The sequence below is a fragment of the Nocardia sp. NPDC019323 genome, assembly GCF_044389845.1.
Taxonomy (GTDB): domain Bacteria; phylum Actinomycetota; class Actinomycetes; order Mycobacteriales; family Mycobacteriaceae; genus Nocardia; species Nocardia implantans.
Map to the genome: position 1 here is coordinate 170317 of NZ_JBIRYN010000002.1, position 57671 is coordinate 227987.

General features: G+C 68.1%; 46 protein-coding genes (1 of these 46 running past the window's edge). 20 read left to right on the top strand and 26 right to left on the bottom strand.

Annotated elements, in window-relative coordinates; translation table 11 throughout:
• Positions 1 to 1223 carry the 5' portion of a glycosyltransferase gene (locus tag ACH49X_RS08315; RefSeq protein ID WP_195079727.1) on the bottom strand. Its footprint begins 694 nt before the window's first position, so 1223 of the gene's 1917 nt are visible here — the first part of the coding sequence; its start codon is at positions 1221 to 1223; its stop codon lies beyond the left edge, outside the window.
• A 134-nt stretch (positions 1224 to 1357) separates the two neighbouring features.
• The gene (locus ACH49X_RS08320; RefSeq protein ID WP_195079726.1) at positions 1358 to 1894 is read right to left on the bottom strand and encodes a GtrA family protein; all 537 of its coding nucleotides are present in this window, start codon (positions 1892 to 1894) and stop codon (positions 1358 to 1360) included.
• Positions 1895 to 2038: 144 nt separating this feature from the next.
• Between ACH49X_RS08320 and ACH49X_RS08325 the strand changes: the two genes are divergently transcribed.
• Complete coding sequence (locus tag ACH49X_RS08325; RefSeq protein WP_195079725.1) at positions 2039 to 3007, top strand: glycosyltransferase; 969 nt, start codon at positions 2039 to 2041, stop codon at positions 3005 to 3007.
• Positions 3004 to 4596, top strand: coding sequence for a DUF2142 domain-containing protein (locus ACH49X_RS08330; RefSeq protein WP_195079724.1), 1593 nt, complete (start codon positions 3004 to 3006; stop codon positions 4594 to 4596). Before ACH49X_RS08325 ends, ACH49X_RS08330 begins: the two co-directional genes overlap by 4 nt.
• An 18-nt stretch (positions 4597 to 4614) precedes the next feature.
• Here the strand turns inward: ACH49X_RS08330 and rfbB are convergent, their stop codons facing one another.
• Positions 4615 to 5631 (bottom strand): dTDP-glucose 4,6-dehydratase, encoded by a 1017-nt coding sequence (rfbB, locus tag ACH49X_RS08335; protein WP_195079723.1) that lies wholly within the window; start codon positions 5629 to 5631, stop codon positions 4615 to 4617.
• Positions 5632 to 5937: 306 nt separating this feature from the next.
• Here rfbB and ACH49X_RS08340 point away from each other — a divergent pair, with 306 nt between their 5' ends.
• On the top strand, positions 5938 to 6645 hold the full coding sequence (locus ACH49X_RS08340; protein ID WP_195079722.1) for a hypothetical protein: 708 nt from the start codon (positions 5938 to 5940) through the stop codon (positions 6643 to 6645).
• Positions 6646 to 6933: 288 nt separating this feature from the next.
• Here the strand turns inward: ACH49X_RS08340 and ACH49X_RS08345 are convergent, their stop codons facing one another.
• Positions 6934 to 7923, bottom strand: a complete 990-nt coding sequence (locus tag ACH49X_RS08345) for an alpha/beta hydrolase (RefSeq protein WP_195079721.1) — start codon at positions 7921 to 7923, stop codon at positions 6934 to 6936.
• A 225-nt stretch (positions 7924 to 8148) separates the two neighbouring features.
• Here ACH49X_RS08345 and rfbA point away from each other — a divergent pair, with 225 nt between their 5' ends.
• Both rfbA and ACH49X_RS08355 read left to right on the top strand, forming a co-directional pair.
• The gene (rfbA, locus tag ACH49X_RS08350) at positions 8149 to 9021 is read left to right on the top strand and encodes a glucose-1-phosphate thymidylyltransferase RfbA (RefSeq protein WP_195079720.1); all 873 of its coding nucleotides are present in this window, start codon (positions 8149 to 8151) and stop codon (positions 9019 to 9021) included.
• Between the two features lie 2 nt (positions 9022 to 9023).
• Positions 9024 to 9572, top strand: a complete 549-nt coding sequence (locus ACH49X_RS08355) for a dTDP-4-dehydrorhamnose 3,5-epimerase family protein (RefSeq protein ID WP_195079895.1) — start codon at positions 9024 to 9026, stop codon at positions 9570 to 9572.
• A gap of 146 nt (positions 9573 to 9718) precedes the next feature.
• Here ACH49X_RS08355 and ACH49X_RS08360 read toward each other — a convergent pair whose 3' ends face one another.
• Positions 9719 to 11185, bottom strand: a complete 1467-nt coding sequence (locus tag ACH49X_RS08360) for an MFS transporter (protein WP_195079719.1) — start codon at positions 11183 to 11185, stop codon at positions 9719 to 9721.
• Positions 11186 to 11270: 85 nt separating this feature from the next.
• On the opposite strand from ACH49X_RS08360, the gene ACH49X_RS08365 reads away from it, so the two are divergent.
• Positions 11271 to 11699, top strand: coding sequence for a MarR family transcriptional regulator (locus tag ACH49X_RS08365; protein ID WP_357207065.1), 429 nt, complete (start codon positions 11271 to 11273; stop codon positions 11697 to 11699).
• Positions 11700 to 11721: 22 nt separating this feature from the next.
• Here the strand turns inward: ACH49X_RS08365 and ACH49X_RS08370 are convergent, their stop codons facing one another.
• Together ACH49X_RS08370 and ACH49X_RS08375 are read right to left on the bottom strand one after the other, a co-directional pair.
• Positions 11722 to 12597 (bottom strand): helix-turn-helix transcriptional regulator, encoded by an 876-nt coding sequence (locus ACH49X_RS08370; RefSeq protein WP_357207067.1) that lies wholly within the window; start codon positions 12595 to 12597, stop codon positions 11722 to 11724.
• Positions 12598 to 12799: 202 nt separating this feature from the next.
• Positions 12800 to 13363: a DUF4282 domain-containing protein gene (locus ACH49X_RS08375; RefSeq protein ID WP_195079716.1), complete on the bottom strand. Its 564-nt coding sequence runs from the start codon at positions 13361 to 13363 to the stop codon at positions 12800 to 12802.
• A 418-nt stretch (positions 13364 to 13781) separates the two neighbouring features.
• Between ACH49X_RS08375 and ACH49X_RS08380 the strand changes: the two genes are divergently transcribed.
• The 3 genes from ACH49X_RS08380 to ACH49X_RS08390 all read left to right on the top strand — a co-directional run bounded on the left by ACH49X_RS08380 (position 13782) and on the right by ACH49X_RS08390 (position 17541).
• On the top strand, positions 13782 to 14300 hold the full coding sequence (locus ACH49X_RS08380; protein ID WP_323124457.1) for a hypothetical protein: 519 nt from the start codon (positions 13782 to 13784) through the stop codon (positions 14298 to 14300).
• 189 nt (positions 14301 to 14489) lie between these two features.
• Positions 14490 to 16676 (top strand): molybdopterin-dependent oxidoreductase, encoded by a 2187-nt coding sequence (locus tag ACH49X_RS08385; RefSeq protein WP_357207069.1) that lies wholly within the window; start codon positions 14490 to 14492, stop codon positions 16674 to 16676.
• A gap of 232 nt (positions 16677 to 16908) precedes the next feature.
• Positions 16909 to 17541 (top strand): pyridoxamine 5'-phosphate oxidase family protein, encoded by a 633-nt coding sequence (locus ACH49X_RS08390; protein ID WP_195079714.1) that lies wholly within the window; start codon positions 16909 to 16911, stop codon positions 17539 to 17541.
• A 21-nt stretch (positions 17542 to 17562) separates the two neighbouring features.
• On the opposite strand, the gene ACH49X_RS08395 is transcribed toward ACH49X_RS08390, so the two are convergent.
• A complete protein-coding gene (locus ACH49X_RS08395; RefSeq protein WP_357207071.1) occupies positions 17563 to 18003 on the bottom strand; it encodes a MarR family transcriptional regulator in 441 nt (146 codons plus the stop codon).
• Between the two features lie 87 nt (positions 18004 to 18090).
• Between ACH49X_RS08395 and ACH49X_RS08400 the strand changes: the two genes are divergently transcribed.
• Positions 18091 to 18501: a nuclear transport factor 2 family protein gene (locus tag ACH49X_RS08400; RefSeq protein ID WP_195079712.1), complete on the top strand. Its 411-nt coding sequence runs from the start codon at positions 18091 to 18093 to the stop codon at positions 18499 to 18501.
• Between the two features lie 248 nt (positions 18502 to 18749).
• Positions 18750 to 18953 (top strand): hypothetical protein, encoded by a 204-nt coding sequence (locus tag ACH49X_RS08405; RefSeq protein ID WP_357207072.1) that lies wholly within the window; start codon positions 18750 to 18752, stop codon positions 18951 to 18953.
• Positions 18954 to 19133: 180 nt separating this feature from the next.
• Here the strand turns inward: ACH49X_RS08405 and ACH49X_RS08410 are convergent, their stop codons facing one another.
• The 5 genes from ACH49X_RS08410 to ACH49X_RS08430 all read right to left on the bottom strand — a co-directional run bounded on the left by ACH49X_RS08410 (position 19134) and on the right by ACH49X_RS08430 (position 23629).
• Positions 19134 to 19760 carry a DUF3558 domain-containing protein gene (locus ACH49X_RS08410; RefSeq protein WP_195079710.1) on the bottom strand — a complete coding sequence of 209 codons (627 nt, stop codon included), beginning with the start codon at positions 19758 to 19760 and terminating at the stop codon, positions 19134 to 19136.
• 21 nt (positions 19761 to 19781) lie between these two features.
• Positions 19782 to 20231 carry a hypothetical protein gene (locus tag ACH49X_RS08415; protein ID WP_323124456.1) on the bottom strand — a complete coding sequence of 150 codons (450 nt, stop codon included), beginning with the start codon at positions 20229 to 20231 and terminating at the stop codon, positions 19782 to 19784.
• Positions 20232 to 20248: 17 nt separating this feature from the next.
• Positions 20249 to 21496, bottom strand: coding sequence for a type VII secretion target (locus ACH49X_RS08420; RefSeq protein WP_195079708.1), 1248 nt, complete (start codon positions 21494 to 21496; stop codon positions 20249 to 20251).
• A gap of 12 nt (positions 21497 to 21508) precedes the next feature.
• Entirely contained in the window at positions 21509 to 22336 is an 828-nt protein-coding gene (locus ACH49X_RS08425) for a hypothetical protein (protein ID WP_357207074.1), read from the bottom strand.
• 255 nt (positions 22337 to 22591) lie between these two features.
• On the bottom strand, positions 22592 to 23629 hold the full coding sequence (locus ACH49X_RS08430) for an AraC family transcriptional regulator (protein WP_357207076.1): 1038 nt from the start codon (positions 23627 to 23629) through the stop codon (positions 22592 to 22594).
• 74 nt (positions 23630 to 23703) lie between these two features.
• Between ACH49X_RS08430 and ACH49X_RS08435 the strand changes: the two genes are divergently transcribed.
• On the top strand, positions 23704 to 24534 hold the full coding sequence (locus ACH49X_RS08435; RefSeq protein ID WP_357207078.1) for an alpha/beta fold hydrolase: 831 nt from the start codon (positions 23704 to 23706) through the stop codon (positions 24532 to 24534).
• Positions 24535 to 24545: 11 nt separating this feature from the next.
• On the opposite strand, the gene ACH49X_RS08440 is transcribed toward ACH49X_RS08435, so the two are convergent.
• Positions 24546 to 25001 (bottom strand): GtrA family protein, encoded by a 456-nt coding sequence (locus ACH49X_RS08440; RefSeq protein WP_244891846.1) that lies wholly within the window; start codon positions 24999 to 25001, stop codon positions 24546 to 24548.
• Between the two features lie 118 nt (positions 25002 to 25119).
• Here ACH49X_RS08440 and ACH49X_RS08445 point away from each other — a divergent pair, with 118 nt between their 5' ends.
• The 5 genes from ACH49X_RS08445 (at position 25120) to ACH49X_RS08465 (ending at position 34884) form a co-directional block, all read left to right on the top strand.
• On the top strand, positions 25120 to 26607 hold the full coding sequence (locus tag ACH49X_RS08445; RefSeq protein ID WP_323124455.1) for an FAD-binding oxidoreductase: 1488 nt from the start codon (positions 25120 to 25122) through the stop codon (positions 26605 to 26607).
• Positions 26604 to 27365: a decaprenylphospho-beta-D-erythro-pentofuranosid-2-ulose 2-reductase gene (locus tag ACH49X_RS08450; RefSeq protein WP_357207080.1), complete on the top strand. Its 762-nt coding sequence runs from the start codon at positions 26604 to 26606 to the stop codon at positions 27363 to 27365. The genes ACH49X_RS08445 and ACH49X_RS08450 overlap by 4 nt, the downstream gene beginning before the upstream one ends.
• 206 nt (positions 27366 to 27571) lie before the next feature.
• Positions 27572 to 29524, top strand: coding sequence for a galactan 5-O-arabinofuranosyltransferase (locus ACH49X_RS08455; protein ID WP_357207142.1), 1953 nt, complete (start codon positions 27572 to 27574; stop codon positions 29522 to 29524).
• Between the two features lie 102 nt (positions 29525 to 29626).
• Positions 29627 to 31525: a glycosyl transferase gene (locus ACH49X_RS08460; RefSeq protein WP_357207082.1), complete on the top strand. Its 1899-nt coding sequence runs from the start codon at positions 29627 to 29629 to the stop codon at positions 31523 to 31525.
• 11 nt (positions 31526 to 31536) lie between these two features.
• Positions 31537 to 34884, top strand: a complete 3348-nt coding sequence (locus ACH49X_RS08465) for an arabinosyltransferase domain-containing protein (protein ID WP_195079703.1) — start codon at positions 31537 to 31539, stop codon at positions 34882 to 34884.
• 73 nt (positions 34885 to 34957) lie between these two features.
• Here ACH49X_RS08465 and ACH49X_RS08470 read toward each other — a convergent pair whose 3' ends face one another.
• Positions 34958 to 35890 carry an NADP-dependent oxidoreductase gene (locus tag ACH49X_RS08470; protein WP_195079702.1) on the bottom strand — a complete coding sequence of 311 codons (933 nt, stop codon included), beginning with the start codon at positions 35888 to 35890 and terminating at the stop codon, positions 34958 to 34960.
• 99 nt (positions 35891 to 35989) lie between these two features.
• Here ACH49X_RS08470 and ACH49X_RS08475 point away from each other — a divergent pair, with 99 nt between their 5' ends.
• Together ACH49X_RS08475 and ACH49X_RS08480 are read left to right on the top strand one after the other, a co-directional pair.
• Entirely contained in the window at positions 35990 to 36391 is a 402-nt protein-coding gene (locus ACH49X_RS08475; RefSeq protein WP_195079701.1) for a helix-turn-helix domain-containing protein, read from the top strand.
• An 85-nt stretch (positions 36392 to 36476) separates the two neighbouring features.
• On the top strand, positions 36477 to 36635 hold the full coding sequence (locus ACH49X_RS08480; RefSeq protein WP_168434190.1) for a hypothetical protein: 159 nt from the start codon (positions 36477 to 36479) through the stop codon (positions 36633 to 36635).
• Between the two features lie 136 nt (positions 36636 to 36771).
• On the opposite strand, the gene ACH49X_RS08485 is transcribed toward ACH49X_RS08480, so the two are convergent.
• The 3 genes from ACH49X_RS08485 to ACH49X_RS08495 form a co-directional block, all read right to left on the bottom strand.
• Positions 36772 to 37188, bottom strand: a complete 417-nt coding sequence (locus ACH49X_RS08485) for a type II toxin-antitoxin system VapC family toxin (RefSeq protein ID WP_357112933.1) — start codon at positions 37186 to 37188, stop codon at positions 36772 to 36774.
• Complete coding sequence (locus ACH49X_RS08490; protein ID WP_195079700.1) at positions 37185 to 37400, bottom strand: type II toxin-antitoxin system CcdA family antitoxin; 216 nt, start codon at positions 37398 to 37400, stop codon at positions 37185 to 37187. The genes ACH49X_RS08485 and ACH49X_RS08490 overlap by 4 nt, the downstream gene beginning before the upstream one ends.
• A gap of 133 nt (positions 37401 to 37533) precedes the next feature.
• The gene (locus ACH49X_RS08495) at positions 37534 to 40899 is read right to left on the bottom strand and encodes an arabinosyltransferase domain-containing protein (protein WP_195079699.1); all 3366 of its coding nucleotides are present in this window, start codon (positions 40897 to 40899) and stop codon (positions 37534 to 37536) included.
• Positions 40900 to 41085: 186 nt separating this feature from the next.
• Between ACH49X_RS08495 and ACH49X_RS08500 the strand changes: the two genes are divergently transcribed.
• Entirely contained in the window at positions 41086 to 41583 is a 498-nt protein-coding gene (locus ACH49X_RS08500) for a peptidylprolyl isomerase (protein WP_195079698.1), read from the top strand.
• Between the two features lie 67 nt (positions 41584 to 41650).
• Here ACH49X_RS08500 and ACH49X_RS08505 read toward each other — a convergent pair whose 3' ends face one another.
• The 8 genes from ACH49X_RS08505 to ACH49X_RS08540 all read right to left on the bottom strand — a co-directional run bounded on the left by ACH49X_RS08505 (position 41651) and on the right by ACH49X_RS08540 (position 57241).
• The gene (locus tag ACH49X_RS08505) at positions 41651 to 43195 is read right to left on the bottom strand and encodes an acyl-CoA carboxylase subunit beta (RefSeq protein ID WP_195079697.1); all 1545 of its coding nucleotides are present in this window, start codon (positions 43193 to 43195) and stop codon (positions 41651 to 41653) included.
• Entirely contained in the window at positions 43192 to 48441 is a 5250-nt protein-coding gene (gene pks13, locus ACH49X_RS08510) for a polyketide synthase Pks13 (protein ID WP_357207085.1), read from the bottom strand. The genes ACH49X_RS08505 and pks13 overlap by 4 nt, the downstream gene beginning before the upstream one ends.
• 110 nt (positions 48442 to 48551) lie before the next feature.
• Positions 48552 to 50465, bottom strand: coding sequence for a long-chain-fatty-acid--AMP ligase FadD32 (fadD32, locus tag ACH49X_RS08515; protein WP_195079695.1), 1914 nt, complete (start codon positions 50463 to 50465; stop codon positions 48552 to 48554).
• Between the two features lie 190 nt (positions 50466 to 50655).
• The gene (locus tag ACH49X_RS08520; RefSeq protein ID WP_084486091.1) at positions 50656 to 51699 is read right to left on the bottom strand and encodes an LLM class F420-dependent oxidoreductase; all 1044 of its coding nucleotides are present in this window, start codon (positions 51697 to 51699) and stop codon (positions 50656 to 50658) included.
• A 170-nt stretch (positions 51700 to 51869) separates the two neighbouring features.
• Complete coding sequence (locus ACH49X_RS08525) at positions 51870 to 52862, bottom strand: cutinase family protein (RefSeq protein WP_397069718.1); 993 nt, start codon at positions 52860 to 52862, stop codon at positions 51870 to 51872.
• A complete protein-coding gene (locus tag ACH49X_RS08530) occupies positions 52853 to 53347 on the bottom strand; it encodes a DUF732 domain-containing protein (protein WP_323124451.1) in 495 nt (164 codons plus the stop codon). Before ACH49X_RS08530 ends, ACH49X_RS08525 begins: the two co-directional genes overlap by 10 nt.
• 832 nt (positions 53348 to 54179) lie before the next feature.
• Entirely contained in the window at positions 54180 to 55979 is a 1800-nt protein-coding gene (locus ACH49X_RS08535) for an alpha/beta hydrolase-fold protein (protein WP_195079693.1), read from the bottom strand.
• 221 nt (positions 55980 to 56200) lie between these two features.
• A complete protein-coding gene (locus tag ACH49X_RS08540) occupies positions 56201 to 57241 on the bottom strand; it encodes an alpha/beta hydrolase family protein (RefSeq protein WP_357107086.1) in 1041 nt (346 codons plus the stop codon).
• Positions 57242 to 57671: the final 430 nt, after the last annotated feature.

Here is a 57671-nt window from a genome sequence, read left to right on the forward strand (position 1 = left end):
GCGTGCCAGACCGCGGCGTTGGGCAGCGTGACGGTGACGAAACCGTGCTCGCGCGCCCGGATGCCGTATTCCACGTCGTCCCACTGGAAGAAGATCGGGATCGGCAGGCCGATCTTCGCGACCACCTCGGCCGGGATGAGGCAGGTCCACCAGGCGTTGTAGCCGGCGTCGACGCGGCGCTCCTGGTTCTTCTTCAGCATGCTGGTGTTGCGCAGCGCCTTGGGCACCTTCTGGCCGTGCCGCAGCCGGTTCAGGTGCACCTCCTCGGCGCCGACGTTGAGGTAATCGGGGTTGAGCAGGAACAACATCTGCGCGCCGACCAGAGTTGGCTCGACCGTCAGGTTGGCGAACGCGTTCAGGCGCAGCACCGTCTCCGGTTCGCACAGGATGTCGTCGTCCATCAGGATGACGTCGGCGTGCTCGTTGACCGCCGACACCTCGTATAGCCCACGGGTGAAGCCGCCCGCGCCGCCGAGGTTCGGCTGACGCAGGTAGCGCAGCTTCTCGCCGAAGACCGGCGCGACCTCCTGGTAGCGCGGCCGGTTCTCCACCAGATCGGTGCCCTGATCGACGACGTACACCGCGTCGATGGCGGCCAGCACGGTCGGATCGGAGGACAGCGCCGCGACCGTCTCGGCGCAGTCGGCGGCCCGGTTGAAGGTGCAGATCGCGATGGCGACCGGGCGGACGCGTTCCGGCGCGACGGCGCTCCAGGCCAGCTCCGCGATGCCGAGCGCGCCGCCGACGGCGTCGAACTCCAGCCACAGGGCGCCGCCGTCGACGTATTGGTCGAGCGGGGCGGTCAGGGTGACCGAACCGCTCGCGGCGACCCGCTGGGTGTCGATGATCCTGCGGTGACCCGCGATGTCGGAGGCCACCAGGCGGATGTTCGCCTTGGCGGCGACGTCGAGCACCATGGTGACCCGCACCTCGGTGACCGTGGTCCAACGCTGCCAGTAGCTGGCGGCGAACCGGCCGAAGTAGGTGTTTGTGTGCGCGCTCGCGCCCTTGTCCAAGCGCAGGGTCTGGCGGTCGCGGTGCGCGCCACCCTTCACGACGGCGTACAACTCGTCGCTCACCTTCGCCGAAGGACCGGTGAAGATACCGCGCTGGAGCACGAGCCGGTCCGGCGCCCGATGGTCGGCGCGCAGCGCGGCAGGCGCCTCAGCGGCCGTCGAGCGATCGTTTGTTTCGGTAACGGCCTCGATAGCCGACTGATCCATGAAATCCTCGAAATTCTCATTGTGCCGGACGGGACAGACACGCCCCTCGATGCCTTCACGGCGGGGGTGAGGATATCAACCGCCCTGTGCGGTTGCCCGCCGTACAGCCACGCCGACGTGTGCACGAAGCATTGCTAAACGTTCGCCGATTCGTTGTCGGTGGCACCGCCATCGCCCGCGCGCGCTCCGGTGAAGACGAACTTGTCGTAGGCCCAGTACCGGAAAATCACGGCCACGATCTGCCCGATCAACGTACCGGAGATGTTGTCCGACAGCGGGCTCGACAGGTCGAGCACGTAGCGGGAGAAGCCGAGACAACCGAGTTGCAGGCCGATCGCGATCACGTTGAACACGGCGTACAACAGGTACTCGCGCCCGGGGTTGTCGGTCTGTTTGTGCGCGAAGGTCCACCATTTGTTGCCGAAATAGGTCACCACCGTCGCCACCGCGATCGCGATGATCTTGGCAGGCAGTGGGTAGTGATAGAGCACGCCCTCGCCACCCCAGAAGACCAGGAGGTTGTACGTGCCCGCGTCGACCAGGAAGCCGACGGCGCCGACCACCAGGAAGGCCCCGCCTCGGCGCAGCGCGCTCAGCACCTTGCCGACGACCGCTCCGGTCTCCTGCGTCACTGGCTCGCCCGCTGGCGCGGTGGACTCACTGGATGGCACGGCCCGACGGTACCGCAGGAACACCCGAGCCCCCGCGCGGGGAAATTCCGCTCCCGCGGACGGTGAGGTCGGCCACGCGCAAGCTGTGAGTTCCCTGTACCCTCCCCGTGTTCCCACATTCACCGATCGCGAGGATTGACCCGGGTGGACTCCACCGAGCTCCGTATTGCCGCCGTGGTTCCGTGTCACAACGAAGAGGCCTCGGTCGCCAAGGTCGTGGCCGATCTGCAGGCCGCCGTGCCGGGAATCGTCGTCTACGTCTACGACAATCTGAGCACGGACAAGACCGCCGAGCGCGCCCGCGAGGCCGGAGCGATCGTGCGGTACGAGAACACCAAGGGCAAGGGCAATGTGGTGCGCCGCGCCTTCGCCGACATCGAGGCCGACGTGTACTTGATGATCGACGGCGACGACACCTACGAGGCGTCCGCCGCGCCGATGATGATCAAGACGCTGCTCGACGGCCCCTACGACCATGTGCTCGGCGTGCGCAAGCAGGACGAGGGCGCCTCGGCCTACCGCGCTGGGCACGAGACCGGCAACAAGGTGCTCAACGGCGTGGTCGGGAAGGTGTTCGGCGAGAACGTCGAGGACATGCTCTCCGGCTTCCGGGTGTTCTCCCGCCGCTTCGTGAAGAGCTTCCCCGCGGTGTCCCGCGAATTCGAGATCGAGACCGAGCTCACGGTGCATTCCCTGCACCTACGGGTGCCGCAGACCGCGGTGCCGGTCGGCTTCCGCGACCGTCCCGCTGGCAGCGAGAGCAAGCTGCGCACCTATCACGACGGCTTCAAGATCCTCGCCTTGATCATCGGACTGGCCCGCCACGAGCGGCCGGTCGCGTTCTACGGCCTGTTCGGCACGCTGAGCTGGCTGGTCTCGATCATCCTGACCATCCCGATCATCGTGGAGTTCTACAACAGCCACACGGTGCCGCGGTTCCCGACGCTGTTCCTCGGCTTCACCTTGCTGCTGCTGGGCAGCCTCGCGTGGACCGCGGGCCTGATCCTCGACGGCATCCGGCGCTCCAGGCACGAGGCCGCGCGCCTGGTCTACCTGCGCTACCACGCGGTGGGTGCGGAGGACCCGCACGGCAACGGCGGAGCCGAACGGTGACGACCTCGGCGGATCGAACCGCCACGCCGGAAGAGAATCCGGTCGAGCCATCGGACACCGCACCGCTACCCGCGACCGACACCGCACCGCTTCCCGCGTTGGACGCCGAAGAGGCGGCCAACGGCTCGGACCGGTCCGCGAAAGGCCGGGCGGCGCGCGTGGTGACGCGCTTGGGCGCGGCGACGATCGCCTTCACGCTGCTCGCGACCATCTTCGGCGCGCTGTTCACCGTTCTGGCCCCGCCGTTCTGGGGACATGACGAGATCACCCAGTTCGGTCGCGCCTACCAGGTCGCCCACGGCGGATTCCTGCCGCAGCGGATCCACGACGATCGCGGCATCGCCTACGGCGGAGACGTCCCGGCCAGCATCACCGAGCTGATGGGCTACGCCCTGCGGGACTACACCACCAACCCCGAAGAGCCGGACCCCATGGTGGCCGACCCGGCGCGCTACGACCAATTGACCGGCGCCGCGGTCTCGGACGCCACCGAACCGGTGTGGTTCACCAACACCGCGGCGTACTCGCCGGTGCCCTACATCCCGGCCGCCATCGGCATCCGCCTCGGCGAGCTCTTCGGACTGAACGTGGGCGGCCTGCTGCTGCTCACCCGGTTCGCCGGGCTGGCGGCCTACCTCGCCGTGGTCGGATTCGGCCTGTACGCCTTGCGCGCGCACCGGGTGCAGTGGCTGGCGTTCACCGTCGCCGTGCTGCCGATCGCGGTGTTCCAGGCGGGGACGGTCACCGCGGACACCATGACCAACGCACTGGCCATCCTGGTCTCGGCGCTGCTGGTGAAGGCCGTGTTCCTCGGCGAGCGCCTGAACCGGGCCGAGATCGGCGCGCTGCTGGGCGCGACGATCCTGCTGCCGGTGAGCAAGCCCACCTACGTGCTGCTCGCGCTGCTGGTCGCCCTGGTGCCCGCCGATCGGTTCGGGTTCAGCGGATGGCGGCGCTGGATTCCGTGGGTCTTCGCGGCGGCCGGAGCGCTGGCGTTCGCGGTGTGGATGAAGATCGCCGCGCCGACCGGCGACGGCATGGGCCTGATGCGGCCCCCGCACCAGTGGCATTCGGTGCGGCCGGGCGACCAGCTCAGCGGCATCCTGCGGGATCCGCCGGAGTTCGCGCACGTGTTCGGCGAGAGCATCGCCCTGCGCGACCAGCGCTGGTTCAGCCAGTTCTTCGGCGAACTCGGCTTCGCCTACGTCGACGTGCCCGCCCTGTCCATGCTGGCCTGCCTGCTGGCGTTCGCGGTGAGCATCGGCGTCGCGGAGCGGATGACCGCACCGGCTTTCCGCCGCACCCTGATCGTCGCGCTCACCATGGCCGCGAGCGTCGCGATGATCTACGTGACGCTCTACATGTCCTTCACGCCGGTCGGCTACTACATCATCGACGGCGTCCAGGGCCGCTACTTCGTTCCGCTGGCGATCGTCACGCTGGCGGTGCTGCTGCGCTGGCTGCCGTTGCGGCTGACCGACGCCACCGGAAAGACACCGTCGGTGGGCCCGGCCGTCACGGTGCTGGTGGCGACGACCGTGGCGCTGGTCGCGGCGGCGGCGAAGTACTACACCATCGTCTGGGGCTGAGCGGCGCGTCGCGCGGCTTCAGTCTCCCGTCGCGCTCAGCGTCCGCTCGCCCGCGTCGGCGTAGGCCCGCTCGGTAGCGGCTTTGTGCGGACGCCACCAGGATTCGTTGTCCCGGTACCACTGGATCGTCGCCGCGAGTCCGGCGCGGAAGTCCGCGTAACGGGGGCGCCAATCGAGTTCGGAACGCAGCAGCGTCGCGTCGATCGCGTAGCGCTGGTCGTGGCCGGGCCGGTCGGTCACGTGGTCGAAGTCCTCGGGGTCGCGGCCGAACTCCGCGAGGATCATCCGCACCACCGACTTGTTGTCGAGTTGACCGTCGGCGCCGATCAGGTAGGTCTGCCCGATCCGGCCCCGGTGCAGGATCTCCCATACGGCGCGATTGTGGTCGTGGACGTGGATCCAGTCGCGCACCTGATGTCCGGCCCCGTAGAGCCGGGGGCGCACCCCATCGATCAGATTGGTGATCTGGCGCGGGATGAATTTCTCCACGTGCTGGTAGGGGCCGTAATTGTTACTGCAGTTGGAGATGGTGGCGCGCACGCCGAACGAGCGGGTCCACGCGCGCACCAGCAGATCGCTCGATGCCTTGGTGGCCGAGTACGGGCTGGACGGGTTGTACGGGGTGGTCTCGGTGAAGGCCGGGTCGTCCGGGGCGAGGTCGCCGTACACCTCGTCGGTGGAGACATGGTGGTAGCGCACGTCGTGCCTGCGCACGGCCTGGAGCAGGGAGTAGGTGCCGACGATATTGGTCTGCACGAACGGCCACGGCTCGGCGAGGGAGTTGTCGTTGTGCGACTCCGCGGCGAAGTGCACCACCGCGTCGGCGCGGCCGACCAGGTCGTCCACCAGGCCGAGGTCGGCGATGTCGCCGTGCACGAACTCGATGCGGTCGGCCACCGGGTCGAGGGAGGCCCGGTTCCCGGCATAGGTCAGGGCGTCGAGGACGGTGACGGACGTATCCGGGTGGTCGGACACGGTCTGCTGGACGAAGTTCGCGCCGATGAAACCGGCGCCACCGGTGACGAGCAATCGCACCCCATGACTGTACGTGGGGCCACGCCGCCCGGGCGACGGACTCGAAACGCGGTGTCGTCTAACCGATCTCCATGGTTCCGATCTGTGACGTTCGTCTCATTGACTTCCCAGCGTTTGGAACTCCCGGATTTGTTCGCTATCGAAAAGGCCGGTCAGCACCCCTATTTCCGCGACCCCACCACGCCGTGGGTCACGACGGTGAACAAAATTTGAATAAACAGTCACAAAGGGTTCACCACGCGTTAGCTGCTCTAGATTTTGCTCGTCTAGTCCCCTCCGAACGCTTCAATAGAGGTTCCAAACAAAATGCTGATGAGGAAATTCGCCGCGACGTCGGCGCTGCTGATCGCCGCTCTCGGCGTCACCGCCGGCACCGTCAACGCGGCTCCGGCCTCCGAGGCCGACGGCGCGGTGAACTTCACCGCGCACGCGACCGACACCCAGTCCATCATCACGACCGATGCCGGTTCCATGGTCGTCGAGGACGGCACGTTCAAGGTCAAGGCCGCCAACGGTGACGTGCTCACCGGCATGCCGCTGACCTTCCGGGTGGACGACTTCGAGTTCCCGATCGCTGCCGAGATCGCGGACCGCACCGCCACCCTGACCCCGCAGTTCGACATGGCGCACGCGACCTACAAGCCGGTCGCCCTGCCTTTCGAGGACAAGGCGCCCTGGAAGAGCGAGTACGACCGTGAGCAGGCCGCCTTCAACCGCATGAAGGACACCATCTCCACCGGCGCCACCATCGGCACCCTGGTCGGCGGCATCGGCGGCGGCGCCGTCGGTTGCGTGCTCGGCGGCATCGCGGGCGCGACCGTCGCCTCCGCGGCCATCGTCGGCCTGTTCGGCGCGTTCATCCCGGCCGCGGCCATCGGCTGCCTCGGCGGCATCATCGCCGTCGGCGCCCTGGGCACCCTGGCGGGCCAGCTGCTGATCACCGCCCCGGTCGCCATCGGCGCCGCGATCCAGTACTTCACCACCATCAACCAGCCGTTCAACGCCCCGAAGTAATCCGCGGCCGAACGCACACAACTGAATCCATCGGAGGCCCCGCTCGCGCGTTCGCGCCGAGCGGGGCCTCCATTATTCCGTCGACGGCCGCGAAGTGAACAAATACTGAACAATATGGAACTTAGAAACTTCGCCGGGTGCTGACCTGCACTATCAAGAGCGAATAACTCTCAGGTGGAATCAATTGCGTCCAGCGCGGGCCGGCGCGGAATAGCTGAAAACCCGCACAGGACGCGAGCCCCGTCCCGGCCGAGTGCGGGGCGAGGCTCGCCTGGAAAGGCCGGACGGTCAAGCCGTCCGCGCCTGCTGGTCGTCCGCGATGCGGGCCCGCACGAACCGGGCGACCCGCGCCAGCGCCGCCCTGCTCTCCGGCAGATTCGGCGCGATGCTCATGAAGGCGTGTACCTGGCCGCGCCACAGTTCCAGCGCGTTCGGCACGCCCGCCGCGGTGAGCCGCTGCGCCATCAATTCCGAGTCGAAGCGCAGCACCTCGTCCTCCGCGGCGATCAGCAGCACCGGAGGAAGCGCGGACAGCACCGCGTTGACCGGCGACAGAATCGGATCGAGCGCCCCGTCGACCTCCGCGCCGATGCGCACCACGGCTTCCAGCGCCGACAGCGGGATGTAGGGATCCCGCGCGACGTTGACGTAATCGCGCTTCGCCCCGTAGTCCAGGTCCAGCAACGGGCTCAAGCCCACCAGCCCGGCCGGCGCGGGCAGCCCCGACTCCAGGGCCAGCAGCGCGGTCGCGAAGGTGAGGTACCCGCCCGCCGAATCACCCGCGAAGACGATGCGCGCCGGGTCCGCGCCATGGCGCAGCAGCCAGCGGTAGGCCGCCAGGCAGTCTCCCACCGAGTCGCTGATCCGCGTGCGGGGCAACTGGCGGTACTCGACGTTGATCACGGGCAAGCCGGTGCGGCGGGCCAGGCTCGCCGCGACCGGGCGGTGGCTGCGGGTGTTGCAGATCGCGAAGCCGCCGCCGTGCATGTAGAGCACCGCACCGTGGCGCAGCGCGCGCGACGCCCCCGCCGGACGGATGATCTCCAAGCGCATGCGGTGCAGCGTGACCTGCTCCCGGTCGATGCCGTGCGGCCGGGGACGCAACCTCGCCAGCCCGTCGACGGTGGCCGCGCCGAGGGGAATGGTCGCCTTGGTGACCGGGAGGGTGCGCAGCACCGGCCGGACCACGCCCATACAGGTGGCCAGCAGTAAGCGCGATTGCGCACTGGGTCCCCTGGGATTCATCACCACGCCGGGCTCGCCGTCTCTGGCCGTCATCGCGCACCTACCTCACAACTGGCGCGCCGAATCACGACCGGACCGAGCCCAGGCGAGCTGTCGGCGCTGACATCTCACACAGTGTTTTTTCAGAACACCATGCGCATCGTGACCTACGCAACAGAATCGCTCCAACCCGGCCGCGGCGAAACGCCCGTAACCGAATCGAGGACTACTCGGAACCTCACCGAATCCCGGAGCCGCGAAACTGGCAGACTCCATGGCATGCGCGGAATCATTCTGGCGGGCGGCACCGGCTCCCGGTTGCACCCGATCACGCGCGGGGTGAGCAAGCAGCTGGTCCCGGTCTACGACAAACCCATGGTCTACTACCCCCTTTCCACGCTGATGCTCGCGGGGATCAGGGACATCCTGGTGATCACCACGCCCGACGACGCGGCGGCGTTCCAGCGTCTGCTCGGCGACGGCACGCAGTTCGGGCTGTCGCTCAGCTACGTGGTCCAGCCCGAGCCGGACGGCCTGGCCAGGGCCTTCGTCCTCGGCGCCGATCACATCGGGGGCGATTGCGCGGCACTCGTACTCGGCGACAACATCTTTCACGGTCCCGGCCTCGGCACCAGCCTCAATCGCTTCCACGGCATCGACGGCGGCGCGGTGTTCGCCTACTGGGTGTCGGACCCGACCGCCTACGGCGTGGTCGAGTTCACCGAGGGGCGTGCGGTGTCCATCGAGGAGAAGCCCAAAACGCCGCGGTCGAACTACGCCATTCCCGGGTTGTACTTCTACGACAACGACGTGGTGGAGATCGCCAGGTCGCTGCGGCCGTCCGCGCGCGGCGAGTACGAGATCACCGATATCAATCGCGCCTACCTGGAACAGGATCGCCTGAGCGTGGACGTGCTCGCCCGGGGTACCGCCTGGCTGGACACCGGTACCTTCGATTCCCTGCTCGACGCCGCCAATTACGTGCGCACCATCGAGGAGCGGCAGGGCCTCAAGATCGGCGTACCCGAGGAGGTGGCCTGGCGGATGGGCTTCATCGACGACGAGCAGCTGTGCGCGCTGGCCGAACCGCTGGTCCGCTCCGGTTACGGACGCTATCTGCTCGACCTGCTCGAGCGCGGACGGGACTGGTGAGCATGGAGTTCCGGGAACTCGCGGTGCCGGGCGCGTGGGTGATCACGCCGCGCCAGCACGGTGACGATCGCGGCATGTTTCTCGAGGGATTCAAGGCCTCGGAGTTCGAGAAGGCGACCGGGCGGCCGTTCGATCTGCGGCAGGTCAACTGCTCGGTGTCGGCGGCGGGGGTGCTGCGCGGCATCCACTACACCGAGGACCCGCCCGGACAGGCGAAGTACGTGACGTGTGTGCGCGGCGCGTTCCTCGACGTGGTCGTCGACCTGCGTCCCGGCTCGCCGGCCTACGGCCGCTGGGACAGCGTGCTGCTCGACGACGTCGACCGGCGCTCGGTGTTCCTGTCCGAAGGGCTCGGCCACGCGATCCTCTCGCTGGAGGACGGCTCGACGGTCACCTACTTGTGCTCCCTGGAGTACCAGCCGGAGTTCGACCACGACATCGACGCGTTCGATCCCACGCTCGGCATCGAGTGGCCGAGGGTCGGTCGCGACGGCCGGGAGCTCACCTTCATCCGCTCCGCGAAAGATTCTGTGGCCCCGCCGTTTTCGTGAGCCGAACGAGCGAGCCGAACGTGATGCCGCTCTGAACAGAGCAGCCCGGCGCATCCGCCGGAATCCTCCGGTCCCACGGAATCAGCCGCATACGTCGAGCGCCGCCACCCGATGCTGGGTGACGGCGCTCGGTGTCGACCACTCGGTCAGCCGACGAGTTGCAGTTCCTTCTCCTCGTCCGCCGCCCGCTCCTGGCCGCGGAAGCGCGGTGCGAAGGCCAGCATGGCGACGAGCGCGCCGACGATGGACACGCCCGCGGCGAACTCCAGACCGGGACGGTAGGTGTCGAGCATCCCGGTGGCCGAGATGTCGGCATGCGCGCCGGAGGCGATGATCGCCGTGGTCACCGCGAGCACGATGGCCGCGCCGACCTGCATGGACGTTTGCAGCACTCCGGCGGCGAGACCCTGTTCCTCGTCATCGATGCCGTTGGTGGCCTGGATGTTGATGGCCGGGAAGCCGACCCATCCGATACCGATCAGCAGCACCGCGGGCAGCAGCATCGTCAGGTAGGAGGGCGCGGTGTCCAGCCGCAGGAAGAGCAGGTAACCGACGGCCATCACGGTCATGGTCACGCCGATCACCGGCCCCGTGCCGAAGCGATCGACGAGCTTGTCGGAGAAGAAGGCCGACAGCACGACCAGCAGTCCGACCGGCAGCAGCGCCATGGCCAGCTTCAGCGGCGACCAGCCGAGCGTGTCCTGCAGGTACAGCGTCACGATGAACTGCCAGCTGAAGTAGGAACCCGCCACCGCGACGATCGCGAGACTGGCCCGGACCAGCGAGGACTTGCGCAGGATCCCGAGGCGAACCAGCGGGTAGCGCACCCGCTTCTCCACCGCGACGAACCCGGCGAACAGCGCGGCGACCGCGACGAACGAACCGATGGTGCGCACCGACGCCCAGCCGGCTTCCGGCGCGGCGACCACGGTGTAGACCAGCAGCAACATGGCCGCGGTCGACAGCAGCGCGCCGAGCAGGTCGTGTCCGCCTTCCTCGGCGGGCTTGTCCTTCGGCACCAGCACGAAGGCCGCGGCCAGCGCGGCGAGTGCGATCGGCACCGGAAGCAAGAACGTCCAGCGCCAGCCCACACCGGTCATCAGGCCGCCGAACAGCAGGCCCATGGAGTAACCGCCCGCGCCGAACACCGTGTAGATGGACAGCGCCTTGTTGCGGGCGGGGCCCTCGGCGAAGTTCGTGGTGATGATGGACAGGCCGGTCGGCGCGGTGAACGCGGCGGCGAGGCCCTTGACGAAGCGGGTGAGGATCAGCAGCGGGCCGGAGCTGACCAGACCGCCGGCCAGCGAGGCGACCGCGAAGACCGCGAGCGCGATCAGGAAGACCTTGCGCCGCCCGAGCAGATCGGCGGTGCGACCGCCGAGCAGCAACAGACCGCCGTAGCCGAGGACGTACCCGCTGACCAGCCATTGCAGCGTCGAGGTTGACAGATCGAGTTCCGCGCCGATGGACGGCAGCGCGACACCGATCATCGAGACGTCGAGGCCGTCGAGGAACAACACGATGCACAGCGTGATCAGCATGCCCCAGAGCCGGGCTGACCATCTGGCCGGATCGCTCGCCTGAGCGGCCGTGAGCGTTGCTGGTGAAGTCATGCGGGGAACATTACATGCGCGTGCATTAAATGCCAACACATTTAATGCAGTTGCATGGACATGCTGGGCCCACTAAGATGGGGCCATGTCGAAGCCGACCACCGTGAGCACAGCCCAGCGCGCTCCCGCGCAGGCCGGGCTGGTTGGAGAGTGGCGCGAGCTGCTCGACCGGCACGCCGCGGTGAGTTGTGCGCTCGAGAAGGCGCTGCAGAACGGTCACCACATCGGGCTCAGCGAATTCGAGACGCTGGACCGGCTGGTCGACGCCAACTGCGGCGACTACCGGATGAGCGACCTCGCCAACGACATCTATCTCAGCCAGAGCGCGCTGTCGCGGGCCGTGGCGCGCCTGGAGCGCGACGGTCTGGTCCGGCGCACCATGTGCGAGCAAGACCGCCGCGCCGTGTTCGTCTGCCTCACCGAGAAGGGCCGCGAGGTCTACGAGCAGGCCCTGCCCACGCACCGTGCGGTCCTGAGCGACACCTGGGCTCTGCCGGGGCCGCCGAAGTGCTGACCAGCGTGGATGCGGTGGCCGGTCACAGCGCCTTCCGCGCGTCCTCGATGCGTTCGCGCGCGTCGACCGCCGCCGCCTCGACGCTCGCGAAAGCCGCTCGGAAACGGGCGATCTCCTGCCCTTTGTCCAGGTAGGCCGGCCCGGTGAACATCTCCAGGTAGACCACCGGCGGTTCCGGCCGCGCGTCGGAACCCGTCTCGGCGAACTCCAGCAGCACGAACCGGCCCGACGCCATGCCGTCGTGATAGCCGCAATCCGCGGGCACCACCCGGAGCCGAACGTTCGGCAACTGCGCCATGTGGAGCAGGTGGTCGAGTTGCCCGGCGGTCATCGCCGGGTCGCCGATGCGCCGCCGCAGCACCGCCTCGTCGATCAGCGCGTCCAGCCGCAGCGGAGCGTCGGCACGGGTGACCAGCGCCTGCCTGGCCTGACGTAAGCGCACCCTGCGATCGATCTCGTCGGCGGACAGCTCCGGATGCGCCGCCGCGCACACCGCGCGGGTGTAACCTTCGGTTTGCAGGAGGCCGGGGACGAGTTCGTTCTCATAGGTGGACACCCGGGTGGCCGCTTCTTCCAGCCCGATGTAGACGTCGAAGCCCTCGGGGATGACGTCGCCGTAGGCCGTCCACCAGCCCTTGGCCTTGGTGTCGCGTGCCAGCGCACGCAGCGGTTCGAGCAGGTCGGGCGGCGCGCCGTAGACCTTGCACATCGCCTCGACATCGAGACCGCGCAGCGAGGTCTGACCGGTCTCGATCCGCCAGATCTTCGCCTCCGACCACTCCAGCTGCTGCGCGGCCACCCGCGTGGTCATCCCGGCCCGGTTGCGCAGATCACGCAAGTGCCTGCCGAGTTGCCGTCGCGGCATGGTCGATCCGGTCGTTCCCTGCGGTAAAGCCATGCTTCCCCCCTGCTCGCCGTATACCGCCGCGCCGTGAACCCTGCTCGGTCGGCGGCGCGGCACGCCCTCGGACACCCGAGGTGGATGCCGGGTATCCGAACAGCATTGTTCACAGTGAAACTCGCAGCGGTCACGGCGCGTGTCTCAGCCAGGCCGATGACTCCTGCGAGTCAAACCACTTCCGCCCGCCGCGATTTTCGCTCTACCTGCGCTGGTTCCGCTTGCGGAAGCGCCAGAACTGCACGGCCCGTACGTCTTCGGACAGCTGGTTGACCGGCTCGGCGACGTCCGACAGCGCCTGGAACAAGTCGTCGGCCAGTTCGCTGATGTGCTCCACCCGCGTCGCCAGACGGGAGGCGTTCACCAGGAACTCGAGCATCAGGCGGACGGCGGCGGCGATGGTCAGGCCGAGCGGTACGCCCAGCACCGCGGCGAGCACGCCCAGCAGCGCCGACACCCGCCATGCCGAGACCGTCAGCGTGATGGGCACCGCGAAGGCGAACACCAGCCCCAGGATGTAGGCCAGCGGCAGGAGGGTGCGGGTGGCCGGGCGGTGGAACTGCACGTCGATCAGGGCGCGCGCGGCCGCGGCGCTCCACTGCGCGAACGCGCGCGGGCTGCCGAACGGCTCGGCGGGTTGCTCTTCCTCGGGAGCGGGGCCGGAGACGCGCGCGGCCATCGATTCTTTCCAGGTGAGCCAGCGCGACTCGGCCTGGTACTCGCCGACGTCCTCGGGGGCTTCGGTTTCGTTGGGTTCGTCACTCATGCCGGGCTCTCCTGCCTGCGTCACACGAGCCTGCACCAGGCCACATGCTCGTGCCGAATCCCGCTGCGGCGAGCATCCGTTCTCGGCGGATACGCCGGCTGCCCGCACCAGGTCCGATGTTCATGCCCAGAATCCTTCCTGCCCAGGGCGGGACGCATCCAGCCGGAAACGCACACCGCCGGTATGTTTTCGCACCCGCAACACCCAGCGCGCCCCGTCACAGCGACCTCACAGCTCCGGCGCAGCGAGCGGCCAGCTCAACGACCGAAAGTAGCTGCGTGGCAAGCCTGGCGAGCCACCTCGGGATGCCCGGAGGAACACGGACGAACCTCTCGGAAATGAGACGTAGGCGACACTCCGGAAATTCTTTCGGAGAACCCGTAACGCCGACGGCGTCCCCCGCCGATACGACCCATGAATGCAGGACCCAGAGATCTACCGGGGAATGGAGAAGACAGTGCGCACCACGTTTCCGACTTCCGTCACGGCGGCCGAGCTGACCGCCGCTGCGCAGGACTACAACCAGCGCGGGTGGACGGTCGCCGAAACGGCCAACGGTCTGAACCTGATCACCGACGACAACGTGTCCGGCATCGAGGTCACCGGCGAACTGGCCGGCGAGGTCCGCCGCTTCCTGCGGGCGAACAACCTGTCCGGCGCGGTGATCGAGTTCCCTGGCACGGAGCGGCGCGAGATCCACCTGGTCACCGGTGTACGCAAGGCCGCGATGGCGCTCGAGGCGCTGCGCGAGGCCGGCGCCACCGTGTACACCGACGGCGCGGGCATCCCGCTGCCGCCCACCCACCTGTCGGCCGGTTCGGCCTGCTGGGGCGTCGCTCCCGCCGAGGCCCGCTGGATGCCTCCGGTCGTCGCGATCGCCGCCGCCGTGCGCGCCGCCACCAGCTCGCGCCGCGCCAAGCTGACCATCGCCTGCTGAGCAACGCGCCCCTGATCGAGTTCACCTGCTGATCGCGGGCCGGGGCCGCGCTACCCGGCCTGTTTGCGACCGGTATCCGTCCCGGCGCTCCGGATCCCCACCCCGGAGCGCCGCCGGGTACCGGTCGTTCGGCGTTGCCGATATCAAGCGTTCTCTTTTCAGTTTCGCCGCCGGACGCCAAGATGGGGTATGGCCCCGATCACGCAATCGCGCAATCTGCTGCGGACCTGCCCGCTCTGTGAGGCGGTCTGCGGCCTGGAAATCACCCTCGACCCGGACGACCACGTGACCTCGGTGCGCGGCGACCGCAGCGATCCCTTCAGCAAGGGCTTCATCTGCCCCAAGGGAGCCAGCTTCGGCCATCTCGACGAGGACCAGGACCGGGTGACCGAGCCGCTGATCCGTGATCGCGCTACCGGCGCCTGGCGCGCCGCGACCTGGGACGAAGCCTTCGATTACATCGCCGAGCGTTTCCCCGCCGTCGTCGCCGAGCACGGCGCCCAGTCGGCCGCGGCCTACCTGGGCAACCCCAATGCGCACACCGTGGCCGGCACGCTGTACGTGCCCGCGCTGCTGCGCGCGCTGGGCACCAAGAACATCTACTCCGCGAGCACCGCCGACCAGATGCCCAAGCAGGTGGCCAGTGGGCTGATGTTCGGCGATCCGCTCACCGTGCCGGTGCCCGACCTCGACCGCACCGATTACCTGCTGATGCTGGGGGCCAATCCGCTGGAATCCAACGGCTCGCTGTGCACCGCACCGGATTTCCCTGGCAGGCTGAAGGCGCTGCGCGGCCGGGGCGGCCGCTTCGTCGTGGTGGATCCGCGAGTGACCCGCACGGCGAAACTCGCCGACGAGCACCTGTTCATCCGGCCGGGCAGCGATGCGTATCTGCTGTTCGGCATCGTGCACACGCTCTTCGCCGAGCAGTTGACCGATCTGCGCGTCGAGGTCACCGGCCTGGACGAATTGCGCACGGCCGCCGCCGCGTTCGATCCGGATACCGTTGCCACGCGCACCGGCGTACCCGCGTCGACGATCGTGCGGCTCGCCCGCGAACTCGCGGCGGCGCCGACCGCCGCGGTGTACGCCCGGATCGGCACCTGCACCGCCGAATTCGGCACGATCACGCAGTGGCTCGTCGACGCGATCAACGCGCTGACCGGCAACCTCGACTCCCCCGGCGGCGCGATGTTCGCCACCGCCGCGGCCGGCGGGATCTCCCGCACCAGGCCGTTCCGCCCCGGACGCTGGGCCAGCCGGGTGCGCGGGCTGCCCGAGGCGATGGGCGAGCTGCCCGTCGCGACGCTCGCCGACGAGATCACCACGCCGGGCGAAGGGCAGATCCGCGCCCTGGTGACGGTCGCGGGCAATCCGGTGCTGTCCGCGCCGAGCGGCGCACGGCTGGACGAAGCGTTCGCCCAGCTCGACTTCATGGTCAGCGTGGACAGGTACGTGAACGAGACCACCAAGCACGCCGACGTGATCCTGCCTCCGCCGCGTCCCACCCAGTCCCCGCACTACGATTTCGCGCTGCTGCAATTCGCCGTGCGCAACTACACGCGCTACTCGCGTCCACTGGTGCCGCTGGGTGACCGGCCCTCCGAGCCCGCCGTCCTCGCTCGTCTCGCCGCCGCGCTGACCGGCAGGCCGCACGACGGCTCCGACGGGATCGACCCGCTCACCGCCGTGGACGAGCTCGTCATCGCGGGCATGCTGCACAAGGCCGGGATCCCCGAGCGGCGCGGCGATCTGATCGGCGAGAACAGCACCGAGCAGCGGATCGATCTGATGCTGCGCCTCGGGCCGTACGGCGAATGGAACGGCGGCACGCTCAATTTGCAAGTGCTTCTGGACAACCCGCACGGCATAGATCTCGGCCCGTTGCAGCCGCGGCTGCCTGGCGTGCTGCGCACCGCGAGCGGACGGGTCGACCTCGCCCCGCAGCCGCTGCTGGACGACGTGGCGCGGATGCGAGCGCGGCTGTCCGACGCGGCGCCGGAGATCGTGCTGATCGGCCGGCGGCAGCTGCGCTCGAACAACAGCTGGATGCACAACATCGCGACGCTGGTGAGCGGGTCGAATCGGTGCACGCTGCACATCAATCCGGCCGATGTGGCGCGGCTCGGGCTCGGCGATCACGCGGTGGTGAAATCGGCCGCGGGAACGCTGACGGTTCCGCTGGAGCCGACCGAGGCCATCATGCCCGGCGTGGTGAGCCTGCCGCACGGGTGGGGTCACGGCGACAGCGCGCAGACCGTGGCGCGCACGCACGCGGGCGTCAATGCCAATGTGCTCACCGACGATTCGGTGGTCGATGTCCCCTCCGGCAACGCCGTGTTCAACGGTGTTCCGGTGACGCTGACTCCGGCCTGAGCCCGGACGAACAGATCCCGCAAATCCCGACCGGCCGGATATTATTCCGGCCGGTCGGCTTTTAGCTAACCGCGAGAAATACTTGCGCCACAGCCGAATCCGAGGCATCCTCGACGGGGATTTCGACGTTTTGCCGGGCGGTTCTCATCTAAACTGAACGCGATCTCGATACGACCGCGGTTCAACGTCGAGCCTGGTGGAATCCGCATTTCGGCGACCAGAGGGGGCGGCGATGCCCGGTGGACACAACGGCAGCGATGGCGAGCGTGAGCTGCAGGAACGGTACGGAACACAGGATCGAGCGGAGCGCTTCTACGACGACCAAGTGCTCGATCGACTCAATCCGGCGATGATCGACTTCCTCGGCCGGATGGATATGGCGTTCATCGCCACGGCGGACAAACGCGGCGAATGCGACGCCAGTTTCCGAGCCGGACCAGCCGGTTTTCTTCATGTGATAGACGACCGCACCATCGCCTATCCGGAATATCGTGGCAACGGCGTCATGGCCAGCCTCGGCAATATCCTGGAAAACCCGCACGTCGGGATCCTGCTCGTCGATTTCGTACGCGACCTCATCGGACTGCACATCAACGGCTCGGCCCGCATGGTGCCCGACCACGCGCTTCGCGCCACCGTGCCCGACCTGCCCGTCAATCACAAGGGCCGCGTCGCCGAACACTGGGTGGTGGTCGAGGTGGAAGAGGCGTACATCCACTGCCGCAAGCACATTCCACACCTGATCCCCGCCGCGCGCGAACAACGCGAATGGGGCACCGACAATGTCCGCGCCAAGGGCGGCGACTACTTCGGAGCCAAGGCGGAGAAGAGCGAGCTGGCCGACACGGCGATCAGCGGTTCCTGAAACCCTGCCGCGGACGGGCGCTCATCCCCGCTGATGGTGCGCGAGCAAGCGAGCGAGCAGCCGGGTCAGGTCTGCCCTGTCCTCGGCCGAGAGCGGTCCGAGTAGGTCGTCCTGCGCCTTGTCGAGCGCTCGGTCGATGCGCCGCAGTTGCCGCTCGCCCGCCTCGGTGAGGGTCACGATATTGCGCCTTCGGTCGTCCGGATCCGGCGTCCGCTCGACGAAACCCGGCCCGGCGAGTTCGTTGATCGCCGCCACCACATCGCTTCGGTCCATGTTGCACCGGCGACCGAGGTCGGCCTGGCTGGCCGCCCCGAACTCCTCCAGCGCGGCGAGGATGCGGAAGTGATACCCACGCGCGCCGGCCTCGGCGAAGCTGTCGGACGCCAACCGGTGGGCGTGTACGGCCAACTGGGTGAGCAGCCAACTCGGCTTCGCGGTCAGGCGTGCGGGTGTGTTCTCCACGACAGCAACCATACATCGTTGGCACAGCCAACCATTTGGCATATAGTTGGCCGGGCCAACATTGGCAGAGCCAACGAAAGGACCGTCATGTCCACGGATACCGCGATCGCCGACCGTATCGAGATCGCCGACCTGTTCACCCGCTTCGCACGCCTGCTCGACGAGGGACGCTATGCGGACGCCGCCGCCATCTACACCGACGATGTGGAGGTCGACTCGCCGCGTATCCGAGTCCGCGGCATCGACAAGGTCGTCGAGTACATGCGACAGGCCGAGGTCGAGGGCGAACACACCCAGCACACGACCACTGATCTCCTGGTGACGCTCGACGGCGACCGAGCCGCCTCCTCGGCGAACTCGCTGGTCTACTACTACCGCGACGGGCAACCACCGCACCTGACAAGCGGCCTGCGCCTGACCGCCACCACCGTCCGCACACCCGCGGGCTGGCGCCTGCGTAAAATTCGGATCACGCTCGCTTGGACGCGCAAGGAGTGATCCCCCTCCACGTGATCAGCGGTTGGGCGGCGGCCCAGGCTCGCGCCTGCCCACGAGTGGCACACCATGGAGACCTCTTCTCGAAAGACGCCGCAGCCGTGTGCCACTCGCATTGATTCGTCCGGCGATGCGGCAGGGTGGAAGGTGGTGGGGGGCAATGAGGTTCGTAACGGGGTGCGTGGTGCTACCGATCGGTCAGGTATGCGGCGATACGAGCCGCCATCCACAGCCACAGAAGAGGACACGTGATGAAGAAGCTCGTCGCCGTCACCGCCGTGATCGCGGGACTCGTCGCTCCGGTGGGTTCGGCCGCAGCGGAACCTGTCTCCACGCCCGCCGCCGCGACGTCGGCCGCGGCTTCCGTTGGTTCCTGGTCGGAGGACCTGTTCTGCGCCGTCATCGAATTCTTGAAGGGTGGCTGGGCGGGCCGTCCCACCGACTGCTCGTTCTGACGAGCCTGTCGAGATCACTGCCCTGACCCGAATCCCGCGGTGGAAGCCGGCGGCCGATCGAGTCGCCGTCCTCCTCTGCCACAAACGACGACGCGGCCAGTTCAGTCAGCCGCATGACGCCCACCCGCCGCCGGATCGCTCTGCCGTTCGTGAAAGCTGAGTTGCCCATCGGCGTACGTCCTACTTGCCGCCGAGCGCTGTTGCGAAAATTGTTGCTACTTCGCGAATTTGATCACACGCGGCCGGAACCGGAGCAGCGCCCGGGATCGCGGTCAGCGAGACTTCTAGAGTTCCGTCGGCGCTGCTGATTGCCGCATAGCAGCTACCGGGAAGCGCGGCCACTGTGTACAGAGCAGCCGCTCGTCCGTTGACAGCGTCGGTATTGAAAACGGCGTACTTGTCTGTGCTCTTGATCTGATCCAAGGGTGAGTTCGTGGAATGCACTGTGACATTTCCCGTGATGGTCTTCTGGCCGTCGATGACGGCGATGCGACGGAAGGAGCATCCAACAGCCGTCAGGAGATCGGTGACGATCTCTCCAGATGAACGCTGGCGCGTAGCCGGATCGAACCCGGCCTCGGCGACGAGATCGTCGCTCACTTCGAAACAAGGATCGAACCGCACCAGCTTCTTCGAGTCAGGTTGCGCTGGCGCCGGGGGTACAGAGGCGGCCATCGACGGGGTCGGGTGGACCGAAGTCGATGGCAGCCGGCTCGTCGTGGTGTCATCCGAATTGTCGGCGGAACAGGCGGCAAGCGATGTGACCATGGCAATGAGCGCGAAACCCGTGGTCAGAACTCGCTTCATTCGGCGCATCCCCTTTCGGTATCAAACCAACCATGACTTCCCGGAGGGGTAGTCGTCGAAGTCGTCGGGCCAGTCACTGGGGCCGACCACGTTGTCACGCGCAGAGGTGCGTCGCAGCGGCGGCGGGGTAGTCGGCGGCGGCGGTGGTTCAGGGTCCCACTTCCACTCGAACTGGGGAGAGTTCTTGAGCTCCGTGACCTCCGGCGGTACCGGCCTCGCGAGTTGTTCTATGTCAGACCATCGGCACTCGCCCGCACGGACGCGTTCGGCGTATGCCAGTAATGCGTCGGATGCCCCGGGAGCGGCCGCGAGGTTCGACATGAATTCCTCGGTCACCTCGGTGACTTCATGCAGCAGTGCCTGTACGTCGAGGTTTTCCAATTGGATACGCGCGGTCCGCAGTTCCTCCACTGCACCCATGACGCTGCGGACCAGAGCTTCGACAGCTGGGTCCAGGTTCGGCTCGCGCATGCTTCCCCACCGCGATGTCATGCGTCCTCCCAAGGCTGCCCGCCCGATCCGACCTCATAGGATTCCTTGGGGCGGTCCAAGGTGGAGTTGACCTGAGCTATCTTCGATATATCGGTGGCCACGGCGGTGGCCTTGGAGGCCTTCTCCAGCTTCTCGGTGAACGGCGCGATAGTCTCCTTCAATTTCTGTTCGGCGCCTTCCTTCAATTTACCGATCGGATCTTTTATGTACTCGAGTAGCTTCTTGACCTGATCGACCAGCTTCTGAATCTCGACTACCAGATCTATCGCTTTCTTCACGATATCGAATATCTTGATACCCAAATTAACGATCTCATAGACCTGCCCTACGACCGGTATTTTTCTGGCGATAGTCTTGAAGATTCCTTCGATACTTGTGAACTTGATCTGGTCGTTGAGGATGTCCCACAGCTTCGTCAGGATAGTTTTGACGGCTTGCCGGATCTCGTCGGCGACCACTCCGAGCACATCACTGATGATCCGGCCCACCGGGCCTTCCCATTTCATCGCGGAAATCTGCCGGTTCGCCCAATCATTGAAGGACAGCGCGGCCTTGCCATTCCAGTGCGGATCGACTTTCTTCAGGCCCGCTTCCAGATTATCTCCGCAGGCCTCCATTCCATTTCCGGCTGCCTTGTATGCCTCGCCGATCCGCCGAACCTCGCTCCAGTTACCGGGAATCGGCTCCAAGCACTTGCCGAGGGGGTCGATTTCATTTCCAGCCGTGCGGGTGATGCTTTTGATCGACTCGTTCACCTCACCGAGGATCGGAGCCACCTCGCCGATAAGGGCGACAGTATCTTCCTTGTTCGACTGCGGTTCCTGTAGCTCGAAGGATTTCGCCTTCGAATAGTCAGCCGAAGCAACGTATGCCGCCGTGGTTCCTTGAACCTCGATGTCGGCACCGACGGGGGCACCCGGCGCTACCGGACCGTTGAAGGTGTTCTGATTCAACGCCGTATAGTTCTTTTGGTCCCGGTCGTGATACATCCATGCCGCTTTGTTGAGCTCGGTACCGGTGGATGATGTAGTGGTAGCAATGGAGGCCATGCGCTGCTGCGTTGCCGCGGCCGCGTCCTTGACCGGCGCCACCAACTGATCGATGATCGGCCCTTGCAGCCAATCGGCGGGCATGCATTGCTTGCCGGCGAATTCAGCAGCCTTCGCAGCATCGGCGCCGATCTCGGAGACAAGTCTGCCGAAACCCGCGATCTCACCCGGTACCGCCAGCAAATTCTCACCCACAGCCCTACATCCTCACTTTGTATTTGTCTTGCCGATCGACTGTATTATCTTTTCGACCTCGTCGCGAGACAGCGACTCCGCCGAGTTCGTATAGTGCTGGATCATGAATATTGCCACTTCAGCCGAGGCATATGCCGCAGTCGCAACGATATCGAATTCCGCCGTTACCGGATCACACGAGGATTTTTTCGGAATATCGGTGACCACAGCGGTGTAGCGCGATGCAGGTCGGCCCGATATCTCGAAGGTGATCGGACCACGCAGCTGCACGGCAGGCATGTGATTCGTCTTCCTGTCCCCGAAGATTCGACTCGCCTTATCGACTTCATCGCGTGCCGCGGTGTCGATGTCGATTCCGTTGCGGCCGTCGACACCGACACTCGCCAGGACCGATCCCTCGGTCTGGCGGCAGTAGCCGATCCCATAGCGACTGACCGCTTCGTAGGAGGCGATAGTCGTGTGATCGACTTCGTCGTTCCACGCCATGATCGCATCGTTCGACGGAGACCAGCCGTCCGACGGAACGGTGTAAGTGAGACCGTATCGAGTGGGGACCGGCTGAAGCTGTCCATTGCCCACCTTCATCAACGGCGGCGGGAACTCCATCGACGGGAATCCTGAGGGAAGCGAAGGTTCCGGCGGTCCGGTAGGGCGCGGAGGCGGGTGCCACGACGAGGCCGCTGCCTCAGGCGGCTCAACCTCGTCCTGGTACGGATTACCGATCCACGTCGAGAGGGTGAGCACCGCGACCGCCGTGCAGAGCAGGAGTGCGATCTTGCCCAACTGGGTCAGGATGCCGTGTCGATAGAGCAGCCGGACAGCGCGATTCAGCCGGTCCACGAATGCGGACCCAGCCACGACCGGCGGTCGGAGAACGCCAGAGCTGTTGCCCTGCACAGTCTTGTAATAGACGAGCGTGTACTCATCGCGTGCGGCACAGTGATTACTCCCCTCCTGGTACTCCCGGGCTGGGATGCTAGGGCGGCTGAAAACGACTGTCAATCGAGGCGTCGCGCTCCACCTGCCTCGGCTGACGAGATCGTTGCGATGAACCAGTCGGTTGCCAGTTCGAAAAATCTCGATGTTCGGACGACGTCAGCGTGGTCGGACTTCTTGCGGGGTCACGCCGAATCGCGCTTTGAAGGCGGAGCCGAAGGTGCTGAGGGAGCGGAAGCCGCTGGCGTAGGCGATTTCGGCGATGGTTCGGGAGGGGGATTCGCGGAGGCGGCGGTGGGCGCGGTCGAGGCGGGCGCCGCGGATCAGTTCGCTTGGCGTGGTACCGGTGTGGTGCAAGGCCAACTGGACTTGGCGCAGGGACCAGCCGAGGGTGCGGGCGATCTCGGTGGGGGTCAGGTCGGGATCGTCGGCGTGCCGGAGGACGTGGGCGCGGACGGCGGCGTCCACCGTCGCCAGTACCGTCGGCGGCGCGGCGTGGCGGCGCATGCGGAGACGGAGCAGATCGACAATCGTGTCGCACGCGGAGGCGAATTCGGGTCCGTCGACGGCATCACGCTGCTTGCCGAGTTCGGTGATCATGCCGACGAGGACCGAGCCGAGTCCCTCCCGCAGGTCGATCAGCGCGGGTCCCTCGCCGAGTTGGAGCGGCAGGGCGCCCGCGGGGACGTTCATCACCCATCCGCGCGCAGCGGCGGGTTGGCCGAAATCCACGGGACGCGTCTTGGTGACCACCGCGCCGTGCCCCGGCAGCACTTCGGCGGTGGTGTCGTCCTGCCGGATGCGCAACGCGCCGGATACCGGGATCATCACCCGTAGGCTGTCGTCGCCGTCGTGCCGGATGTCGGCGCGCGTCCTGGCGTAGACGACGCGGTCCGACCAGAAGTCGATCAGCTGATAGCCCGCGTATCGCTGTACGGCCGTGGCTCCGGCGAACGGTGACCGGCTGTCGAAACGGCATTCCAACGTGCCCTGGTTACGACAAACATGCTCGGCCCAGAAGTCGGCCGATTCGCGGGCCGCGACCGCGGCGGTATCGACCCGTTCCACCAGGTACGGCTCGGCGATCGACACCGGCAACCTCCCGATCGGCGTGCGCGTTTCCGTCAGACCCGTGCGCGTATCAGGTCGAGCGCGCATCGGTCCGCGTCTTAACGTGATCCCGATCGTACCGATCACAGCCCGTCGCGCCGGTGTGTTGCTCAGCCATGGTCGAGGCTCGTGCGGCGCGGGCCCACTCGCGAGGAAGCACAGTGAAGAAGCGGACGCATACCCACGTACAGACCCGGCTCGGGCTGCTGCATGTCGTCACTGCCGGAAGCGGCGATCCGATCGTGATGTGGCCGAGCCTCCTGATGGACGCCGCGCTCTGGGACGCCCAGGTCGACCACTTCGCGGGGAACTACCTGACCATCGCGGTGGACCCGCCCGGTCACGGCAGGTCGAGCCGCCTCGAGCGGCGCTTCACTTTCCAGGAGTGCGCGGGCTGCGTGGTCGACATCCTCGATCACCTCGGGCTGCGGCGAACGCATTTCCTCGGGAACTCGTGGGGCGCCATGATCGGCGGCACCCTCGCGGCCGAATTCCCCGATCGCGTCGAATCCGCCGTGCTGATGAACGGCACGGCATCCTCGGCTCCGCTCGCCCAGCAATTGCAGTACCGGACGCTGCTGATGGTGATCCGGATGCTGGGCGGGATTCGCCCGCCACTCACCAAATCGGTGGTGCGGGCTTTTCTCGGACCGACCACCGAAAGCACCCGCCCGCAGGTCGTCCGGCAGGTCGTTGACATCGCCCGGGGCAATGATCCGGAGTCGATCGTGCACGCCGTGCGATCCGTGGTGATCGATCGGCCGGACCAACGAGACCTCTTCGCCTCGATCACCTGTCCCACGCTGATCGTCGGGGGTCGCGAGGACCGCACCTTCCCCGTGCCCGAGCTCCGGGCCATGGCGGAAGCCGTTCCGGGCTCTGAACTCGTGGTCATCGACGGGGCCGCACACCTCGCGGCCGCCGAGGTCCCCGACGAGGTCAATCGTCTGGTCGGGAACTTCCTGGCCGACCACGCCGCGACAAGTGATTAGCCCGGCAGCGCTCAGCGGAGCTTGAAGATCACCAAGCGCTGGACGATGAAGTTGATGACGGTCGCGGTGCCCTGGGCGACGATGAAGGCCAGCGGCTGACGCCACCACTCGTCGGCCAGGGCGAAGTACAGCAGGTTGTTGATGCCGACCTGCACCGCGAAGGTCACCGCGTACAGCGCCACCACCGCGAGGAAGCGGGCGCGGCTCGGCGGGGCCTGGAAGGTCCAGCGGCGATTGATCAGGTAGGCCGTTGTGGTGCCCGCCACGAAGCCGATCGACTTGGCGACCCCGACCGGCAGGCCGACCAGGTTGAGCAGCAGGCTGTAGAGCCCGTAGTCGACGACGGCCGAGAACCCGCCGGTGAGGGTGAACCGGATGATCTGCGTCTTGAGGTCGACCTCGGTGCCGCCCGGCTCGTCGACCAGGGGCAACTCGGCCGGAAGCGGCAGGTGTGGTTCGGCTTGCACGCCGACGAGCGTAGCGTCGAACGCGGCATCACCGGGATCCGGTGCTGAACCGACACGTACGTCACTACCCATGGGTAGAGCGACCCCGCTCCCATCTGGCGTCATACCTGTAGCCTCTATGCCGATGTCCACGAAAGCTCCGACCGCCACCAAGACAACCGGGAACGACGAAGGCGCCGGCGTCGCGAACGACGGCCCGGCCGCGGGCACCGCGTTCACGCTTCCGACGCGCACCCGTACGTTGACCGGGTGGGGTCGCACCGCACCCACCTCCTCCGAAGTGCTCTCGACCAGCGATCCCGAACTGATCGCCAAGGCAGTCGCCATGGTCGCCGAGGACAACGACAGCAAGCCCGCCCACCTGCGGCGCGGCGTGATCGCCCGCGGCCTCGGCCGCTCCTACGGCGATCACGCGCAGAACGCGGGCGGCTTGGTCGTCGACATGACCGCGCTGCACAACATCCACCGGATCGATCGCGACACCCGCATCGTGGACGTGGACGGCGGCGTCAGCCTGGATCAGCTCATGAAGGCCGCGCTGCCGTTCGGCCTCTGGGTCCCGGTGCTGCCCGGCACCCGCCAGGTCACCATCGGCGGCGCGATCGCCTCCGACATCCACGGCAAGAACCATCACAGCGAGGGCAGCTTCGGCAACCACGTGCGCTCGATCGATCTGCTCACCGCCGACGGGCAGGTGCAGCACATCACGCCGAAGCGCAACGCCAAGCTGTTCTGGGCGACCGTCGGCGGCAACGGGCTCACCGGCATCATTCTGCGCGCGACCATCGAGATGGTGCCGACGGAGACGGCCTACTTCCTCAACGACGGCGTGAAGACCACGACCCTCGACGAGACCATCGCCGCGCACAGCGACGGCAGCGAGGCGAACTACACCTACTCGAGCGCCTGGTTCGACGTGATCAGCCCGCTGCCCAAGCTGGGCAGGGCCACCATCACCCGGGGCAGGCTGGCGAAGGTCGACGAGCTGCCCAAGCGGCTGCGCAGCAAGCCGCTGAAGTTCGACGCGCCGCAGCTGATGACCGTCCCGGACATCTTCCCGAACTGGACGATGAACAAGCTGACGCTGATGTCCATCGGCGAGGCCTACTACCGGATGGGCGGCAACTACACCGGCAAGGTGCAGAACCTGACGCAGTTCTATCACCCGCTGGACATGATCGCGGAGTGGAACCGCGGCTACGGCTCCAACGGCTTCCTCCAGTACCAGTTCGTGGTGCCGACCGAGGCGGTCGAGGAGTTCAAGCGGATCATCATCGACATCCAGGCGTCCGGGCACTACTCGGCGCTGAACGTGTTCAAGCTGTTCGGCCCCGGCAACCAGGCGCCGCTGAGCTTCCCGATGCCGGGCTGGAACATCTGCGTCGACTTCCCGATCAAGCCCGGTCTCAACGAGCTGGTCGGCGAGCTGGACCGGCGGGTGCTGGAATTCGGCGGGCGGCTGTACACCGCGAAGGACTCGCGGACCACCGCCGAGACCTTCCACAAGATGTATCCCCGGATCGACGAGTGGATCAAGGTCCGCCGTAGCGTCGATCCCACAGGCGTTTTCATGTCCGATATGGCGAGAAGGCTGGAGCTGCAGTGATCAATGCCGTTGGCAACCCGCAGTCGATTCTGCTGCTGGGTGGCACCTCGGAGATCGGCTTGGCAATCTGCGCGGAGTACCTGAAGAAGGGGCCCGCGCGCATCACCCTCGCGGCGCTGCCCGGTGATCCGCTGCGGGAGGGCGCGGTCTCCCAGATGAAGGCCGCCGGCGCGAGCCAGGTCGACGTCATCGACTTCGACGCGCTCGACACCGAAAGCCACGCCAAGGTGATCGACGCGGCGTGGGACGCAGGCGATGTGGACGTCGCGATCGTCGCCTTCGCCCTCGACGGCGATCCCGAAGAGCTGTGGCAGAACCAGGCCAAGGCCGTGCGGGTCGCGCAGATCAACTACACCGCCGCGGTCTCCGTCGGCGTGCTGGTCGGCGAGAAGATGAAGGCGCAGGGCTTCGGGCGGATCATCGCCATGTCCTCCGTCGCCGGTGAGCGGGTGCGCCGCTCGAACTTCGTGTACGGATCGACCAAGGCCGGGCTGGACGGCTTCTACCTCGGCCTCGGCGAAGCGCTGCGGCCGTACGGCCCGCGCGTGCTGGTGATCCGGCCCGGCATGGTGCGCACCAAGTTCTCCGCGCACGTCAAGGAGGCTCCGCTCACCGTCGACAAGGAAGACGTGGCGGCGCTGGCGGTCGCGGCGTCGCAGCGGGGGAAGGAACTGGTCTGGGCGCCGGGAACCTTCCGCTACGTGATGATGGTGCTGCGGCACATCCCGCGCTCGATCTTCCGCAGACTGCCGATCTGATCGGCGACCTTCGGACGAAGTGCCCGCGTGATCGGTGATCGCGCGGGCACCTATCGTCTGACGGAGTGACCCTGTGAACCGGGAGGCGCCATGCGAGTAATCCAGTGCGACGAGCGCGGAGCGGTCCGTTGAGCACGGTGACCGCCGCGGACGAAACGCCGACGCGTCCGGTCGATCCGGCTCCGGCGCCGGGGCGCGGGTCGCTCGTGGCGCGGCAGATCGCCTCCGGCGTCGGCGAGGCCGCGCTCGCGGCGGTGGTCGCCGCCGTGGTGGCCGTCGTCGGGCTGGTCGCTTTCTCGCTGGTGCAGTGGCCCGCCTTCAACTCGTCGAACGTGACTCGGGCGCTGACCACGGTCGGACAGGTCGGCGCGGCGGTCGTGCTCGCGGTCGCGATCGCGCTGCTGCGGCTGCGCAAGTGGCCTTCGATCGCGAAACTGCTTTCCTGGGCCGGACTTTCGGCGTTCGTCACGTTCACGCTCGGCATGCCGCTTGCGGCGACGAAGCTGTATCTGTTCGGCGTCTCGGTGGATCAGGAGTTCCGCACCGAGTTCCTCACCCGGCTCACCGATTCCGCCGCGCTGCGCGACATGACGTACGCGGATCTGCCGTCGTTCTACCCCGCGGGCTGGTTCTGGATCGGCGGGCGGGTGGCGAATCTGCTCGGGATGGACGGCTGGGAAGTGTTCAAGCCGTACGCGATCACCTTCCTCGCCGTGGCCGCGGTGGTCGCGCTGGTGTTGTGGTCGAAGCTGATCCGCGCGGACTGGGCGGTGGGCGTCGCGGCGGCGAGTACCGCGGTCACCCTGGCTTACGCCGCGCCGGAGGCCTACAGCGCCGTCATCGTGCTGCTGCTGCCGCCCGCGCTGGTGCTCGCGTGGGGGGCGCTGCACCGGCCGGCGGTGCGCTCGTCGGAAGACGCCGAGCGCACGGCCGGCGGTTGGGGCGCGGTCGTCGGCACCGGGCTGTTCCTCGGCTGGGCGGCCACCTTCTACACCCTCTACTTCCTCGTGGCTGCCTTCGCGGTGGCGCTGATGGGGCTGGTGGCGGCCTTCCTCGCGGTGCGGGCACAGCGCGCCGCCGACCGTCCGCGCCGTGCCCGCCCCGCGACGGACTCGACCCTTCCCGTCTGGCGCGCGGCCCTGCCGCCGTTGGTGCGGCTCGTGGTGATCGCGGTGCTCGCGGGACTGGTCGCGCTGCTGGTGTGGGCGCCGTACCTGGCGAAGGCGCTGCGCGGCGCGACGGCGAGTTCCGGGACCGCCCAGCACTACCTGCCGGAAGCGGGCGCGGAACTGCCCCTGCCGATGTTCCATTTCTCCCTGCTCGGGGCGCTGTGCCTGCTCGGCACGATCTGGCTGGTGCTGCGCGGCGCGTCGTCGCGCAGGGCGCAGGCGCTCGGCATCGGGGTGGCGGCGATCTACCTGTGGACGCTGCTGTCGATGGCCGCGACCGCCGCGGGCACCACGTTGCTGTCGTTCCGCCTGGAGCCGGTGCTGCTGGTGCTGCTGTCGGTCGCGGGCGCGTTCGGGTTCGTGGAGGGCGCGCGGGCGATCTACCAGGCGTTGAACGAGCCCGCGCGGTTCCGGCTGGTGGCGATCGCGGTAGCGACGATCGGCGCGCTGGCCTTCGCGCAGGACATTCCGCACGTGCTGACGCCGGAGATCACCACCGCGTACACGGACACCGACGGCGACGGGAAGCGCGCCGACCAGCGCGACCCCTCGGCCGTGTCGCGGTATGCCGAGGTGGATCGGGCGCTCACCGCGCAGACCGGACGCCCGCGCGCGGACACCGTGGTACTCACCGCCGACACCAGCTTCCTTTCTTTCTATCCCTACTTGGGCTTCCAGGCGCTCACCTCGCATTACGCCAACCCGCTCGCGGAATTCGCGGGCCGGGCGGCGACCATCGAGCGCTGGAGCCAGCTGAAGACGCCGCAGGAATTGCTCGACGCGCTGGCCGCGAGCCCGTGGCGAGCGCCCGACGCGTTCCTGTTCCGGCGCAGCGGCGACTCCTACACGTTGCGGCTGGCCAAGGACGTCTACCCGAACGACCCGAACGTGGCGCGTTACTCGGTGAGCTTCCCCAAGGAGCTGTTCGCCGACCCGCGCTTCACCAGCACGGATATCGGACCGTTCACGCTGGTCACCGTCCACCGCTGAAATCGCCGCGGTTGAACTCGCGCGCAGTGGTTACCCCTTTCGTTTGTCGGTCCACGCACAGCGTGGTTGCTACGGAGGGCGCTGTCGAGGAGTGATGCCCGGGTGACACAGGCACAGGACGCCGAGACCGGCCTACCGGCGGAATCGGCGACGGTCGCGATCGCGGCGAAGCGGGCGACAGCGGCCGGAGTGCTCACCCGTCCGGCGCGTACCCGGCGGCCGACCGCGACGCGGGTCGCGGACTTCGCTGTCGGCGCCGGTTACCTGGCGCTGGCCGCGACCGTGCTCTCGGGCCAATGGCGTAATACCGCCAGCGGGTACCTGATCAAGAGCGGTCAGGACCAGACCATGTGGGAGTGGTTCTTCGCGGTCACGGCGCACTCGGTGGCCACTGCGCACAACCCGCTCGGCACCGATCTGCAGAATTTCCCGGCCGGTGTGAACATGATGGCCAACACGGCCATGTTCGGCGTCGGCGTGCCGCTGACGCCGGTCACCTTGCTCTTCGGGCCGACCGTCACGTTCGTGCTCGTGCTCACCCTCGGCCTGGCCGGGACGGCGTTCGCCTGGTATCGCTTGTTCGCCCGCGAACTGGTCCGGTCCAGGACCGCGGCGGTGATCGGCGGGCTGTTCTGCGGTTTCGCGCCCGCGATGATCTCGCACGCCAACGCGCATCCGAACTTCGTGGTGCTGTTGTTGCTTCCGATCATCGCGGGCAGGCTGATCCGGATGGCGCGGCGGGCGGCCACGGCGGAACCGGCACGGCCGCGCGGACGGGTTCGGGACGCCGTCGTGCTCGGTCTTCTGGTCGCGACGCAGATCGCTCTCGGCGAGGAACCGCTGTTGATCTTCGCCCTCGCGTTCGGCCTGTTCGCGATCGTCTACTACCTGCATACTCCGCGCACCGGGCTGCGCGTGACGCGCACGATCGCTCCCACCCTCGTGCTGGCCGCGGTGGTCACGCTGGCGCTGGCCGAGATTCCGCTGTGGTGGCAGTTCTTCGGCCCGCAGAGCTATCGCTCGATCGACCACGGCCCGATGGGCAACGATCTCGCGGCGCTGGTGCAGTTTCCGTCCGAATCGCTGGGCGGCGTGTTCGCTCCCGGCGCGAACGTGGCGATCAACCCGACCGAGCAGAACGCGTACTTCGGCTGGCCGCTGCTGCTTCTGGTCGTGTTCACGGTGGGACTGCTGTGGCGCGACCGCGTGGTGCGGGCCGCGGGCGTGGTGATCGCGGTGTTCGGTCTGCTCTCGCTGGGTGCCGTCGCGACCATCGGTAGACGGCCGACCGGCGTGCAGCTGCCGTGGCGCTGGGCCGAACATGTCCCGCTGTTGAACACGGTGCTGGAGAGCAGGCTGAGCATGGCCGCTGTCCCGGCCATCGCGGTGGTGCTCGCGCTGGGCACCGACCGCGCGGTGGGCACCTGGACGCGATCGGCGGCGGACTGGAAGCCGCTGGGCTGGTTCACCGCGGTGACCTGCGCGCTGCTGCCGCTGATTCCGACCATCCTGCCGGTGGTCGAGCGACCCCCCACACCGGATTTCTTCGCCGACGGCGCCGTCCGCCGCTACGTCGGCGACGGCTCGGTGGTCATGGTGCCCCCACCGCGTCCGCCCGACGCGCGAGCGCTGCGCTGGCAGGCCGACGCCGGTTTCACCTTCCCCTTGGCGGGTGGCTATTTCGTCGGCCCGACCGGCGCGACCAAGAAGGGGATCTACGGCCCGGAGGCCCGCCCGACCACCGCGCTGCTGGTCCAAGCCCAGGACACCGGGGTGGTACCGCCGATCGACGCGGGCGTGCGCGCCCGGGCGCTGGAGGATCTGCGGTTCTGGCAAGCCGACGCCCTGGTGCTGCCCGCGGCGAAGAACGGGGATGTTTTGCGGGAAACCGTGACCCAGCTGCTCGGATTCACGCCGACGCGGGTGGAGGACGTCTGGCTGTGGGACGTTCATACGCTGCGCTCGTCGGGGGCAGTCGGCGTCACACCGGGCGGTAGCTAGCATCAACCCCCGTGCGACCGGATCGATCTACTCGAGCGTTCACCCGTATCCGCTTGATCGCCCTGCTCTCCGGGCTTCTCGGATTCCTGCTGGCCTTGCTGACCCCGCTGCTGCCGGTGCGGCAGGACCGGGCGAGCCTGGACTGGCCCGAGTCCGGCGCCGCGAGCGTGGCGGCGCCGCTGGTGTCCTACGAGCCGCTGCGGCTGCACGCGACGCTGCCCTGCGCGCTGTCGGGAGAGCTGGGATCGGGCGGCACGCTGCTGTCCACCGTCCCGGTGGCCTCCGGCCAGGCGGCGAGCAAGGGCCTGGTGGTATCGGTCGCCGACGGCGTCCTCTCGGTGGTGCTGCGCGACATCCCGCTGCTGTCGGCCCCGCTGGCCGAGGTCGGTTCCTGCACCGCGATCGACATCGAATCGACCGCCGCCGCGACCACCGCCGAACTCACCGGCGTGACCCGGCAGGACGGCACACCGTTCCGGTCCACGGTCGGACGGGACATCCGGCCGCAGCTGGTTGGCGTGTTCACCGATCTGACGGCCGATCGGCTCGCCGGGGCGCAGGTGCACGCGGACATCGACTCGCGTTTCTCCTCCACGCCGACGCCGCTGAAGCTGGCCGCCATGATCGCCGCCGCCGTGTTCACGCTGATCGCACTCGTCGCACTGCATCTGCTGGACACCGCCGACGGACGCAAGCCGCGCCGTTTCCTGCCCGCGCACTGGTGGCGGGTCACCCCTGCGGACGGCGTCGTGCTCGGCACGCTCGCGCTGTGGCACGTCATCGGGGCGAACACCTCCGACGACGGCTACATCCTGAACATGGCGCGCGTCTCCGGGCACGCGGGCTACATGGCGAACTACTACCGCTGGTTCGCGGTGCCCGAGGCCCCCTTCGGCTGGTCCTACGAGGTGCTGGCCTGGATGTCGCGGATCTCCGACGCCAGCCTGTGGATGCGACTGCCCACGTTGCTGGCCGGCGTGGTCTGCTGGCTGGTGATCAGCCGGGAGGTGCTGCCGCGCCTCGGCGCGCGGGTGCGGCGCAACAAGGTGGCGCTGTGGACGGCGGGGCTGGTGTTCCTCGCGTTCTGGCTGCCCTACGACAACGGCCTGCGTCCGGAACCGCTGATCGCGGCGGGCGCGCTGCTCACCTGGTGCTCGATCGAACGCGCCATCGCGACCGGACGGCTGCTGCCCGCCGCGGCGGCCGTGCTGATCGCCGCGTTCTCACTGGCGGCCGGCCCCACCGGCCTGATCTGCATCGCGGCGTTGATCGCAGGCTCACGGCCGGTACTGCTGATCATCATCAAGCGGGCGCGCGGCGCCGTCCCGGTCCGCACCGGGCCCGACGCCGACGCGGCCGCCGCCGGTTCCGCCGCAGCCGCGGCCGCCGTGAACGCCCCCGCGCGGGCGCGGGAGTCGTCCCGGGCGGGCGCGGTGTTCCGGTTCGCCGCGCTGATCGCCCCCGGCCTCGCCGCGGGCACGCTGGTGCTGGTGGTGATCTTCGCCGACCAGACCTTGGCGACGGTGCTGGAAGCGACCCGGGTGCGCACGATCGTGGGGCCGAACGTCGCCTGGTTCGACGAGCGCACCCGCTGGGACTCGCTGCTCATGCTCTCGCCGGACGGTTCGCTGGCGCGGCGGTTCGGCGTGCTGGTGATGCTGTTGTGCCTGCTCGTGTGCGTGCTGCAAGTGCTGCGCAAGGGCCGGATACCCGGCACCTCGCGCGGCCCCTCGGTGCGCATCCTCGGCATCGTGTTCGCGTCGCTGTTCCTGATGATGTTCACCCCCACCAAGTGGACCCACCACTTCGGCGTCTACGCCGGACTGGCCGGATCGCTGGCCGCCCTCGCCGCGGTCGCGGTGGGCACCACAGGGATTCGCTCGCCGCGCAACCGCGCGCTGTTCGCCGCGGCCGTGCTGTTCCTGCTCGCCGTGACCTTCACCGGTCCGAACGGGTGGTGGTACGTGTCCAGCTACGGTGTCCCGTGGTGGGACAAGGCTCCGTTGATCGCGGGCAAGGGGCTGTCCACGTTGTTCCTCGGCCTCAGTGGCCTCGCGCTGCTGGTCGCCATCTGGCAGCACTACCGCGAGCCGTACCGGCGCGAGACCGGCGGCGGCCCACGGCGATTCGACCGATGGGCCTCGGCGCCGCTGACCGTGGCCGCCGCGCTGCTGGTCATCTTCGAGGTCGCCTCGCTCGCCAAGGCCGCGGCCACACAGTACCCGGCCTACTCGATCACCAAGTCGAACGTGGAATCGGTCGGCGGGGATTCGTGCGCACTGGCGAACGAGGTGCTCGTCGAGACCGACACCGCCGATTCGCTGCTGCGACCCTTCACCGGATCGCCCGCGGACGGATTGTCGGCGCAGAACAAGGGATTCACCCCGAACGGGGTGGCGCGCGACCTCACCGCCGACGCCGAGGAAACGGTCACCGGCGGCGCGAACTCGGTGGAGAAGGACTCGGAGAACAAGACCACCAACACCACCGGCGCGGGCACCGGAGGCGGCACCACCGAGCAGGCGGGCCTCAACGGCAGCACCGTCGCGCTGCCGTTCGGCCTCGACCCGGCGAAGACCCCGGTGCTCGGCAGCTACCAGGAGGGCGAGCAGCAGCAGGCGAAGCTGACCACCCAGTGGTATCGCCTCGACCTGACCGACAGCATGCGCGCCGACCCCGCCTACCAGGTGCTGGCGATCACCGCGGCGGGCCGCATCCGCTCGGTGGACGCCGACGGTGTGCTCACCTACGGGCAGGAACTGCACCTGGAGTACGGCGTCCGCGGCGCGGACGGCGAGGTGCGCACGCTCGGCTCGATCGATCCGCTCGACATCGGCCCCGCGCCGTCCTGGCGCAACCTGCGGGTGCCGTTGGACCGGCTGCCCGCCGAAGTGAACGCCGTGCGGCTGGTGGCGATCGACAACGACATCACCCCCAAGCAGTGGCTGGCCGTCACCCCGCCCCGGCTGCCCAAGCTGGCCACGCTGAACTCCGTGGTCGGATCGCAGGCTCCGGTACTGCTGGACTGGCATGTCGGTCTGGCCTTCCCGTGCCAGCGGCCGTTCGACCACAAGGACGGCGTCGGTGAGATCCCGCAGTGGCGCATCCTGCCCGACCGGGTCGGCTCCGACGCCTCCAACGCCTGGCAGGACGACATCGGCGGCGGCCCACTCGGCTGGACCGGCCTACTGCTGAAGTCCCAAACCGTCCCCACCTACCTCGACCGCGACTGGACCCGCGACTGGGGCTCCCTCGAACGCTTCACCCCCTACGCCCCCAACGCCGCCCCCGCCCCCATCCACGTCACAACCCAAACCCGCACCGGCCTCTCCACCGACGACCCCATCCGCATCCGCTGACCGCGAGTGGCACATGGTGGAGAGCGCTTCTCGGGTGGATTCGCCACAGCCATGTGCCACTCGCGGCGGGGTGTCAGGGGGTGAGGACGAGGCGGCCGCGGAGGCCGCCGAGGGCGAGGCGTTTCTGGGCTTCGGAGGCGGCGGTGAGGGGGTGGGTTTCCGCGACGCGGAGGGTTAGGTTGCCTGCGTCGACTTGGGATACGAGGTGGTCGAGTCGGGGGCGGTCGGCGCGGACCAGGACCGTGTGCACGGTGGTGCCGCGCAAGGGGATCGGGGTGTTGGGGACGCTGACGGATGCGAATCGTCCGCCGCCGCGTACCGCGGCGAGTGTCGCGGGGCCGAGGGCGGCCGCGTCCAGGGCGGCGTCGACGCCGCCGGGGACGATGGCGCGCACGGCATCCGGCAGGGACGCTTGGCGCGGAACGAAATCGGTGGCGCCCATGGCGCGCACCGCGTCCTCGTCGGCGGGTGACGCCGACGCGATCACCCGGACCCCGCGCGCCGCCGCGAGTTCGACGGCGAAGCCGCCGACCGCGCCCGCGGCGCCGGTCACCAGCAGTGTGTCGGTGGACGCGAGATCCAGCGCGTCGAGGGCTTGGAGCGCGGTGAGACCGTTGAGCGGGATGGTGGCCGCTTGCACCGGCGACACGGAAAGCGGGGCGGGCGCGACATTTCCGGCCTCCAGCACCACGTAGTCGGCCTGCGCGCCGAGGGAGACGTCGAGCCGGTCGCTGATACCGATCACCGCCTGCCCCACCGCGAACTCCGTCACTCCCTCGCCGATCGCGTCGACCGTGCCCGCGACGTCCCAGCCGACGCCCCATTGGTCGCGTGGCGCGGCGAAAGGCGTGCCGCCCACGCCCGCCCGCACCATCAGATCCACGGGGTTCACCGTCGCCGCCGCGACCGCGATGCGAACCGAGCCCGGACCCGGTTGCGGCGTCGGCACTTCCACGATCTCCACCACGGCTTCCGGTCCCGGCCGGCGGACCACCACTGCACGCATGACGTTCCTTCCTCTCTGCTGCCGACCAACCTAAAGCTGGTTACTATCTGATGGGTAGTAGTTACCTGAGAGTGCGTTAGAGGCAGCGAGGTGCTCCCGATGGCGACGAAGACCGCGACGCAACGCCGTGAACTGGCCAAACAGCGGTACGACGCGTATATCGCCGAGTGCCCCACCCGCCAACTGCTGGACCGGATCAGCGACAAATGGGTGAGCCTGGTCCTGGCCGCGCTCGCCGACGGGCCGTTACGCTACGGCGAACTGAACCGGATCATCGCGGGTGTGAGCCCCAAGATGCTCACCCAGACGCTGCGCGGACTGGAACGCGACGGGCTGGTGGAGCGACGGATCACCGCGGAAGTTCCGGTCCGCGTCGACTACGAGCTCACCCCGCTGGGGCACAGCCTCCAGCCGGTCATGAGCGCGGTGAAAGCCTGGGCCGAGACCCGCATGGACGACGTCATCGCCGCGCGGGCGCGCTATGACAGCAGCTCCCAGTAAACCGGTTGTCCGGTCTGAAAATGTGCTCCCACCTGTGGCTACGCATCGCAGGACGAATCGGGCCGGTGGCCTTAATCTGATTGCCATGACAACGGCATTCGATGAAATGGATCTGCGCGATCTTGTCGGACTGCTCAGCGAAGAGGAACAACGGGAGCTGCGACCAGCGGTGCTGCGCGTGCTCGGCCGCCTCCCTTCGCAAGAGGTGCTCCGGCGCGAGCTCGGTCTTCGGCTGAAGGTCTGAGCGCCCGGCATCGCACCGGCGAATACTCGGCAGGGCCGCCGCGCAGGATCAACCTGCGCGGCGGCCCTGCGTCTGGACACCTAGCCCGCCGCCGGCTCGCTGAACGCCACATCGGCGGGTATCGGCACGTCACCCGCTATTCGCGACGCTCAGCCATACCGCGGATGTCCTCAGCGCGTGAGGCTGCTCGAGCCAAACGCCCGTCCGTGGTGATCAGCGGCAAGTCCAGCTGTTCGGCGAGTTCGACATACAGGGCATCAGTCAGCCTGATGGCCGCGCGGCGAGCCCAAGCGCCTTTGGTCAGATTCATCAATGGATGGCGAGTCAATGGCGCGCCTGCGAGACGGCTCAGCGCAGTCTCGACGTCGGTGTCGGTCAAATCGCCGGCCCGGTTCAGCCGTCCCAGCGCGGACAGCACTTCAGCGTCGAAGTGCGCCGGGACGTGCATGACGGTTGGCGTGATTCGCTCGATCACGGCGGCCGTGCGATCGTTGCACACGAGAATGTCCACCATCGCGCTGGCATCCAGCACGATCTGTTCGGAAGAGGTCACCTGCCGAACTCGTCCCGAGACGAATCCAAAGCGGCGAGGGTGGCCTCGTGGGAGACCGCCGGTCGATCAGCGAACTCGGCCAGCCAAGCCGAGGTGGCAGTCTTCTCCAGTTCGGCGAGAATCGCGGCCTGAGTAAGTGCGGACACGTTCAGTCCACGTTCACGCGCGCGTTCAGCTAGTTCGTCGGGCACGTAGACATTGAGCCGAGCCATGCCTTAACTATACACACTTATGTGTGTATAGTTCTGCCGACAAACCTGACGGCTGGTGATCCGTGATGAAAAGGGCCGTCGCACAGCGTTCCTGCGCGACGGCCCGATAGCCGGACTGGTTCCGAACGAATGGTCAGAACACCCGCATGCTGCCCGGGGACCACAAGCCCGAGCGGGTGGCGGTGCCGGTGTCCAGCTTCGCCGGGACGGCGTTGCGGTCGTACTGGTCGTAGCGCTCCAGTGAGCCCCAGTCACGCGCCCAGTCGTTCTTCAGGTAGGTGGGCACGGTGGTGGACTTGGCCAGCATCTGCGTGAAGCCGAGGACGCCGCCGAACTCCTCTGCCTGCCAGGTGTTGGTCGAGCTGATGGCCAGCGGGCGGTCGGGCAGGATGCGGTAGCCGGGCACCTCGGCCACGCCGTTGCGGTGATCGAACGGACGCTGGCACGGGAATTGCAGGCCCACCGCCCAGTCCAGCAGGATCGGCTGCTGGGAGCCCAGCAGGCTGTTGAGCGTCTGCAGCTTCGGCATCCGCGGCGGCGTGAACGCCAGCCACTGGTCCCCGATGAGGATCGGGTCGTTGGCGACGATGCGCACCGCGTCGGCGTCGGGCGCGATCTCGTCCAGCGGCACCCGCAGGTTGCGCCAGGACGGGAACGGGCCGATATCGCGCGGCAGGTAGGTGCCGAGCTTCTGCACGCTACCGTCCGGCTGCCGCTTGCCGTAGTCGACAGTCAGCGACTGGCCGTACTTCATCGCACCGGTGTCGTCGAAGGACAGGATGCGGCCCGCGGCCGAGATCACGACCAGCGGCTTGTCCGCCGAACGCGCGGGCAGCTGGTACCAGCTCGACGTGACGTTCGCGGGCTGCTGCATGCCGTTCTGGTAGCTGCCGAGGATCGGCGTGGTCGCCGGGTCGAGACCGAACGGGAGGGCGACGGTGGAGCCGTTGACACCGCGCGCGCCCTGACCGCCGCCGGTGCCCGCGCTCTGCCCCTCGGCGAAGGCGGCGCCGACCGACTGGGTCGAGGTGTTACCGGTGCCCGGCTTCACCTCCACGCTGTCGGCGGACAGATCGTTCGGCACGCCGTTGGGGTCGAAGCCGACCGGATCGACGCCGGCGAGCGGGTCGGACGGATCGGTCGGCGGATGCGCCGGATCGATGATCGGCTCCAGCTTGCCCGCGTTCGGGTCCGGCTCCACCAGCACGTCGTTGGCCAGGCCGCAGGTGCTGCCGCCGAGCGCGTCGATGTTCGAGCGGGCCAGCGAGTACGCCGGGTACTGCGAGACCGCGCCCTTGACCAGCGAGAGCACCTCGAGCGCGACCATCAGCGCGGCGACCACAGTCAGCGGGATCGCGGCGAACCGGCGGATCCGCCTGCCGCGCGCCGTCTTGGCCGACGGCTGCGGCTTGGTGTAGTCCTCCCGCAGCGCGTACCACCCGACCAACGCCAGCGCCAAGCCGAACAGCACGAGCATCAGGGTGTTGGACTGGTAGCCGTGCAAAGAGACCCGCTTGTCGAACCACGGTACGCCGAAGCTGGACACATACCAGTAGCCGTTGATGCCGGAGAACGCGACCGCGAGCACGAACAGCAACCCGGCCAGGAAGATGGCCCGGTTCTTCCGCGCCCGCAACGCGCTCGCCGACACCGCGACCGCGGTGACCGCGGCCAGCGAACCCGCGATGCCCGCGTACGCGCCGAAGTGGTGGGTCCATTTGGTCGGGTTGAACATCATGAAGAAGATCGTCCCGAAGACCACGCCCATCAGCCGCCAGGTCGGCCCGCTCGCGATGCCCGGCACCTGCCTGCGCCGCAGCAGCACCAGCATGGTGGTGAACAAGCACAGCAGCATCACCAGGAAGGCGAAGCGGCGCGACAGCGACCCGTCGACGGTCTCCACGAACAGGTAGTAGTAGCGCAGGTAGTCCTCGTACCAGGCCAGGTTCGGCCCGGTCACCTGGCGCACCCGGTTGGCTTCCTGGATGCCGGCGAAGGTCTGGTCGGTGTAGACGGCCGTCAGCACGAGCACGCCCGCCGCGGCGATCGGCGCGAGCAGCGGCAGCGTCGAGCCCCACCGCCCGGCGCCGAGCGCGGCGAACTGCCGGTGCTTGCGCACCACGATGCGCACCATCGGACGGATACCGGCCAGCAGCGCGGCCACACACATCAGGCCGGTCGGCGCCGCCGCCAGCGTGAACGCCGCCACCAGCACGGACACCGCGGCGGGCAGCAGCCGTCCGGTCGCGATGGCCCGCTCGATCGACACCCAGGTCAGCAGCGCGCCGAGCGCGACGATCGGCTCGGAGCGCAGACCGTTGTCGAACGGCAGCCAGAACGCCAGGAACACCAGTCCGCCGGTCCACAGCGCCACCTTGCTGGTGCGCACCCCGCGGCCCAGCCGAGGCACCACCTCGCGGCTGATCACAAGCCAGCACAGGATCGCGCAGGCCAGCGCGGGCAACCGGACCCAGGGACTGGCGGTGGAGATCTCCGAGAAGATCTGGATCACGTAGTAGTACCAGCCGAACGGCGCCTCCGGCACGCCGTACCAGCGGAAGTAGTTGGCCATGTAGCCCGCGTGCGGCGCCACCCGCACCATGCTGAGGATGTAGCCGTCGTCGGAGGTGTTCGCGCCCGCGAAGTGCCACAGCAGCAGCGTGCCGACCACCGCGCCGTCCGCCCAGGTCGGCTTCAGCCAGTTCGCCGGCAGGAACCGGCGGTGCCCGCGCCCGTCACTGCTGTCGAGCCGGGCCAGCGCCGCCAGCGCGATCAGAGTGCACAGCACCGCCGCGATCATCGCGACCAGCTTGATCGCGGTCGGGCTGGAGGAGAAGCGGGTGTCCACCGTCATGGCGAACGACAACCCGTTGGGCGCCGCGCCCTTCAGGTCGGAGAACACGCCGACCACCTGGGGCCGCAGATCGCCGCTGAGCTGCCCCTCCACCGGCACGGTGACCAGCTCGGTCGCCCCGGGCGCCCCACCCTCGACCGGCCGCTCCACCTGCCTGGTGAGCCCGTTGAACCCGCTGTAGGTGCGTTCGCTGTCGGAGGTGATGCTCAGCGACGTGCACTCGCCCATACGGCTGCGGTCGGCCGACACCACCACCGCGTTGCGGTCGACCACGTCCACCGAGGTGTCCGAGACCCGCACGAACAGCGCTTCCAGCGCGGCCCGGTCACCCTGCGGCGGCGCGGTGGCCAGCAGCATGCCGCCGCGCTCGGGTAGCTGGGCGATCGTCTCGCACGGGATCGTCGCCTTCAGGTCGATCGGGACCTGCGACATCAGCGGCGCCTGCACGTTGCCGAGCGTCCCGCCCTGCGGCCAGTTCAGCACCGCGGTGGTCTGCGTGACCGGCAAGAACGGCGTCGCGAGCGCGAACAAGGCCCCGAGCACTCCGGCCACCAGCGCGATGAGCCGGGCGGTGCGGAAATCGTTCGGGGTCACCGCGGGGGCGGCGGGAGGTTTCGTCAGAACAGCGGTTGCGGCGTCGGGCACGATTGGCAATGCTAGCCGCCCGTCTGTCCGCACGGGCGTCGCGCCGCCGGGAGGAATGGCGCGTTCTCAGTATGTTCGGAGCCGACTGCCAGAATGTTGTGCCGACCAGCGAGAAAATTCACGCCGGAGGGCCGAATCGACCCCGTACCGCTGACCCGCGCCGACCACAATGGAAAGGTGGGGCGTATGACCAAGGTGAATCTCTCGACGAACTACGGATCGATCGTGCTCGAACTGGACGATCAGAAAGCGCCGAACACGGTGCGCAATTTCGTGGACTACGTGAACGCCGGCCACTACAACGGCACCATCTTCCACCGCGTCATCCCCGGCTTCATGATCCAGGGCGGCGGGTTCGAGCCCGGGCTGCGCCAGAAGGGCACCAACGCCCCGATCCAGAACGAAGCGAACAACGGCCTGAAGAACAACAAGTACACCGTCGCGATGGCGCGCACCAACGACCCGCACTCGGCCACCGCGCAGTTCTTCATCAACGTCTCCGACAACGATTTCCTCAACCACTCCGCTCCCACCCCGTCGGGCTGGGGCTACGCCGTCTTCGGCGAGGTGACCGAGGGCACCGACGTGGTCGACAAGATCGCGGGCGTCGCCACGTCATCGGCGGGCATGCATCAGGACGTGCCGGTCGACGATGTCGTCATCGAGTCCGCCACCGTCAGCTGATCATTCGAGAGGCGAGACCCGAATCGGGCCGCACCCCAAGGGATGCGGCCCGATCGTGTTCCGGTCGCTACAGCGGCAGCAAGTGATGCTTGCGCGGGTTGCGGGCAAGAGCTTTGTCCCGCAACAGGTGTAGCGCACGACGGATCTCCAGCCTGGTCGCCGCGGGCTCGATGACCGCGTCGATGTATCCGCGCTCGGCGGCCACCCACGGCGTCGCGACGGTGGCGTTGTAGAAGTCGATCATCTGCTGGCGAATCGCCGCGCGCTGGTCCTCGGGCGCGGCGTCGATCTGCTTGGCTCCGATCAGGCTGACCGCGCTCTCGGCGCCCATGACCGCGATCCGCGCCGTCGGCCAGGCCAGATTCACGTCGGCGCCCAGCTGCTTGGAACCCATCACGGCGTAACCGCCGCCGTAGGACTTGCGGATCACCACGGTGACCTTCGGCACCGACGCCTCCACGTAGGAGAACAGGAACCGTCCGCCGCGCTTGATGACGCCGATCTTCTCCTGTTCCACACCGGGCAGGAACCCCGGCGTGTCCACGACGAAGACCAGCGGGATCTCGAACGCGTCGCACAGGCGCACGAAATGCGCGGCCTTGTCCGAGGCGCGGGCGTCCAGCGCGCCCGCGTACACCATCGGCTGGTTGGCCACCACGCCGACGCTGCGGCCGTCGACGCGGGCGAAGCCGGTGATGACGTTGCGTCCCGCCGAAGCGCCGACCTCGTGGAAGGCGCCGTCGTCGAAGATGCGCAGCAGGATCTCGTGCATGTCGTACCCGGCGTTGTCGGAGTCCGGGACGATCGAGTTCAGTTCCAGGTCGGTGTCGGTGATCTCCGGCTCCAAGCCGGGATTCACGATCGGCGCCAGTTCCTGGCAGCTGGTCGGCAGGTAGCTCAGGTAGTCGCGCACCCACTCGAACGCGGCCGCCTCGTCCTTGGCCACGTGGTGGATGTTGCCGTATTCCGCCTGGCTGCGCGCGCCGCCGAGCTCTTCGAGGCTCACGTCCTCGCCGGTGACCTCCCGGATCACCTTCGGCCCTGTGACGAACATGTACGCCTCTTCGGTCGCCACCACCACGTCGGTGTTGATCGGGGCGTAGACGGCGCCACCGGCGCATTTGCCGAGGATCATCGAGATCTGCGGGACCAGGCCGGACAGCGGCTCCTGCCGCCGCCCCAGCTCGGCGTACCAGGCCAGCGAGGTCACCGCCTCCTGCACGCGCGCGCCGCCGGAGTCGTTGATGCCGACCACCGGGCAGCCCACCTTGGCGGCGTACTCCAGGATCCCGGCGACCTTGCGGCCGAACATCTCGCCGACCGAGCCGCCGTAGACGGTCTGGTCGTGCGAGAACACCGCCACGGGCCTGCCTTCGACCAGGCCGTGCCCGGTGACCACGCCGTCGCCGTAGAGCGCGGCGGAATCGCCCGGTTTGCGGACCAGCGCTCCGATTTCCACGAAGGTTCCCGGATCGAGCAGCATGTTGATCCGGTCGCGGGCGCTGGGGATGCCCTTCTTCGCCCGCTTGGCCACCCCCGCTTCACCCGCGGGCTCCTGCGCTAGTTCCAGGCGCTTGCGCAGGTCGGCGAGTTTTTCGGCAGTCGTGCTCACTTGGCCCCTTTCGCCTCGATCGCGGCGAGCTTCGCGGTCAGGTCGGCTCCGATCTTGCCGATCCGCGGTTCGTCGATGATCTGCAGGTGGTCGCCTGCGATGTGGACGACCTCCAGATTCGGGATGTATTCGTTCCAGCCGCCATTGGGCAGCCGGTCGGCGAAGCGCGGCTCCAGCTCGATCATCCCGTCGTGATAGCGATCGGCGAGGTACAGCACCACATTGCCGTCGTACTGGGACGGTTGGGTTTTGGCGAGCTCACGGCTCTCGATCCACGAGGTGCGCTGATGTTCGAGCACGCCCCCGGGGATCTTCGTGCCGCTGATCTTGATCAGGTCGCTGATCATCTTGAACTGCTCTTCGTCGGAGGCCGCGGCCAGCGTCTCCAGCTGTTCGCGGTCCAGTTCACCGTCGACGCCGTAGGTCTTCTTGGCGAAGGCCTGGTAGCGCTCGATCCGGCGCACCCGCTCCTCGGGGCTGTTGTCCTCGCCCTGCGTCGGAATGGCGAGGTCGATCAGTCCGACCACACGCACGTCCGCACCCTCGGCGCGGAGCAATTGCGCGGTCTGCATGGCCAGCACCGCACCCAGCGACCAGCCGTACAACACGAACGGACCATCGCCCTGGATCTTGCGCAGCTCGGGCAGGTACTGGCGGGCTCGTTCCTCGATGGAGCCTTCGACCCGTTCCATGCCGTACATCGGCGTATCGGCGGGCAGCCGCTTCAGCAGAGGTTCGTATACGAGCGTGTTCCCGCCGGACGGATGGAACACGAACACCGGCACGGCATTCGAGCCCTCCGCGCGCGCTCGCAGCGGACGAACGAAACCGTCCACGTCCGCGCCGCTGTCCTGCAAGTTGCGGACGATGTCGGCCAACTGCTCGATGGTCTCGCAGTCGAGCACGTCGTCCACGGTGACCTCGGCCTTGACCCGCTCGGTGAGGCGCGCGGCCAGCTTCTCCGCGGTGTCCTCGTCGAGGATCGGCAGCGTGTTGAAGATGCCTCCGGCCGATTTGCCGGTGACCACCGCCCAGGTGGCGAAGGTCAGGCGCTCGGCGGCGTCGCGCGGCGGGACATCGTCCTCGTCGGCGGACGACGGCTTGGCGCCGCCGCCGAAGACCGCCGCGACCTCGGCAACCGGTTGCGGGGTGGGAGTCGCGTCGCCTCCGGCGGCGTCCTCCGCGCTCGCGGGAACCGAATCGGACTCGGAAGCAGTGGTTTCCGACGACGTGGGCGCAGCGCCTGTCACCGCCGCGACCGGGTCGGCGCCGGTGGCCAGCGCAGCACGGGCCGTGGCGATGAAATCGGCGTCGACGGCCAGCTCGCCCGTACCGCCTGCGGCCTTGTCGGCGGCCTGCTGATCGGCCATCGCCTGCACCTCGTCGCGGTGCTCGATCGCGTACCGCAGCACCTTGCCGACCTCGTGCAGGCTCGCGTCCCGCACGGCCTGCACCTGCAGCTGCGGGATGTCGAACTCGTACTCGACGCGGTTCTTGATGCGCATCGCCATCAGCGAGTCCAAGCCGAGTTCCATCAGCGGGATCTCCATCGGAAGATCCTCGACCGCGTAACCCATGGACTCCGCGACGATCAGGGCGAGCCGTTCCTCGACGCTCTGCGTGCCGTTCGGATCCCACCGGTCGCCGAAGGTCTCGACCACCTCGAGGTCGGCGTCGCTCTGCGGCTGCGCGGCGACCGCCGCCTCGGCCACAACGGGTTCCGGCAGCGCGGCGCCGGAGGTCACCACGGCGTCGAACACCAAGCGGAAGGCGCCGCCCTCCTTGGCGTGCACCTGCACCGAGGCGCCACCGGGATGCGGGGTGAGCGTGGTGGTGAGCGTGCCTGCGGCCGGGATCGGCGCGTGCGGGATCGACGCGCCCAGCGACACGTCGCTGAGCACCTGTGCCGCCGCGGCACGCACGAGTCCGGCGAGATCGGTCACCGCGGACGCCTGCACTTCCCAGACGTGCCTGCCGTCCGGCAGCGCGACGTGCGCACCCGGAAGCCGGCCGTTGCCGCCCGAGGACAGCTGGACCTTCGGCCAGTACTCCTTGCGCACGAACGTGGTGCGCGGAACGTCGGCGTACTCGCCGGGACCGACCAGCGAGAACAGATCCACCTTGTGCCCGTGCACGTAGAGCTGGGCGAGCGCGGCGATCACACCCGCGGACTCGTCCTCCTTGCGCTTGAGCGTGGGGATGAGCTGCGCGTCGTGCACGCCCGCGGCGAAGGTGGTGCCGAGCACCTGCATCAGCGCGACGGAATTCGGCGCCAGCTCCAGGAATGTGGTGTGCCCTGCGTCCACCGCGAGCTTCACCGCGTTGGTGAAGTACACGCTGTGGCGCATGTTCTTGACCCAGTAGTCCTCGTCGTGGATCGGGTCGTGACCGGCGCGGAAGAACTCTTCCTTGTGCACCGTCGAGTACAGGCCGGTCTTCAGCTTGGTCGGCTCGATACCGGCCAGCTCCGCGGCCAGCTCGCCGAGCAGCGGATCCATCTGCGAGGTGTGGCCCGCGCCGCGGGTCTGCAGCACCCGGGCGAACTTGCCCGCCGCCTCCACCCGCGCGACGATCGCCGCGACCTGGTCCTGCGGACCGCCGATCACCGTGTTGGTCGGCGCCGCGTACACCGCGACCTCGACGTCCGGGTACTCCGGCAGCAGGTTCGCCACATCCTCGGCGCTGTACTCGACCAGCGCCATGTTGCGCACGTCGTCGTCGCTGATCATCTGCTCGCCCTCGCCCATGAGGCGGGAACGGGCGCAGATCACGCGCACCGCGTCCTCCAGCGAGAGCCCACCGGCGATGTACGCGCCCGCGACCTCGCCCATGGAATGGCCGACCACCGCTTCGGGTTCCGCGCCGTGCGCGCGCAGCAGCGCGGCCAGGCCGACCTGGATGGTGAAGATGCCGACCTGCGAGGTGCCGACGTTGTAGTCCTGGCTGTCGTCGAGGAACAGCTCGCGCACCGAGTACCCGGCCTCGTCCTGCACCAGCTCGTCGACCTCGTCGACGGCCTTGGCGAAGATCGAGTTCTCCAGGTACAGCTGCTTGCCCATCTTGCGGTGCTGCGCGCCGAAACCGGCCAGCACCCACATCGGACCCATGGCCGCGGGCGCGTCGGCGGTGAAGACGCCGGGCCCCGGCTTGCCCGCCGCGATGGCGCGCAGTCCGGCGATCGCCTCTTCGTGCGTCTTGGCCAGCACCACGCCGCGCGAACGCCAGTGGCTGCGCTTGGCCAGCGACCGCGCCACATCGGCGAGCGGCGTCTGCGCGCCCGCCTCGGACTCCAGCCAGTCGGCCAGTTCGGCGGCGGCGCGGCGGCGGCGCGACGGCAGATAGCCCGACACGGGCAGGATCTGCGGCAACGGGTCGGTGCGCTCGGCGGTCCACTCCGCGACGGCTTCCGCCACCTCGGCCACGACGTCACCGGCTTCGGATTCCGCCGCCGCGTCGGTGGTCTCCTCCACGGTGTCCTCGTCCAGCTGGGACTCCAGCTCGGAGAACGGGGCCTGGCTCTCGGCCGCCACGTACTCCTGGACGACGATGTGCGCGTTGGTGCCGCCGAATCCGAAGCCGGAGATGCCGATGGTCGCCTTGCCGCTGTAGCGGGGGAACTCGGTCGGCTCGTCGACGACCTTCAGGTTCGCCTGATCGAACGGTATGTACGGGCTCGGACCGGCGTAGTTGATATTCGGCGGGATGACGTTGTGCTGCAACGACATGATCACCTTGGCCAGGCTCGCCGCACCGGCGCCCGACTCCAGGTGGCCGAAATTGGTCTTGGCCGAACCGAGCAGCACCGGCTTGTCGGCCTCCCGCCCCCGGCCGACCACCCGGCCGAGCGCGTCCGCCTCGATCGGGTCGCCGAGCGCAGTGCCGGTGCCGTGCGCCTCGATGTAGTCGACGGTGGACGGCGGTAGGCCCGCGTCGCGGTAGGCGCGACGCAACACATCGGCCTGAGCGTCGGGATTCGGGGCGACGATGCCGTTGGAGCGGCCATCAGAGTTGACCGCCGAGCCCTTGACCACACCCAGGATGCGATCGCCGTCGCGCTCGGCGTCGGCGAGCCGCTTGAGCACCACCAGGCCCGCGCCCTCGGAGCGGACCATGCCGTCGGCATCCGAGGAGAACGCCTTGATCCGGCCATCCTTCGCGACCGCGCCGACGGAGTCGAAGCCGAGCGTGGCCATCGGCGCCAGCAGCATGTTCACGCCGCCTGCCAGCGCCAGATCGGCGTCACCGCTGCGCAGCGCGCGCACCGCCTGGTGCACGGCGACCAGCGTGGACGAGCACGCGGTATCGATCGCGACGGAGGGGCCGCGGAAATCGTAGAAGTAGGAGATGCGGTTCGGGATGATCGACGACGAGCTGCCGGTCAAACCGTACGCGGCGGCCGAAGCGGGCGCGGACGGGTCGTCCGTGCCGAGACCGAGCGCGGCGATCAGCATGAAGTCGCTGGTCGAGGTGCCGATGAAGACGCCGACCGACTCGCCTTTGAGCTGGCTGGCCGGAATCCTGGCGTGCTCTAACGCCTCCCAGGTCAGCTCCATCATCAGGCGCTGCTGCGGATCGACGCGCTCCACCTCGAGGGGCGACATCGCGAAGAACTCCGCGTCGAAGCCCTTGACGACGTCCTGGTCGAGATAACCACCGAGGGTGTTGCCCTTGGCGATCGCCTCGGCCGCCATCGGGTCGCCCGTGAACTCCTCCCACCTGCCCTCGGGCAGCTCCCGGATCGCGTCACCGCGGCCGATAAGGAAGTCCCACGTCGACTCGGGGGTGTCGCCCGCGCCGGGCAACCGCGTCGACAAACCGACGATCGCGATGTCGTGCGCCTCGCCGGGGCGGTAACCCGCGGTGTAGAACGAGTCGTCCTCGGTTTCCTCCGGCGCCTCCGGCTCGCCGTTGATGATCCGCTCGGCCAGCGCGGCGATGGTCGGATGCTGGTACACGATCGTCGCGTTCAGCAGCACGCCGGTCAGTTCCTCGATGTCCCCGCCGAGGGCGATGGCGTCCCGCGAGGCGAGCCCGAACTCCTCCATCGGCCGGTCCACGGTGATCTGCTCGATCGGTTGCCCGGTCGCTTCGGCGACCCAGCGCCGCAGCCATTCACGCAGCTCGGCGACCGACATGTCGGTCTGCGCGCCGCCGTTCGTTGCCTCGGCCGTGGCCGACGCGTCGGCGACTTGCTCCACGGCCGGGGTGTCGGTCGTCTGGGTGGGCGTGCCCTCGTTGTCAGCCATCAATTCCTCAAGCTACCTGTCTGCGTACCGGGCGTACCGTGAATTGACGCTCGGCGCGTGGGAAGCTCGGCGCCGAGCGTCGATGGTCGGTCCGAGGCCGCCCCTGGCAATTACTCTTCCGGTGCATCGGGGAAAGCCTGCTGGGTGTAACCACCCCGCAGCGTTCCCTCCAGATAGGCCGCCCGGCAGGCGCGACGGGCGATCTTGCCGCTGGATGTGCGCGGGATCGACCCCGCGGGCACCAACAGCACGTCACGAACGGTCACGCCGTGGCGCTGGGAGATCGCCGCGCGCACCGCGTCGGCGATCGGCAGCGGATCGGCCTTGCCCGCACCGGGACCGCGCTCACCCACGATGACCAGCTGCTCGGACGCGTCGTCGGCGTCGAACTGCAGACCGGAGTGGCTGCCCTGCTCGAACACCTCGGCCGGGAGCTGGTTGGCGGGCACCGAGAACGCCGCCACGAAGCCGGGACGCAGCGCGCTGCTGGCTTCCTGCGCGGAGAACTCCAGGTCCTGCGGGTAGTGGTTGCGTCCGTCCACGATCACCAGATCCTTCACGCGTCCGGTGATGTAGAGCTCGCCCTCGAAGTACACGCCGTAGTCGCCGGTGCGCATCCAGTTCGCGTCCGGCTCGGTGCCCTCGGCGTGGCTGCCCTCCGGCAGGCGCTCGGTGACCTTGTTGTGGAACGTCGCCGCGGTCTCGTCGGGACGACCCCAGTAGCCGATGCCCATGTTGTTGCCGTGCAGCCAGATCTCGCCGACGTGCCCGTCCGGCACCTCACGGCCGCCGCCGGACTCCACCGACTCCGGATCGATGATCGTCGCCCACTGCGAGAGCGCGACGTAACCGCAGGACACCTGCGCGATCGCGTCCTCGTGGCTCGGGTCGACCTTCACCATGCGCCCCGCGTTGAGTTCCTTGCGGTCGACGTAGGTGACCTTGGCCTCGTCCTCGGCCTTGGTGGCGGAGACGAACAGCGTGGCCTCGGCCATGCCGTAGCACGGCTTGATGGCGGTCTTGGGCAGGCCGTACGGAGCGAACGCCTCGTTGAACTTCTTCATCGACGAGGTCGTCACCGGCTCGCTGCCGTTGATCAGGCCGATGACGTTCGACAGGTCCAGCGACTCGCCGTTCTTCGGCAGTCCGCGCGCCGCGGCGTGCTCGAACGCGAAGTTCGGTGCGGCGGCGAAGGTTCCGGCGCCGTCGGAAACCGCGGCCAGCTCCTTGATCCACCGGTAGGGGCGGCGCACGAACGCGCTCGGCGACATGATGGTGATGTACTTGCCGCCCACCGCGGGCAGGATCACCGTCAGCAGGCCCATGTCGTGGAACAGCGGCAGCCAGGTGACGCCGCGCGAGTTCCAGTCCAGGTTGATCGCGTCGACCATCTGCAGCAGGTTCGTGCCCACCGCGCGGTGGGTGATCTCCACGCCCGCGGGCACCCGGGTGGAACCCGAGGTGTACTGCAGGTAGGCGATGTCGTCGATCGCGATGTCCGGGCGCACCCAACTCTCGCCGACGCTGTCGGGAATCGCGTCCACCGCGATGATGCGCGGACGCTGGGCGGCGGGCAGCGAGCGGAAGAACTGCCGGACCCCGGCCGCGGAGGAGCTCGCGGTCAGGATGGCCGAGGGCTCACAGTCGCCGAGCACCGCGTGCAGGCGATCGGTGTGGCCTGGCTCGTCCGGGTCGAACAGCGGCACCGAGATGGTGCCCGCGTAGATCGCGGCGAAGAAGGAGATCACGTAGTCCAAGCCCTGCGGTGCGAGGATCGCGACCCGGTCGCCCGGGTTGGTCACCTGCTGCAGTCGAGCGGCCACCGCGCGCAGCCGAATGCCGAACTCACGCCACGTCAACTCCTGCGCCTCGCCGTCGCGCTCGCGCGAGTAGTCGATGTAGCGATACGCCAGGGTGTTCGCGTCGTTCCGGGTGTGCTTCTCGACGTGATCAACCAGGGTGTGATCCTCGGGAATACGGATGTTCCCGGTTTCGTCCAGGTAGTCGTCGAAAGTCTCTTCCATTCCTTCTTCTCCTCCGAGGCACACGCAGCAAGACGGCGAGAACGCCGCTTTTACCTGTGAGGCCCCGACTCGCTTTCGCCCGCGGGTGCTCCAAGTGCAGAGCCAGCCTGCAGATTTTGTGCGGTCTGCGCGGTGACCGCTTATCGGCTAGATGTACTCAAACCAGAGTCATGTTACAGAGAAGACCGGCTCACTCGTCCCGCAGCAGGGGAATAACGGGGGCGAACGCGTCCATCTGGGTGGGGAATACACCGACATAGGACATCGAGGTGAGCTGCCGCACACGGCGGATCTGCTCGGCGATCTCCTCGAATGTGCCGATCGCCACGTAGGGCGAGTTCAGGATGTCCTCGACGGACAGCTGAACGTCGACCTCCAGGTTCGGGTGCAGTCCCCGGTCCAACGCCGACAGCGCCATCTCCGCGGTCTTCTCGCGATCGTCGGTGATCACGATGGCGGTGATGGCCCAGTTCAGCTCGATGTCGGCGAACCGGTCACCGGCGGCCTCCTTGATCAGATTCACCTTTTCCACGGCCTTCTCGATGGTGATGCCGGAGAGAAGGCCCTTGCCGTTCTTGGTGGTCACGGGAACGACGGAGATGATGTCGGCGTGCTTGGCGGCCAGCCGCAGCATCTTCGGACCGCCGCCGCCGGTGCAGATCGGCGGGCGCGGACCCTGGCGCGGCCGTGGGGTCCCCTTGACGCCGCGGACCTGGTAGTGCTTGCCCTCGAAGGTGCACTCCTGGCCGCGCAGCAGCACGTCCAGAATGGTCAGCGACTCGTCCAGCTTCTCCAGCCGGACACCGGGCGACTCGTAGGGGATGCCCGCGTTCTCGAACTCCTCCTTGATCCAGCCGGCGCCGACGCCGACCTCGAGCCTGCCCTTGGACAGCACATCGATCGTCGCCAGGTCCTTGGCCAGCACGACCGGGTGGCGGAAACCATTCGCCAGCACCGACGTGCCGAGCCGGATCTTCTCGGTGGCCTGGGTCAGCGCGCCGAGCGCGGCGATCGGCCCGATCTGCTCACCGAGGTGGTCGGGCACCACGAAGGTGTCGAAGCCGTATTCCTCGGCCTGCTGAGCGGTCTGCACGAACTTACGCGCACCGCCCTCCTGCTTGTTTCCTTCGCCGGCCGCCGCGAAGCGGAACGGACGCAACGGAGTGCCCAGCGCGGACAACGCAGCATCCGCGTCACGGCTCGCCGTGGTGGCCGGTGCGGCGGCTTCTGTCATGAACTCATGCTCCTGGCTGTAAGGAAAATACGGGCGCGACGCCCGCTTCCGGACTGCGCTGCGGTGGTGCCCGGCGTCGCGATCACCAGCGCACTTTACAGCGTGCTACCCAACTCGAGTTGCGCTTGTCACGCCAATCGGGTGCGGGGTATCTCACGGGCTGTGAATTTTCACGAATGGGCCGGATGCGGCGCTGCCTCGATGAGGCCCGCCGCCCAGTTCAGCGTCCACTGCGTCGCGGTGGTGCCGTCACCGTCGACGACGTAACTGTTGTAGAGGGTGTGCACCGGGTTGCCCGCGGCCCGGACCAGCGTGTTCACACTGCCCAGGATGTTGAACGGACTCAATGCCTCGCGGGGCGCGTCGCAGATCAGATCGCCGGGCGCGCACATGGTGTAGGTGCGGTCGGCCAGTGCGCCGAAGCCCCCTTGACGGGGGCCGGTCATCGTGATGCCGGGCACGTTCAACCCCTTCAGCGCGACTTCGGCACCGACGCCCGCCGGCGGGGTGCCGATCTGGATCGCCTGGCCGGGGCCGTCCTCGCCCGTGCGGCGTCCGTCGGCGATCAATGTCACGCCGAGCACCAGATCGGCGGGCACCGGACCGGCGCCCGCGCCGATCTGCGCGGCCACGTCACCCGCGATCACCGCGCCCTGGGAGAACCCCGCGAGCACATAGGTGGTCAGCGGGCACTCCTGATGACGCGCGGCCATGGCTTCGACCATCCGCTGGGTGCCCTCGGAGCGGCTGTTGTTGTAGGACTGCTGGCCGTCCGGCGGGATCGCGATCGGATTGGAGAACTGCGCGACGTACGGAACGGTGTAGACGTCCACCCGCTCGCTCGGGAACCGCTGGGCGATCGGGCCGGAGACGTTGAGCATCAGCGACACCGGGTTGGCGGTCGGGTTGTGCGGATCGTCGGCGCTGTTGGACTCCCAGGTTCCGGGCACCGAGATCATCTGCACGTCCGGGCAACTCGCGGGCTGCGAGGTCGGCCGTTCCGGCGGTTTCGGCCCCGGGCCGGGCGGGCGCAGACGCCCCGCCAGCAGATACCACAGCAGCAGGACCACCAGGACGATCAGCAGGACGGCGCCGATCACGAGCAGACATCCCGCCGGCTTGGACCGGCGGGAGGTCGAACGGACGCGCGAACTCACTGGCAGTACGTGGCGCGAGCGGTGGAGATGTAGATCTGCCCGGCCTTCTCCACCGGCATCTTCGCCGGGTCGAAGGAGGGATCGGAACCTGCCATGGCGTTGACGAAGGTCATCAGATCCTGGTCGGACGCGCCCGCGGCGGTGCCCTGGCAGACGTACGCGCCGATGCTCAGCGCGATGTCCGGGCTCGACGGGGTGACACCCTGCTTGGCCAGCTCGTCGAGGAACTTCTTGTCCTTGTCGGTGAGCTTCGAGGTGTCAGCGGGCGGGACGGCCTCGGTCGGCACCGGCTGCGGACGCTCGGGCGGCACCGACGTCGTCGGCTGCTCCGGCGCGGGAGCGGGCTGCCCGGTCTCGGCGGGTGTCGAAGCGACCGGCGAGCTGGTCGCCGCCGTCGTCGTGGTGCGGGTAGGCGATGGCGTGCTCGTGGCGGTCGAATCATTGTCGCCGCACGCGGCGAGCAGGCCGGTCGCGGCGATCGCCACAACCACGCCGACTACCTTTCCCGTGGTCCGATGCATGAATTCTTGTCCTCGATCTGTCACTGAGCGGGGTCGGGTCGCCCACCAGGCTAGCGGTGTTGAATTTGCCTCGCCTTCGCGCGGCGGTGTTCGCGGCCCCCTTGTGGCTCGCGCCCGAGCGACCGCCGCTGGCGACTTCGTCGCGGACGCGGCGGCCACTCGGACGCGAGCCGGGCCGCGAACGGCGCATGCTCGGTCTCGCTTCGCTCGAAAGACGTGGTTGCGGTGCGCTGGGCGCGTCAACGTTCCGGCTCGGACCTCGGGCGCGCGATGCCGCCCGCATCGCGAACGGCGCGCGTTCTCGCTTCGCTCGAAGTCGAGGGCTGGGCCCGACGTGTCGGTATCGGCGTCGTCGCACCACCTCGATGCGCGCCGGGCAGTGTTGGATTTCCGGCGCCTGACACCGTTTGTTCGTGGTCGATGCTCGTTCCCACTTCGCCCGGGAGATGGGGTTGAGGGGAGCTGGTCGCGTCGGTGTTCTTCTGGCTCGGGCCTCGTGCGCGTGAGGCCGCGGCGCAGCGATTGATCGGCCGCGAGTGGGCCGCAATCGGCGGCAGGCCAAGTCTCGCCACCACCGAAATCGGGGGCTCGGCCGACGTGCGGGTGTCCGCAGCGGCGCACGGTCTCGATGCGCGGGCGCAGACCATGAGGGAATCGTGGCGCGCTGAGGACCACACCGCCGAGGCCCGACTACAGCATCGACCGAGCCGAGATTCCGTCCCGCCTGCTCGGCTCCGGGAGTTGGGCCGAGGTCTTGGTACCGGCGGCACCTCACCATTCGCAGTCGGCGCATCGGTCGTGCTCAAAGGGCGTGGACTTCTGTTTTGCCATCGCGCAGTGTGATGAAACCGCCCTGGAAGTTCTGTTGCACGCCGTCGGAGATGGGGAACTCGTCGCCGGTGGGGAAGCCGAGTTTGCCGTTCTCGTAGCCGGCGTCGCGCCAGGCGTCCAGGATCGGGCCGTTGCGGACCGCCCATGCGCCGGAGACCGGGCTCCAGTAGATGGCGCCGCCTTCGAAACGGCTGAAGCGGCCCGCGTCCTTCACCGTCTGCTCCTCGGCGACCGGGAAGCCGAGGGGGCTGTTCTCGAAGCCCAGCTGGGCGTACTTGCCGAGGATCAGCCCTTGGACGCGATGCACGCCGGTGGCCTGGCTGTAGTAGAACGGACCGTTCTCGAAAGCTTGCACGGCGCCGTCGCGACTCGGCGTCTTCGCCTCCGGCGCTGTCGGGTAGCCGGCGGGGCCGCGCTCGAATCCCTGCTTGCCCCACTCGTCCAGGATCGCGCCGCGGACCATTTGAGCGCCGGTCTGCGGTGTCCAGTACAGCGAGCCGTGCTGGAAGGGCTGGAACCGGCCGCGGCCGTCCTCCAGCGCGCGTTCCTCGCCCGTCGGCAGGCCGAGCGGTCCGGCGGGCCCGCCCGCCGCCTGGTATCCCGGCCCGAAGACGCCGCCGACCGGGTAGGCGCCCCTGTCCGGCGTGAAGAACACCCGGCCGCCCTTGAAGTCCTGGGCGGTGCCTCCTGCCACCGCGTACTCCTCGGTGACGCATTCACCCAGCCAGCCCGCCGCGGCGGCCACCGGACCGATCGCGCCACCCGGCTGACACGCGGGCTTGCCCGGGTCGACGCCGAGCGCGGAGGCGGCCTGACTCCAGGACTGGCGCATCTCGAAATCCCAATACGGCCAGGAATGGGTGCCGGACGGGCGATAGTTCACCTGCGCCGGAATGGCCAGCTTGGACAGTTTGGTCACGAAGTTCTGCGAGGTGAGCCGGGAGAGGATCTCCAAGCCCATGCCCGCGACGTTGGTGCTCACGCCCGGAATGCCGAGAGCGCGGTCGTAGGGACCGATCGCGCCGCTGCCGCTGGAGACGTAGATGCTGATGCCCCGCAACTTGTCGGCCAGCACGTACGGGTCGTGCGCCTCCCATTCCGGCCCGGTCTGCGGGCCCCACATGGCGGCGGAGTCGAAACCGCCCGCGTCGCGCATGGCGAACTCGATGGCCTGCGGCATGCCCAGCGTCGTCGTGGTCAGGAACCCGGAGTAGGACGCGGCGTGCCGGACGAAGCCCGGATTGCGGGCGGCGAGGAACATCGCGGCCGTGCCACCCATGGAGAGACCTTCCACGCCGCGCACCGGCGTCGCGCGCCAATGGCTTTCCAGCAGCGGCGGAAGCTCTTTCGTCAGGAAGGTCTCCCACTTGTAGGTGCGGCCGTTGTCCGGCTGGAGCCAATCGGCGTAGAAACTGGACTGTCCGCCCACCGGCAGCACCACGGTGACGTTCTTGTCGGCGAAGAAATCGACCGCCCCCGCCTCTTTCGTCCAGCCGTTCTCGTCGTCGGTCGCACGCAGACCGTCGAGCAGGAACAGGACGGGGAACCTGGCCTCGGGACGGGCGTTCCAGTCCCTCGCCAGCAACAACTGGACCTGGATCGGCACCCCCATCGCGGGCGAGGTCACCCACAGCGCGACGCGGCGGTCGCTGAGCCACTGGACCCGCTCCAGGGCGGGCGCGGCCACGGCAGCGGTGGGCTCCGCGACGGCGGGAGCGTCGACGGGCACGCTCGCGGCTAGCGGGACCACCATCGCGGCGGCGAGCAGCATGAGCCGCTCGCGTGCCGAACGAGCGACGAGACGCCCGCGTATGCCACAGCTACCGCGCGTAATCCCTGCCACAAGAGCTTTGTACTCCCGTTATAGCGACGTTTACGGGAGACACGCGCTGTACAGCAAACTATGTTCGCTGCGATGCGATCGAGACTGCCCCCGAACGCAATTCAGGCCGCACCGAATCGGTGCGGCCTGAATGCGAGAGGCGGATCAGATCACCAGGAGCCGGTGGCGTCCAGGATCATGTTGCGCGAGGCGAACAGCTGGCCCTCCCAGTACTTCCAGGAGTGCGTGCCCGCGGCAGGGAAATCGAACCGCGCGGGGATACCCAGCGAGTTCAGGCGGGCCTGGAACGCGCGGGTGTTCACCAGCGAGAGGGCTTCCAGCGCCATCGCGTTGCCGGTGTTGAACACGCCGACCGCCGAGTTCGGCTGGTCGAACTGGCCCGGCAGGCCGCTTGCGGCCGAGATGTACATCGGCAGGCCGCGCAGCTGCGGCGCGAAGACGAACGGGTCCATCCGCAGCCACTGCGGGCTCCACGGCGCGGCCATCGCGTCGACGTTGAAGCGGCCCGCGTCCAGCATCGCGATGCGGATCGCCTCGCGCATACCCGGCGCGGAGATGTTCAGGTAGCCCGAGTAGGAGGCGGCGAACTTGAACTGGTCGCGGTGGTAGGCCGCGAGCGCCAGCGCCGCGCTGCCGCCCATGGACAGGCCGACGACCGCGTTGTTGGTGCGGGAGACGCCGTAGCCCTCGAGGAAGGCGGGCAGTTCCTTGGTGAGGAAGGTCTCCCACTTGTAGGTGGTCTTCTGACCGTTGGTGTTCGACGGCGCGTACCAGTCGGTGTAGAAGCTGGACTGACCGCCGACCGGCATCACCAGGGTGATGTTGTCGTTGGCGAACTGCTGCATCGCGTTGGTCTCGAACGACCAGGCGTTGCGGTCGTCGCGGGCGCGCAGGCCGTCGAGCAGGTACAGCGCCGCGTTGCCGCCGCGCGATGCCCACTGCACCTGGACCTTGATCGGGCCCATGCTGGAGGGGACCATCAGGTCCTCGTAGCCGCCCGCGGGCGACCGCAACACCGGCGCGTGCGCCGACGGCGCCGCCGCGGCGACGGTCGGGGTTGCCAGACCTGCGGCGATCGGTAGCGCCAGCGCGGCGGCACCGACAGCCAGAATTCGATTACGCCAACCGCGAGGTGCGCCTCGCCGTCCCGACGGTGTTCTCTTCGGCGCGGCGGCCCTGCCGAAACGCATGAATCCTGCTCTCTTTCTGCTGTTGTGGTGCCACTCGCCGCCCGAGGGGCGAAGCGGCACCCGTGTTGCCAACGAGACGCGCGTCACGGACATGGTCCCGACAATCCGATCCCCATGACGGCGCTACAACGATCTGGTCACACTTGCGCTCGCTGGACGATATTCGACGCCTCTCGCTTTAGCAAGATCCGGGTCTTTCCACTGGCCGAAATCCGTCCGTTCGCGCAAGGTAATGATGCGGTGACCTTATCGCGTTCTCCCGGTGATGTCGTGTTGGATCGCAAGAATATTCGCGCTCCTGGCGGGAACTGTCACCGATCCGAGATCTACGCAATCCAGACACCTGTCACCCGCCCCGACGGGCAGCCAACACGGGCTACCGGCAGAAGGAGAGCCCGATCGGCCAGTGACCACACCGTGATCGGGAGCG

Bases quoted from the DNA above. Each gene is read 5' to 3' on its own strand.
- ACH49X_RS08340 (WP_195079722.1), top strand. From the start codon at position 5,938: ATGCTGATGAGGAAATTCGCCGCGACGTCGGCGCTGCTGATCGCCGCT.
- ACH49X_RS08345 (WP_195079721.1), bottom strand. From the start codon at position 7,923: ATGACGGCCAGAGACGGCGAGCCCGGCGTGGTGATGAATCCCAGGGGA.
- rfbA (WP_195079720.1), top strand. From the start codon at position 8,149: ATGCGCGGAATCATTCTGGCGGGCGGCACCGGCTCCCGGTTGCACCCG.
- ACH49X_RS08355 (WP_195079895.1), top strand. From the start codon at position 9,024: ATGGAGTTCCGGGAACTCGCGGTGCCGGGCGCGTGGGTGATCACGCCG.
- ACH49X_RS08360 (WP_195079719.1), bottom strand. From the start codon at position 11,185: ATGACTTCACCAGCAACGCTCACGGCCGCTCAGGCGAGCGATCCGGCC.
- ACH49X_RS08365 (WP_357207065.1), top strand. From the start codon at position 11,271: ATGTCGAAGCCGACCACCGTGAGCACAGCCCAGCGCGCTCCCGCGCAG.
- ACH49X_RS08370 (WP_357207067.1), bottom strand. From the start codon at position 12,597: ATGGCTTTACCGCAGGGAACGACCGGATCGACCATGCCGCGACGGCAA.
- ACH49X_RS08375 (WP_195079716.1), bottom strand. From the start codon at position 13,363: ATGAGTGACGAACCCAACGAAACCGAAGCCCCCGAGGACGTCGGCGAG.
- ACH49X_RS08380 (WP_323124457.1), top strand. From the start codon at position 13,782: ATGCAGGACCCAGAGATCTACCGGGGAATGGAGAAGACAGTGCGCACC.
- ACH49X_RS08385 (WP_357207069.1), top strand. From the start codon at position 14,490: ATGGCCCCGATCACGCAATCGCGCAATCTGCTGCGGACCTGCCCGCTC.
- ACH49X_RS08390 (WP_195079714.1), top strand. From the start codon at position 16,909: ATGCCCGGTGGACACAACGGCAGCGATGGCGAGCGTGAGCTGCAGGAA.
- ACH49X_RS08400 (WP_195079712.1), top strand. From the start codon at position 18,091: ATGTCCACGGATACCGCGATCGCCGACCGTATCGAGATCGCCGACCTG.
- ACH49X_RS08405 (WP_357207072.1), top strand. From the start codon at position 18,750: ATGAAGAAGCTCGTCGCCGTCACCGCCGTGATCGCGGGACTCGTCGCT.
- ACH49X_RS08410 (WP_195079710.1), bottom strand. From the start codon at position 19,760: ATGAAGCGAGTTCTGACCACGGGTTTCGCGCTCATTGCCATGGTCACA.
- ACH49X_RS08415 (WP_323124456.1), bottom strand. From the start codon at position 20,231: ATGCGCGAGCCGAACCTGGACCCAGCTGTCGAAGCTCTGGTCCGCAGC.
- ACH49X_RS08445 (WP_323124455.1), top strand. From the start codon at position 25,120: ATGCCGATGTCCACGAAAGCTCCGACCGCCACCAAGACAACCGGGAAC.
- ACH49X_RS08470 (WP_195079702.1), bottom strand. From the start codon at position 35,890: ATGCGTGCAGTGGTGGTCCGCCGGCCGGGACCGGAAGCCGTGGTGGAG.
- ACH49X_RS08475 (WP_195079701.1), top strand. From the start codon at position 35,990: ATGGCGACGAAGACCGCGACGCAACGCCGTGAACTGGCCAAACAGCGG.
- ACH49X_RS08480 (WP_168434190.1), top strand. From the start codon at position 36,477: ATGACAACGGCATTCGATGAAATGGATCTGCGCGATCTTGTCGGACTG.
- ACH49X_RS08490 (WP_195079700.1), bottom strand. From the start codon at position 37,400: ATGGCTCGGCTCAATGTCTACGTGCCCGACGAACTAGCTGAACGCGCG.
- ACH49X_RS08500 (WP_195079698.1), top strand. From the start codon at position 41,086: ATGACCAAGGTGAATCTCTCGACGAACTACGGATCGATCGTGCTCGAA.
- pks13 (WP_357207085.1), bottom strand. From the start codon at position 48,441: ATGGCTGACAACGAGGGCACGCCCACCCAGACGACCGACACCCCGGCC.
- fadD32 (WP_195079695.1), bottom strand. From the start codon at position 50,465: ATGGAAGAGACTTTCGACGACTACCTGGACGAAACCGGGAACATCCGT.
- ACH49X_RS08520 (WP_084486091.1), bottom strand. From the start codon at position 51,699: ATGACAGAAGCCGCCGCACCGGCCACCACGGCGAGCCGTGACGCGGAT.
- ACH49X_RS08535 (WP_195079693.1), bottom strand. From the start codon at position 55,979: ATGCTGCTCGCCGCCGCGATGGTGGTCCCGCTAGCCGCGAGCGTGCCC.
- ACH49X_RS08540 (WP_357107086.1), bottom strand. From the start codon at position 57,241: ATGCGTTTCGGCAGGGCCGCCGCGCCGAAGAGAACACCGTCGGGACGG.